Raw genomic sequence first — 47,720 nt, 5'->3', positions numbered from 1 at the left:
GGGATCCCGGTGCGGCGCTTCGCTTTTGGAATCTGCCGACTGATCTCGCAACCTTGGGGGTAACTCACCGGGTACGCCCAGGATCGGTTCGGCTCCCGACAGGCGGCACGGGTGCGGGATCGGCCACGGCACCCGGCCGCCCGCTAAAGGCGCGGAGAGGCGGTCAAGCCAGGGCCTGCTCGATGTCCGAGAGCAGGTCGCTGATGTCCTCGATGCCCACCGAGAGGCGGACCAGGTCGGCCGGGACCTCGAGGGCGGAGCCCTCGGTGGAGGCGTGGGTCATGGCGCCCGGGTGCTCGATCAGCGATTCCACGCCGCCGAGGGACTCGGCCAGGGTGAAGATCTTGGTCTTGGAGCAGAACTCCAGCGCCGCTTCCTTGCCACCGTGCACACGCACCGAGATCATGCCGCCGAAGCGGCGCATCTGCTTCTGCGCGACGGTGTGGCCCGGGTGCTCGGGCAGGCCGGGGTAGATGACCTGGGCGATCTTGGGGTGGTTGGCCAGGAACTCGGCGATGGTCTCGGCGTTGTCGCAGTGCCGGTCCATGCGCAGGGCCAGGGTCTTGATGCCGCGCAGGGTGAGGAAGGCGTCCATCGGGCCGGGGACCGCGCCCGCGCCGTTCTGCAGGAACGCGAACTTGGTGTCCAGCTCCTGGTCGTTGGTGATGAGCGCCCCGCCGACCACGTCGGAGTGGCCGCCCAGGTACTTGGTGGTCGAGTGCAGCACGATGTCCGCGCCCAGCAGCAGCGGCTGCTGCAGGTACGGGGAGGCGAAGGTGTTGTCCACGACCAGCTTCGCGCCGCCCGCGTGGGCGACCTCGGCCAGCGCCGCGATGTCACCGACGTTCAGCAGCGGGTTGGTGGGGGTCTCCACCCACACCAGCTTGGTGTTGGGGCGCATGGCCGCGGCCACGGCGTCCACGTCCGAGATCGGCGCGACCGAGTACTCGATGCCCCACTGGGTGAACACCTTGTCGATGAGCCGGAAGGTGCCGCCGTAGGCGTCGTTCGGGATCACCATGTGGTCGCCGGGGCGCAGGTTGGCCCGGATCGCGCAGTCGGTGGCCGCCATACCGGAGGCGAAGGCCCGCCCGTAGGTGCCGGATTCGAGCGCGGCCAGGTTGGCCTCCAGCGCGGTCCGGGTCGGGTTGCCGGTGCGCGCGTACTCGTAGCCGCCGCGCATGCCGCCGACCCCGTCCTGGGCGAAGGTCGAACTCGCGTAGATCGGCACGTTCACCGCACCGGTCTGAGGGTCCGGATCGAACCCGGCGTGCACCGCCCGTGTGGAGAAACCCAGCTGATCGCTCATGCGAACAGCCTAAGGACGCGGCCGGTCCGCCCCGTCCCCGGGTCGGTATCGGCGCGGCGTTGTGGGCGTCACGCGGGCGGTCCTATCGTGGGCGCATGGTCACCGTAGACGAGCTGTTCGCCATCGACTCCCTGCTCAGTGACGAGGAACGCGCCATTCGCGAGACGGTGCGCGCGTTCGCGGCGGAACGGTTGCGGCCGCGGGTGACCGAATGGTTCGAGGAGGGGACCTTCCCGGCGCGGGAGCTGGCTCCGGAGCTGGGCAAGCTCGGGCTGCTGGGGATGCACCTGGAGGGATACGGGTGCGCGGGCACCTCGGCGACGGCGTACGGGCTGGCCTGCCTGGAGCTGGAGGCCGTCGACTCCGGGGTGCGCAGCATGGTGTCGGTGCAGGGCTCGCTGGCCATGACCGCCATCCACAAGTACGGGTCCGAGGAACAGAAGCTGCGGTGGCTGCCGGAGATGGCGGCCGGGCGGGTGATCGGCTGCTTCGGGCTCACCGAACCCGACTTCGGATCCAATCCGGGCGGCATGCGGACGCGGGCGCGACGCGACGGGGACGACTGGATCCTCGACGGCTCGAAGATGTGGATCACCAACGGGTCGGTGGCCGATGTCGCCATCGTGTGGGCGCAATCGCGCGAGGGCGAACGGGACGTGATCCGCGGCTTCGTGGTGCCCACGGACACACCGGGATTCAGCGCCCGGGAGATGAAACACAAACTGTCCCTGCGGGCTTCGATCACCGCGGAACTCTCCCTCGACGGCGTCCGGCTGCCCGCCGACGCGCAGCTGCCCGAGGCTCGGGGCTTGGCGGCGCCGCTGGGCTGCCTGTCGGAGGCGCGGTTCGGGATCATCTTCGGCGCGCTCGGCGCGGCCCGCGACTGCCTGTCCGCCGCGATCGAATACTCACGCACCCGCGAGGTTTTCGACAAGCCCCTCGCCGCCTACCAGCTCACCCAGGCCAAGCTCGCCGACATGGCGCTCGAACTCGGCAAGGGCGAACTGCTGGCCGTGCACCTCGGGCGGCTCAAGGACCGGCACGTGATCTCCAATGAGCAGATCAGCGCGGGCAAGCTGAACAGCACCCGGGAGGCCATCCAGATCGCGCGCGAATGCCGGACCATCCTGGGCGCGAACGGCATCACCCTCGAGTACCCGGTGCTGCGGCACGCCAACAACCTGGAATCCGTGCTCACCTACGAGGGCACCGCGGAGGTGCACCAGCTGGTGCTGGGCGAGGCGCTGACCGGCTCGAAAGCCTTCCGCTGAGCGGGACTTCCGGACGAATGCGTGATATATCACACTCGATCCCAGGGCCGCGGGTGGGTTGCTAGCATCGCCGGGTGTTTGTGCCCGGCTCCGCTCTGCTCGTCGTCTCGGCGCGTAAAACCCTGAATCGACTGCAGCGTACCCACGGAGCCCCCGCCCTGGAAGCCGCGGCGGTCTTCCCCGGCGTCAGCGCGGTCATCGACCAGCACGCCGCCGCCGTCCGCGACATCCTCGACCTGGGCGTCGAGAACTCCGGCCTGGTCCCCGTCAGCGTGCTGCTCGCCGGGTACGCCCGCGGCATCCTCGAGGACCTCCGCGAGGTCGAACACGCCGCGCTCCCGCGCTCTCCGCTGGACTGGCAGGACGCCGACTGGCTGCACCTCCGCCTGGCCGCCGTCTGCTCCCTCGCTCGCGCCTCCTGAACCCCGAAACGAGATCAGGGAGCCGCTGAGAGCTCCCTGACCCCGAAAGAGCGTCGGTTACATGTCGCCGCGATCCTGGTCGCCGTGCCGCGGTAGCCGGCCGCCCCGATTGGGGCGCTGCGCCGGGGGCGTCGGTTGATCGTTCTGCGGCGTCTGGCCGGATTGCGATGGCATCTGGCCACTCTGCGGTGACGGCATCCGGCCGGTTCCGGGTGCTGGCATCTGACCGGTCTGTTGCGGAGGCATCTGACCGGTCTGTTGCGGAGGCATCTGACCGGTCTGTTGCGGAGGCATCTGACCGGGCTGCGGCGGAGGCATCTGCCCGGGCTGCGGCTGGGGCATCTGACCCGGCTGTTGCGGAGGCATCTGGCCGCCGCCCTGCCCGTATCCGCCCTGCTGCTGATACCCCTGCGGCCCGTAACCCATTGCGCCACTGCCGGGTTCGGCCCATTTACCCGGAGGCATCTGGCCCATGCCCTGACCCGCCATGGTCGGCTGCTGCGCCATGGCGGCCCGTTGCGCGGCCATCGCCTCCTGCTGGGCCTGACGCTGGCGCGCGGCGTCCTCGCGGCCGCGCTGATACGCCTGGGCGTGGCCCTTCACCTCGGGCATCTCGCCCTCGATGGTGTCCAGCCAGCCCGACCAGCGCTGCTGCATGGGCCGGATCAGTCCGCCGCCGACACCGACGACGAGGATGCCGCCCACGGTGGCCAGGACGGTGATGAGGATCGGCATGGTGACCGAGGTGCCGACGCCGATCTGATTGAGCGCGGCGATGATGCCGATGCCCCAGATGAACACGGCCGCAATGCGTCCCAGCATGCGGCCGTAGTCGAGGCCGCTCAGCATGTTCGACACCATGTCCTGGACGACGCGGGCGATGGCGCCGGCGATGCAGACGATGATGATGCCGACGGCCAGTCGCGGCAGCCAGGCCACGACCGCATTCAGCATGGTGCTCACCGGATTCGGGCCGAAGACGCCGAAGCCGAGTTGCACAGTGATCAACAGGACCGCGTAGTACGCCAGCTTGGCGATGATGCCGGTGGCGTCGTAGCTGCCGCGGGCGAGCATGTCCTTGATGCCACCGCGTTCGACCAGGCGATCGAAGCCGACTCGGTGCAGGATTCGGGTCACCAGCCGGGCCACGAGTTTCGCCACGAACCAGCCGATGAGCAGGATGACCAGGAACCCGACGAATTTGGGCACCCAGGTGGCGATGGAACTCCACGCGTCGGAGAGCCCTCGCCCGATCTGGATATCGATAGCCGAACTCGAGGTGTGCATGACCCCGTCCCTTCGCTATCTGTTCCGGCCGGGTTGCCGGAACTGCTCCACGGGGCCGTTATACGCCGAGTCGATCCTCGGATCCGGCTGTTTGCGAAAGTGTTGCCCAATCGGATCGGACAGCCGCCCGAAAACGACGAATGGCCCGCCCCTCATCGGGCGGGCCATCGCGGTGTCGTCGAACGCCGGAGCGGTGGATCAGTACGCGCTGTTGACGTTGTCCATCGAGCCGTAGCGGTGCGCCGCGTAATTGCAGGCGGCGACGATATTGGCGACCGGATCCCAGACGTCGAAGGGGGTGCCGTCGACGTGGTAGGCGGCGAAGGTCGGGTCGATCACCTGCAGCAGGCCCTTGGACGGGATGCCCATGGCTGCGTTCGAGTCGTACAGGTTGATCGCCTGCGGGTTGCCGCTGGACTCCCGGATGATGTTGCGGAAGATGCCGTCGTAGCTGCCGGGGATGCCGCGCTGGGCCATGATGTCCAGCGCCTGGCGGATCCAGCCGTCCAGGTTGTCGGCGTAGACCGGCGGCGCGGGGGCCGGGGCCGGCTCGGGAGCGGGCGCGGGCGCGGGGGCCGCTTCGGGCAGCGGGGCCGGCATGGGGGCCGGGGCCGGAGCGGCGGCCTGGTGCTCGCCGGCCGACGCGAACTTGACGGTCGCGGCGGGCGCGGTGGCGGCGGCCAGGGTCTGCTTCAGCGCAGCGGGCTCGACATCACCGTTGGCGGCGCCGGCGGCGGTGAAGATGGAGCCGAACACGCCGAGGGCGAGAGTGGCGGCACCGGCCGTCCGAGCGGTGGCAACTACCTTGCTACGTTTGGCAGGGTCACTGAGAGCAGACATAACATTCTTGGGCATGGCGAATTTGGATTCCTGTTCGGTTTCGGGCTCGCGGGCCTGAAATGGCAGCGCTTGGTCACGCGGGCGTCTACCGACGCTCACCTGCACACTGCGGGCTGTTGTGGATGCTGTTGTGAAACCCGTTACGGGTCAATTGAGTTGGTGCCCTACCTAGAGGGCTGCAGCGAGGGCGACGGCCTCCCGGCCGTGGGCCTCAGCGCACCGATGTGGTGATCACGTTCCGCATGTGTGTTCACATCTCCTTGCGCCATCCAGACTTGCGGTCTGTTTCCGACAAGGTCACAGCTTGGTTGCGTGTAGTGAACACAGCTTGAATCAAAGGTGAACGAAAGGTGAACTAACCTCAGGCGCACGTCCGGGACCTGCATTAATACATGCGTTGACCTGGTCATTCAATTGAAACCACTAAGTGCTTCAGATCACAGAACAATTTCGCCCCCGATCGCGATATACCGACATTTGGCATATTTCGCGGCGTTTTACCGGCGTTTCGGATGCCTTTGGTAACGGTTCAGCAAATCACAGAAGTTATCTCAAATCACACACGTCACAATTCTCACGGCCGATAAAGACCCCGCAACGATGTACCGCCTCGGCGCGCCCGATCGGCGCCGCGCGGGGAGCAGCTCTCGCCGCCGGGCCGCATCCTGCACCTGGCCGAACAGGCCGTGCCCGCCCGCCGCGGCCGCGACCGGGCGGCGAGCCTGGCCGAGCTGCGCCGCCGCGCGGGCGGGCACCTGGATCCCGACCTGGTGGCGGTGTTCGCCGCCGACCCGGACGCGTGTGGGGCGTACTGGACCAACCGGACCTGCTGACCGCTGTGGTGAGCGCCGAACCCGGGCTGCCCACCGTGATCCGGCCGCAGGACCGCGATCATCTGTGCCGGCCCATGTCCATCGTGGTGGATCTGAAAGGCCGTTACCTGCTGGGACATTCGGCACACGTGGCCGAACTCGCCGACGCCGCAGCCGAACTCGCGGGCCTGGCCGCCGCCGATCGGGCGAGCCTGCGCGCCGCCGCCCTGCTGCACGACCTCGGCCGCGTGGCCGTCTCCAGTTCGATCTGGGATCAACCCGGCCCGGTCGACCCCGGCGACTGGGAAAGGATTCGGCCGCACGGGTGGATCCGCTTGTCCCGCGCCATAATTCACCGGCAAGCCGCATCACCGGTCGAGCAGAAGCCGAACCGCCCGCCGGGACCTTCACGGTTCCGGCGGGCGGTAAGACTTCGCGGTCGGCTAGACCAGCGCGTCGGTGCTCAGGAAGCCCAGCAGGTCGTGGCGGGTGATGACGCCGACCGGCTTGCCGTCCTCGACCACCATCAGGGCGTCGGTGCTCTCGAGCAGCTTGGTCGCGGCCGAGACCAGCTCGCCCGCGCCGATCAGCGGGAAGGCCGGGCTCATGTGCATGGAGACCGGGTCGGTCAGCTTTGCGCGGCCCTCGAACACGGCCGAGAGCAGATCGCGCTCGGTGACCGAGCCGGCGACCTCGCCCGCCATCACCGGCGGCTCCGCGCCGACGACGGGCATCTGCGAGACGCCGTACTCGCGCAGGATCTCGATGGCGTCGCGCAGGGTCTCCTGCGGGTGGGTGTGCACCAGGTCCGGCAGCTCGCCGGACTTGCCGCGCAGCACGTCGCCCACGTGCACCTCGCTGGCGGTGCCGTCCAGGCGCGAGCGCAGGAAGCCGTAGGAGCTCATCCACTGGTCGTTGAAGATCTTCGACAGGTAGCCGCGGCCGCCGTCCGGCAGCAGCACGACCACCACGGCGTCCGGATCGCGCTCGGCGACCTTGAGCGCCGCGACCACGGCCATACCGCAGGAGCCGCCGACCAGCAGGCCCTCCTCGCGGGCCAGGCGGCGGGTCATCTCGAAGGAGTCGGCGTCGGAGACGGCGATGATCTCGTCCGGGATGGCCGGGTCGTAGGCGGTCGGCCAGAAGTCCTCACCGACACCCTCGACCAGGTACGGGCGGCCGGTGCCGCCGGAGTAGACCGAGCCCTCCGGGTCCGCGCCGACGATCTTGACCTTGCCGCCGGAGATCTCCTTGAGGTACCGGCCGGTGCCGGTGATGGTGCCGCCGGTGCCGACGCCCGCCACGAAGTGGGTGATCTTGCCCTCGGTGTCGCGCCAGATCTCGGGACCGGTGGTCTCGTAGTGCGACTCCGGGCCGCCCGGGTTGGAGTACTGGTCCGGCTTCCAGGCGCCCGGGATCTCCCGGACCAGGCGGTCGGAGACGTTGTAGTAGCTGTCCGGGTCCTCCGGCGCGACCGCGGTCGGGCAGACCACGACCTCGGCGCCGTAGGCGCGCAGCACGTTGCGCTTGTCCTCGCTGACCTTGTCCGGGCAGACGAACACGGTCTTGTAGCCGCGCTGCTGCGCGACCAGGGCCAGGCCCACACCGGTATTGCCGGAGGTCGGTTCGACGATCGTGCCGCCGGGCTTCAGCAGCCCGGCCTTCTCGGCGGCGTCGATCATCTTGACGGCGATGCGGTCCTTCGAGCTGCCGCCCGGGTTGAGGTACTCGACCTTCGCCGCCACCAGTCCCGAGTTCGGCCCCACCACGGAGTTCAACCGGACGAGCGGGGTGTTTCCGATCAGATCGACGACATGGTTAGCGATGCGCATACCCATCATCGTTGCAGAAAGGAGATGCGGGCCTTCGCGCACGTCGGCGATATCACGCTTGCCGGAAATTACCATCGCCCCATGAGGATGCCGACGAGCTTGGCCGCCGCCTCCCTGCTGACCGTTCTCGGCAGCACGACCATGATCATCTCCGCCGCTCCCGCCCACGCCGGAACCATCGAGTTTCCGCAGGTCCCGAGCATGTATCACGATGCGATGCTGTGCGGCGGCAATATCCGATCCTGGGCGGACACCAGCCCGCAGTGGCCGGGCCGGGCGATCTTGAACGTGCAGGCGCTGCCGGTCGCCGGGTTCGATCCGGGCGAGTTCTCCTTCTCTCCGATGTGTGAGACCACCGCCACCGTCGCCTGGCGCAACATGAACACCGGCGCCGCCGGCGAATATCGAGTTCCCGTCCTCGCCGGCTTCTACGGCAGCGAGCACTACGCGTTGTTCCAGGACACCGGGCCCGGCCACATCGTCGTCACCGTCTACACCGACATGGCGAACATCCCGTCCCACAGCGCTTTCGACGTGCCCGCCTGACCGAGTGAGCGATATCCCACAGACCAGTGGATGGGATACGGGCATACCGGATGTAGGACGCTCAACACACCCGTCGTAAATTCGAAGAGGATCACCCCAGCAAAAAAGGAGTCCTCATGGCTGAGGCCGTCATCGTTTCGTACGCCCGCTCGCCGATCGGCCGCGCCGGCAAGGGTTCTCTGGTGAGCATGCGACCGGACGATCTGGCCGCGCAGATGGTGCAGGCCGCCCTGGACAAGGTGCCGGGCCTGGACGTCAACGATGTGAACGACCTGCTGCTGGGCTGCGGCCAGCCCGCCGGTTACGCCGGTTTCAACATCGCGCGCTCGGTCGCCGTGCAGCTCGGCTACGACACCCTGCCGGGCGTCACCGTCAACCGCTACTGCTCCTCCTCGCTGATGACCACCCGCATGGCGTTCCACGCCATCAAGGCGGGCGAGGGCGACGTGTTCATCTCGGCCGGTGTCGAGACCGTCTCCAACTTCCCGAAGGGCACCGCGGACGGCTGGCCGGACAGCCACAACCCGCGCTTCGCCGACGCCGAGGCCCGCACCCAGGCGACCAAGGCCTCCAACGCCACCTGGACCGACCCGCGCGCCGAGGGCCTGCTCCCGGACGTCTACATCGCCATGGGTGAGACCGCCGAGAACGTCGCCACCTTCACCGGCATCTCCCGCGAGGACCAGGACCACTGGGGCGTGCGTTCGCAGAACCGCGCCGAGGAGGCCATCAAGGCCGGTTTCTTCGAGCGTGAGATCACCCCGGTGACCCTGCCCGACGGCACCGTCGTCACCACCGACGACGGCCCGCGCGCCGGCACCTCCTACGAGAAGATCTCGCAGCTGAAGCCGGTCTTCCGCGAGAACGGCACCATCACCGCCGGTAACGCCTGCCCGCTGAACGACGGTGCGGCGGCGCTGGTCGTCATGTCCGACGCCAAGGCCAAGGCCCTCGGCCTGACCCCGCTGGCCCGCGTCGTGGCCACCGGCGTCTCCGGCCTGTCCCCCGAGGTCATGGGCCTGGGCCCGATCGAGGCCGTGCGCAACACCCTGAAGAACGCGAACATGACCATCAACGACCTCGACCTGTACGAGATCAACGAGGCCTTCGCCGTTCAGGTCCTGGGTTCGGCTCGCGAGCTGAACATGGACGAGGACAAGCTGAACGTGTCCGGTGGCGCCATCGCCCTCGGCCACCCGTTCGGTATGACCGGCGCCCGCATCACCGCGACCCTCATCAACAACCTGCAGACCCACGACAAGCAGTTCGGTCTGGAGACCATGTGTGTCGGTGGCGGCCAGGGTATGGCGATGATCATCGAGCGCCTGAGCTGATCACTCGGCACTGACGCGGGCCGCTCGACCTCACGGTCGGGCGGCCCGTTTCGTTTTCCCGGGCCGGGACCGGCGGCATTACCCGGCAGGTAATCGACTTCGTTCCGCGTAGGCGGAAACATCAAGGGCAACACAGCAATCCGATCGAGGAGCTCGAAATGCCCGGTTACGCCATCGCCAATCTGTGGGACGTGGACCTCAACGCCGAGATCGTGGAATACCTGGAGCGCATCGACTCCACGCTGGAAGCGTTCGGCGGCAGGTTCATCGTCCACGGCGGCACCCAGCGGGTCATCGAGGGCCCGGCCGACGCGATCGCCATCGTCATCGAATTCCCCGACCACCAGGCCGTTCTCGACTGGTACGAGTCGGACGCCTATCAGGCGATCCTGCCGCTGCGCGTGCGGAACTGCTCCAGCATCGCGATCCTCGCCGACCACTGCGGCGCGGATCACGTCGCCACCGACGTGCTGAAGGAGGTGGTGACCAACGAGTGAAGCTGTTCTCGGGCTTGGCTACACAGCAGTGGGCGGGCACCGGATTCCCGATGCCCGCCCACTCGCGTATTCAGCTGTCCGTCAGCCCTTCCGGACTAGCGGTCCTGGAAGTAGCTGAGCAGGCGCAGGATCTCGAGGTACAGCCAGACCAGGGTGACGGTCAGGCCGAACGCCACGCCCCAGGCCGCCTTCTCCGGAGCCTGGGCCCGGATGAGCTGGTCGGCGGCGTCGAAGTCCAGCAGGAAGCTGAAGGCCGCGACACCGATGACCACGAGGCTGAAGACGATGGCCAGCGGGCCGCCGTCACGCAGGCCGAAGCCGCCCGAGGTGAAGAAGCCGGCGACCAGATTGCCGAGCATGAGCACCAGGATGCCGATCATGGCGCCGACGATCATGCGAGTGAAGCGCGGGGTGACCCGGATCGCGCCGGTCTTGTAGACCACGAGCATGCCGAAGAACACGCCGAAGGTGCCGAGGACCGCCTGTGCGATCAGGCCCGAGCCGCCGACGCCGCCGATCTGCACATTGGTGAACAGGAACGAGAACGAGCCCAGCAGCAGGCCTTCCAGCGCCGCGTAGCCGAGCACCAGCGCCGGGTTGTCCTGCTTGCGGCCGAAGGTCATGATCATGGCGAGCGCGAAGCCGCCGAGACCGCCGGCCAGCAGGAACAGCATGGCGAGGCCGTGGTTGGCCGAGGTGAGCGCGTAGGACAGGATCGCCGTCAGGGTGACCACGCCGAGGGTGATGCCGGTCTTCTGGACGACATCGTCGATGGTCATCGGACGGGTGGTGGGCACGGCCGGCTGGTAGGGCTGCTGGTACCCGCCCGGGTACTGCGGCGGCTGCTGACCGTAGGGGTTGCTGGCGAACTGTCCGGCTCCAGGCGCCGAGCCGAAGCCGGCATAGCCGCCCTGCTGCGGCTGCAAGTTCCGGAAGACCGGGTTGGATGTGGAGCGCATTTCCGTGCGTCCCTTTCTGGAGTCGCGGCTCACGTCGGTCGTGGCCAGTGAAGCTAGTCGTCCAACGCGTGGTGGGGGCCGGGAGTTCCCGAACCCCACCAGATCAGACTAAACGGACTTTACCTCAGCTTTACTGAAGGATCAGTTCAGTTGACCCATCACACGAGTGGCGATCAGCTCCAGGTGGTCCAGATCCGACAGGTCCAGCACCTGCAGGTAGACCCGGCGCGTCCCGGCGATCTCCGCGTAGCGGCCGAGCTTGTCGACCACCTCGTCCGGGCTGCCCGCCAGGCCGTTGGCCCGCAGCTCGTCCACCTCGCGCCCGATGGCGGCCGCCCGCCGCGCCACCTCGGCGTCACTCGCGCCGACACAGGCGACCAGGGCGTTGGAGAAGGTGATGTCCGCGGAGTCGCGGCCGATGTCCTTGGCCGCCATACGGACCCGATCGAACTGGTCGGCGCTGGCCTCGGCGGACTGGAACGGCACATTGAACTCGGTCGCGTACCGCGCGGCCAGGCGCGGGGTCCGCGTGGCGCCCATGCCGCCGATGATCACCGGGACCCGGTCCTGCGCGGGCTTGGGCAGCGCCGGGGAATCGGTGAGCGTGTAGTGCTCGCCCGCGAAGGAGAAGGTCTCCCCCACCGGCGTCGACCACAGGCCGGTGACGATGGCCAGCTGCTCCTCGAAGCGCGGGAACTTCGCGGCCGGGAACGGGATGCCGTAAGCGGCGTGTTCGGCCTCGAACCAGCCCGCGCCGAAACCGAATTCGACGCGGCCGCCGGACATGGCGTCGACCTGGGCCACCTCGATGGCCAGCACGCCCGGGTGCCGGAAGGTCGCCGAGGTGACCAGGGTGCCCAGCCGGATGCGGCTGGTCTCGCGGGCCAGCCCGGCCAGGGTGATCCAGGCGTCGGTGGGGCCGGGCAGGCCGTCCGCGTCGCCCATCTTCAGATAGTGGTCGGAGCGGAAGAAGGCGTCGTAGCCGAGGTCCTCGGCGGCCTTGGCGACCGTGCGCAGGGTGTCGTAGGACGCGCCCTGCTGGGGTTCGGTGAAGATTCGAAGATCGATTCGTCCCATGAACCCTATTGTTCGGCGTCGCGCAGACCACACACCGACCGGGTCACGGTGAATTTGCGATTGCGGCCCATCACATCGGTTCTGCCGACCATGCGCTCCATGACGCTGCGGTAGTTCAGGTGTGTGTTGTAGACGGTCCAGAGTTCGCCGCCGGGGCGCAGGACGCGGCCGGTCTGCTGGAACATCTTGATGGCCGAACCGGTGTGCACGGCCGCGCCGATGTGGAAGGGCGGATTGCACAGCACCAGGTCGGCGCTGTTGTCCGGGACGCTGGACATGGCGTCATCGCGCAGCACGGTGACCCGGTCGGCGACATCGTTGGCGGCGACGGTGGCGCGGGTGGAGGCGATGGCAGCGGCGGACTGGTCGGTCGCCGTAACCCGAATGCCGGGGCGGGCCTTGGCCAGGGCGACCGCGAGAATGCCGGTGCCGCAACCCAGATCGATGGCATCGCGGGCATCGGGCTTCATCCGGCGCAGGTGGTCGAGCAGGAAGCGGGTGCCGATGTCCAGGCGCGGGCCGGAGAAGGCCGCACCGTGCGCGACCACCTCCAGGTCCGGTTCGTCGAGGCGGTTGCGCACCGGAAAACGGGGTTCACCAACGGGTTTGGGATCGGCCGCGAGCAGGATGCGGGACTTCTGACGGCCGCGGCTGGCGCGCACCGAGCCGAAGGATTCGGCCAGCACCTCGTTCATGGCCGGGGTCAGGTACTTGTCGCGGCCGCCGGCGAAGACCTCCACCTCGGGCAGCGCGAAACGCGCGATGGCGTCGGCGGTCTCGGCCAGGCCGGACAGGGCGCGCGGCAGCCGCCACAGCACCACGCGTACATCGGCGAGGAGGTCCGGGCCCAATTCCTCGGTGGAATAGCGATCGGATAGTCCGACAATTCGGGCGTTGTTGGCGAGCGCCAATTCTCCGGTCAGCAAATCCTGATGCACGCGCACGCCGCGTAGGTCGTGCGCGGCGATCGCGCCGAGCGTCAACGCGCCGTAGCCGTCGTCGATCACCGCCACCCGCTGGTCTCCCACGGCGGCCAGCGAATCGGCGGCGACATCCAGCATGAGCCGGTCAGCGGCATCGACCGCGTACAGGTTCACCGCTTCGACATCCGGATACCGCCGCAACCGGCGTAATACGTCCTCGACCTCAACCACACCTACAGTGTGCTAGATCATTGCCGGACTATTCCATTCGGCACCGCCGGTGGCCTTTTCCGAAATGAAATGACCTGTGCGCATTCTCGTTCACGCCGAATGGATTTCCGCCGCGCTCCCGTCGCCCGGGGCATGAACGCGGCCGCCGCGATCATGACCGCCGCCATCAGGGCCACACCGACGAAGACCAGATGCACCGCGGGCGCGAGATCGGCCGCGGCCGGATGGTCGGCGTTGCCCAGGCGCGCGTTGACGACCGCGCCGAACACGGCCACCCCGACGGCGCTGCCCAGCGAGCGGGCGAACATATTGGTGGCGGTCACCACGCCGCGCTCGGACCATTCGCTCTGCGACTGCGCCGCGATCAGGGTCGGGGTGGCGACCAGGCCCATGCCCATCCCGACGATGAAGCAGCCGATGGCCACCTGCGCCAGGCTCGAGCCGGTGCCCACCAGCAGCAGTGATGCCGCGCCGGCGCTGGCGAGGACGGTGCCGATCATGGCGGTCGATCGGAAACCTATGCGCAGGTACACCTTCCCGGCCTGGGACGCCGCCAACGGCCAGCCGAGCGTGAGCGCGCCCACGGTGAGTCCGGCGATCATCGCGCCGCTGCCCAGCACGCCCTGGGCGAAGGTCGGCACATACGAGGTGAGCCCCAGCAGGATCGCGCCGACCAGCAGCGAGACCAGGCTGCTGGCCACCACCACGCGGCGGGTGAAGATCCACAGCGGCAGAATCGGATTCGCGGCCCGCCGCTCCACCAACGCGAACGCCACCAGCGTCGCCGCGCCGCCGCCGAACAGCGCCAGGCTGGCGGCCGAACCCCAGGCCCAGGCCTGCCCGCCCTCGAGCAGCGCCAGAATCAGCGCGCCCGCGCCGACGGTCAGCAGCCCGGCCCCGAGATAGTCGATCCGATGACTCTGCCGCGGAGCGCTTTCGGTGAACTTGCGCTGGATCATCCAACCGGCCAACGCCGCCAGCGGCAGGTTGACCAGGAAGATCCACCGCCAGCTGACATATTCGGAGAACACCCCGCCCAGCAGTGGACCCACCACCGAGGAGGTCGCCCACACGCTGGCCAGGTACGCCTGCACCTTGGCCCGCTCCTGCACGGTGTAGACGTCACCGGCGATGGTCATCGCGATCGGGCTGACCGCGCCGGCCCCGATGCCCTGCACCGCCCGGAACACGATGAGTCCGAGCATGCTGGTGGCGAGCCCGCACAGCAGCGACCCGAGCGCGAACACCCCGATCCCGAACAACATCACCGGTTTCCGCCCCACCATGTCGGCGAGCTTGCCGTAGATCGGCACGGTCACCGCCTGCGCCAGCAGATAGATACTGAACAGCCAAGGGAACTGCGCGAATCCGCCGAGCTGGTCGGTGATGGTGAGCACCGCGGTCGCGATCACCGTGGAGTCCAGCGCCACCAGCGACGTCGACAACATCAACGCGGCCAGAATCGGCCCACGCTCCGACCGCAATCCGATCGACGACTTCACATCCGTAGCCGTCACCGGCAACCCCTTCTCCACGACCCGACTCACCAACGAGTCGAACGCATCGCCCGGGCCGCTATTCCCGCGGGGTCAGAGCTATTCCCACGGGGTCAGAACAGTCCGAGGCTGCCCGACGACCATCCAGCGCTGCCCGAGCCGAGCTGGCCTGCCAGTCCGCACGGGGAGGTCGCGGGCGGCGTGGCCGGCGTGCTGCCCGCGGGTGCGGATTGGACGTCAACAGCCACCGTCACCTTCTGCCCGGCGTACTCGACAGACAGGACGTGATGTCCGGCCGTCGCCGGGACCCAGTTGATGCTGGCCCATGGCCGCATCTCGCTGTCACCGACGTGCGCCGATTCCACGCCCGTAATGCACTGGCCGTTATCGTAGAAGCTCACCCATTTGTCCGCGTCGCCGTAGTTCAGGCTTGCGGAGACGGTGTATGCGGTTCCGGTGTAATAGGTTTCGGCGCTGGTGATGCGAAACCCCAGGATCTCGGCCGATGCGGTGGGCGCACCCGCCGTGACCACAATCATGGCGGCGGCGAATCCCGCTGTGCCCCAGCCGATTCGGCGGCCTCGATGCGAACTGGGAGAACCCATAGCGGGAACCCTTTCTCTTCGACGACGCTCCGTTCCCACCGCGAATCTTGATCTGAAGTACAGGTGTCTACACGCCCCCGTTTCTGGGGTCTCCAGCCGGTCACCCGCCTCGGCTAGAGCGTGGCCGCGAGGTCTCGGAGGACCGGCAGGCTGACCGAGCCGGCGCCGAGGACCTTGTCGTGGAAGGCCTTGATGTCGAAGGCGGTTCCCAGGCGGTCGGCGACCTGCGCGCGCTGGCGGCGGATCTCGAGCTGGCCGACCTTGTAGGCGACCGCCTGGCCGGGCATGGCGATGTAGCGGTCGATCTCGACGCGGATCTCCTCGACGCCGACCGGGGCGTTGGCGACCATGAAGTCGATGGCCTGCTGGCGGGTCCAGCCCTTGGCGTGCAGGCCGGTGTCCACCACCAGGCGGCAGGAGCGCCAGGAGTCGGCGGCCAGCATGCCGATGCGGGCGAGGTCGTCGGGGTAGAGGCCCATTTCGTCGGCGAGGCGTTCGGTGTAGAGCGCCCAGCCTTCGACGAAGGCGGTGTTGGAGAACGACATTCGCTGGAAGGGCGGGAGGTGGTCGAGCTCGTTGGCGATGGTGAGCTGGAGGTGGTGGCCCGGAATGGCCTCGTGGTAGGCGACGGCCGCGGTCTCGTAGCGGTTGCGGGTGCCGGGCTCGCGCAGGTTGACGTAGTAGGCGCCGGGACGGGAGCCGTCGGCGGCCGGGGGGAAGTAGTAGGCCGCGGGCGCGTCGGCGGCGAGGAAGTCGGGGACGGGCAGGATGTCGCAGGATTGGCGCGGCAGCCGGCCGAACCAGCGGGGCATCTCGGCCTCGGCGGCGGCCAGGCAGGCGCGGGCGTCGGACATGATGTCCGCGGCGTCGGTGTAGCGCAGCGCGGTGTCCTCGCGCAGCCGGGCGAAGATGGCGGTCTGGTCGGTGAGACCGAATTCGCGCCCGCCGATCTCCTCGTATTCGGCCCGCAGTCCGGCCAATTCGTCCAGGCCCAGCTGGTGGATCTCGTCCGCGCCGAGGTCGGGCAGCGTGGTGTGCCGTTGCAGCAGGCGGCGGTAGATGTCCGCGCCGTCGTCGCCGAGCCAGCACAGGCCGGGCCGCTCGTCGGGGCGGGCGACCGGCCGGAGCTCGGTGTCGAGCGCCTCCCGATAGGCGGCGAACGCGGGACGGATGACATCGCGCGCGACCTCGGTCAGCTCGGCGCGCCAAGCGTTTTCACCATCCCAGTCCGCCGGACCCGCGAGGGTGACGAAGGGATCGTCGGCCAGATCGGCGGACAGATACCCGTCGAGCTGATTGATCGACCGCTCGATGGTGATGTGCGCGGGCGTGCGCCCCGCGGCCAGCCCGGCGCGGAACCGCTCCACGGCCTGCTCCATCAGGGTCCCGAACTGCCGATACCGCAGCACCAGATTGCGCGCGTTCTCCGGCGCGGGCGCGTTCACCTGCGGCGCCATGGTCAACATGGACGAATGCACCCCGGTCATCTGATCCGAGGCCATCTCCACCGGCCGCCACTCCAGATACGAGACCGCCGAAGCCAATTCGGTCCGCAGCAGACTCCGCGTGGTGCGGTCCTCCGCACTCAGCCCCGCCGCGTCCAACGCGTCCACCTCGGCGAGCAGCCCCCGCCAGGTGCCGAGCAACCGCTCCTCCGCCCCCGCCGACAGATCCTCGATCCGATCATCGAATCGCCTGTCCCCCAGCAGGGTCGCCTCACTGGGCGCGGACTCCAGCATGGCGTCCCAGTACCGGTCGGCGAGTGCGATGAGCTCCTTGTGCGCGTCCATGCCGACCATCATGCCCGCGCCCGCCCCCGCCGCGGAGTCGCCGCGAAACTTCGCACCCTCAGCGGCGGGGCGGCACCGGGATGCGCATGAGATCCTCGGCCACCACGATCTCGCCGTCGAAATGGGCTCGGGCATCGGCGAGATGCTGGTCGGGGGTTCGGTAGCGCTGGGAGAAATGGGTGAGGACCAGGGTGCGGACGCCGGCGCGGGCGGCGACCTGGGCGGCTTGACCCGCGGTGAGGTGGCCGTATTCGACGGCGAGCTTCTCGTCGGCGTCGACGAAGGTCGCCTCGATGACCAGCATGTCGACGCCTCGAGCCAGCTCGTGGACGCCGTCGCAGAGGCGGGTGTCCATGATGAAGGCGAAGCTCTGGCCCGGGCGCACCTCGCTCACTTCGTCGAGAGTGACCGTGCGCCCGCCGATCTCGACCGCTCCGCACCGCTGCAATTCCCCGACCACCGGCCCCGCCAACCCGAGCTCGCGCAGCCTTTCGGGAATGAAGCGCAGGCTGTCCGGCTCGTCCAGCCGGTACCCGAACGCCTCCACCGAATGCGACAGCGGCGCGGTCCGCAGCGTGAAACCGGCTCCCGGTGTCGGTAGTTCACCGGTCTCGGTGATCGGGTGCGGACGCAGTTCGCCCAGCCGGTCGTGCTCGGCGGAGTCCACCAGCCGCTCGTAGAACACCTTGCCCGAGGCCGGGAAGTAGACGTCCACCGGCTGCAGCGCCCCATCGAGACTGATGCGACCCAGCACGCCGGGCAGGCCGAAGCAGTGGTCTCCATGGAAGTGGGTGACGCAGATGCGGGTGATGCCGCTGGCGGCCACGCCCGCGAAGCTCATCTGCCGCTGGGTGCCCTCCCCCGGGTCGAACAGCAGACCCTCGCGATCCCAGCGCAGCAGGTAGCCGTTGTGGTTGCGCTGTTTCGTCGGTACTTGGCTGGCCGTTCCCAGAATGACCAGTTCGCGCTGTGACACGGCCGCCAGGCTACCGGCCGACCGGCGGATCCTCGCGGCGGCGAGTCCGGCGCGTCCCGGCGGAGATACCAGCAGGGGGTATGACCCGCGTGAGTAGAATGTCCGGGTGGTCGAGCAACGGTCCCCCGGCACCCGGTTCATCCGGGCCTTCGGGCTGCTCGCACTGCTGGCCGGATTGGTGGCCATGCACGCCCTCGTGTTCGGCATGAACCACGACGGCATGAGCCACGATTCCGGTCCCGCCATGAGTGCACCGGCCGCGATGGCCGATTCGCACGACGCGCAGCTGGAAACCGCACCGATCGCGATGTTGACGGCGATGGATCAGTCCATGTCCATGCCGGGCTGCGGCGGTGACTGCGGCAATGGTCACGCCGGTATGCACGGCTGCCTGTTCGTCCTGACGGCCTTGCTGCTCGGCCTCGGGCCGGCACTGCTGGCCTGGGTCGGACCCGGCCGCCGCGACACGCTCGTCTCGACCCCGCGCCATCCGCGCGGATTCCCCGCCCGTCCACCTCCGTGGACGGTTCTCTCCCTGGCCGACCTGGCGATTCTGCGGATCTGATGGGCCCGCCGCGCCGCGTTACCTCGCGCGGACGCGGACTTCGGCATGCCCGGATGCGGATCACTCACCAAACCCCAAGGAGTTCAACCATGTTCAGCACCCGTCTCAAGTTCGCCCTGATCGCCGCCACCGCCGCCACCGCGCTCGTCGCGGCGGGCTGTAGCAGCAATGACAGCGAGGGCTCGAAGGCCACCACCACGACCGCGGCCATGGATCACGGGACCATGCCCGGCATGGATCACGGCAAGACCAGCACCTCGGCGCAGGCGGCCACCCGCAGCGACTTCAACGACGCCGACGTGACCTTCCTGCAGATGATGTACCCGCATCACGCGCAGGCCGTGGAGATGGCGAAGCTGGTGCCGACCCGCTCACAGAATCAGGAGCTGCTCACTCTGGCCAAGGCCGTGGAGGCGGCGCAGACCCCGGAGATGCAGCAGATCACCACGCTGCTGCAGAGTTTCGGCAAGCCCGCCCCGTCCGCCGACATGGGCGGGCACGCGGGCATGGACGGCATGATGACCAAGGATCAGATGGCGAAGCTGGAGAGCCTGTCCGGCCCCGAGTTCGACAGGCTGTGGATGCAGATGATGATCGAGCACCACAAGGGCGCGATCACCATGGCGAACACCGAACTGGCGCAAGGCACCAACGCCGATTCGAAGGCGATGGCGCAGGCCATCGTGAATGCCCAGCAGCAGGAGATCGATCAGATGAACAAGATGCTGACCCAGGGCTAGGTATCGAAACGCGAACGGGTGCGCCGGTTTTCCGGCGCACCCGTCGGGGGGCGTCTCGTGGGCGTTCGGGGCGGAGGACCCGAGCTACGAGAGTTGTTCTGCTAGCTGCCGATGACAGCGTTCATGATGGTGCCGGCGCTGGTGGCGGTCGCGCCGCCGATCATGGCCCCGGCCACCATCTTCGGTGACTCGAGCCCGCCGCCGCTCCACTTCTCCCAGGCGAACCGGCCGCCGCCGTAGGTGATGGCGGTGACGCCGGACAGCATGGTGAACCAGGTGAAGTAGCGGACCAGCTTCATCAGCTTGTCCGCCACCGGCGGCGTCTCCGGGGTGGGGTTGCCGATCTGCGCGACAACCGAGGTGTAAGCGTCATGCACGGCGAGGAGCATGCTCACGATCGGTTCCTCTCGGGATGCTGAAGCGGTGCTGATGGGCGGAACTTGTGGCACAACTCTCACTATTCGAGAGCAATTGAACCGCATTCCGGGAGGTGAATCCGTGACGACACACCACCGGCACCGAACCTGAGCACCCGATCAGCTACCGGTTTTCACATCTCGGCTGTTCAGCAGGGAGTGCCGGCGCCCGTAGGCGAAGTACACGACCATGCCGATCGCCATCCAGATGACGAACCGCAGCCAGGTCTCCACCGACAGGTTGAGCATGAGCCACGCGCAGGCCAGCACCGACAGGATCGGGATGAGCGGCACCAGCGGCACCCGGAATCCGCGCGGCAGGTCGGGGCGGGTGCGGCGCAGTACGACCACGCCGATGGACACCAGCACGAAGGCGAACAGCGTGCCGATGTTGACCATTTCCTCGAGCGTGCCGAAGTCGACGAACCCGGCCAGCACGGCGCAGACCACGCCGACGATGGCGGTGATCCGGACCGGGGTGCCCTTGGAACCGGTGTGGGCGAGCCTGCGCGGCATCAGGCCGTCGCGGGCCATGGCGAACAGCACGCGGGTCTGGCCCAGGAACAGCACCATGACGACGGTGGTGAGACCGGCCAGCGCGCCGATGGAGATGAGGTTCTTGGCCCAGGTGACGCCGTGGATGGCGAAAGCCGTCGCGAGCGTGGCGTCGTTGCCCTGCAGGTCCTTGTAGGACACCATGCCGGTGAGCACCAGCGACACGGCCACGTACAGCACGGTCACGATGGCCAGCGAGCCCAGGATGCCGCGCGGCACATTGCGGGCGGGGTCCTTGGTCTCCTCGGCGGCGGTGGCGACGACGTCGAAGCCGATGAACGCGAAGAATACGATGGAGGCCGCGGCGAGCAGGCCGTACCAGCCGAAGTGGCTGTTGCCGCCGCCGGTGACCAGCTGGAACAGGGTCTGGTGGACCGCGCTCGCGCCGCTGTCGGCATTGGGGACCGATGCGGGGACGAACGGCTTCAGGTTGGAGGCCTTGAAGTAGGTCGCGCCGACCACGACCACCAGGGCGATGACGGCCAGCTTGATGGCGACCGCAACCGCGGACACGCGCGAGGACAGCTTGGTGCCCATGGCCAGCAGCACGCCGAGGATGGCGATGAGCAGCACCGCGCCCCAGTCGAACTTGACCGATCCGATGTGCCAGATGGGCTGGGTGTTCAGGACCGTGCCGAGGTACTGCGACCAGCCCTTGGCCACGACCGAGGTGCCGAGCGCGAATTCCAGGATCAGGTCCCAGCCGATGATCCAGGCGATGAGCTCACCGAAGGTGGCGTAGGAGAAGGTGTACGCGCTGCCCGCGACCGGGACGGTCGAGGCGAACTCGGCGTAGCAGAGGGCGGCCAGGCCGCAGGCCACGGCGGCGAACACGAAGGCCAGCGAGACGGCGGGCCCGGCCATGTTGCCCGCGGTACGCGCGGTGAGGGTGAAGATGCCCGCGCCGACCACGACCGCGACGCCGAAGACCGTGAGGTCCCACGAGGTCAGTTCCTTGCGGAGCTTGGCATCCGGATCGTCGGTGTCGCGGATCGACTGTTCGACCGACTTGGTCCTGAACAATCCGCTTCCGCGCGGGGCCGCGGGACCGGCGGTGTCTCGCGGGGAGTCCGATAGCGCCACTGTCTCTCCTAAATCTGGCTTCTCGGCAACAAAGTAGTTCTCGCCGATCGGTCACCGGCAGGCTCCCGACCGGTGTGCCGTCGCTGGTGGCCGGAGTTGTCGGCATCACACGAAACCGTAGCATCGGCTGGTACGTACCAGTTCAGCAACTGGCTGGACAACGACAAGATCCCTGCGTGCCGTCACCGCGCCACGCCGGGGACCGTCAGGTCGGATTACTGTTTCGGTATGGGTGTCGGGGGCCAGACCACGGGCGGTGATCCCGAAGCGCTGGACCGGGTGCTGGCCGGCGCCCGGGGAGTCCGGGTCCGCGAGATGCCGGGCGACGCGCCGACCCTGATCGAGGAGCGCGACCCGGTTGCCGTGCGAGCGCTGCGGGAGGCGCTGCGCGTCTCCGATCTGCCCGGCTTCGTGTGCATGTGCTGGGGCGATGTGGTCCTCGACTTCTTCGACGCCGGCGAACGCTCCCTCACCTCCGTGACCCTGCATCACGGCTACTCGATCCGCTGGCCCGGCTGGCCGCAGGACGCGCGGCTCGCGGACGGGATGCGCTCACTGGAATGGCTGGCGGTGCGCGGCGTCCCGGTGCCGCTGCAGGAGTTCCGCGCGGCCGAGCGGCGCCAGGCCGAGAGCGACCGCATCGCATACCGCTGGGTGGCCGAGATTCCCGATCCGCTCATCCCCTTCGCCGGACTCTTCCTGGATACGTCCACCACCGGCGGCGGTCTGACCGGGCCCCAGGTGGAGGAGGCCCGCGCCCTGCTCCTCATGGCGTACCCGGATCCCGTCGATCGAATCCTGCGACTGTGCGCCTGGTTCGCCGGAGGCACCGGGAGGTACTCGGGATACCCTGCGCACGAACGCATTCCGGCGCAGTTCCTGCTGCTGGAGGACCGCGCCGATTTCGCGCGGGCGGTGGAGCTGGCCGACGAACACGCCACCACGGGCGCGGTCCGCTACCTGCTCAGCTGGGATACCCGGAAGTGCTTGGCCCACCTGCTGTCCGCGCTCTCCCCGGGCGGCTGCCGCAAAATTCTGGCGCACGCCCGGGACGCGGAAGCCCGCCGCTGGCTACAACGCCGCATCGCGGGATTGCAGTAGATCAGCCGACCGGGGCCGGGCGCAGCAGCTGCTCACCGCAGAAGCGCCGGACCACTTCCTCATCGCTGAATTCGGACTCGGGAACGCCCTTTTCGTTGTCGACGCGGCAGGTGCTGTGACCGTCCTTGTCGTAGGTCCGGATGATCTCGGCGACGAACACCAGCGTCGATCCGACGAACTTCTGGAATTCGATGTACTTGTCCGCGGGACCGCTCTTGGCCTCCCCCGCGATGTAGCCGCTCGCCGTGCGAGCGACCCCGATACCGAAAAGGCGTCCGGCCTCCACGAATTCGAGCTTGTCGGCCTTGGGCCGGAAGATGACGTAGTTCGAGTTCCCCACGATCGCGGTGGAGATGGGCACGATCAGCTCGTCGCGGCCGTCGACGTCCAGGTCGGCCAGATAGGGCTCGGAGGGCACCTCGGTGTCCTGGACGTACAGGGTCTGGAGGGACTTTCCGTTGCTCCCCGTGACTTCGATGTTCGTCCGAGCGCCGCTGCCGGCACTCGCCTTGTGCCGCACGATGAACGAGAGCCCCGCCCTGTCGTGAGAGGTCAATCGGCACTCCGGCAGCACATCGTGTGCGCCCGCGCCCGCGCCGTGGATATCACCGCACATCGGCAGGGCTGCCGTGTCCACCGTCGTGGTCGGAGCCGGTTCGGTGGTCGTCTTCGCCGCGACCGGCGTCGAAGTCGACGCCGGAGCCTGCGGATCCGCGGTGGTGTCGCCGGACCCGCAGGCGGTGAGCAGCATGCATATCGTGATGGCCGACATCGGCCAGAGCCTCCCCATGCCGTGGAGATTAGCCTGGATTCCATGGTCGAGTTTCCCGAGAGCAACGTGGGTCCGAAGTTCAAGGGCAAGCGGGTCGGGTACTTCCGTGAGACGGCGGGGTATCGGCGGTACGCGCAGGCGTACCAGGACGGGTTCGAGCAGTTGCCGCCGGCGCGCGAGACGGTCGACGTGCCGACGAGTTTCGGCGTCGTGCGGGCCTATCGGTTCGGCGACGGGGACGCGACGCCGCTGGTGCTGTTGCCGGGACGGCAGGCCGCGACCCCGCTGTGGGCGGCGAATCTGCCCGGGTTGATGGCGGTGCGTCCGGTGATCACGCTGGATCTGCTGGGTGAGCCGGGATTGAGCGTGCAGTCCAAGCAGTTGACCGATGACGCGGATCAGGCGACCTGGCTCTCGGAAGCGCTGGCCGCGTTGGAGTCTCGTCCCGTGCACGTGCTGGGGGTGTCGATCGGCGGCTGGTCGGCGGTGAATCTGGCGGTGCGCCACCCGGAGCGGGTCGCGTCGCTGATCACCCTGGACGCGCCGTTCGTGTTCGGCGCGATGACTTGGAAGATGATCGTCATCTCGCTGGGCTCGGTGCTGCCCGGCATGCCGGAGAAGTGGCGCAATGCGTTGCTGAGCTGGATCTCGGGTGGTGTGCCGGCGCCGCAGGACATGCCGGAGGGGCGGTTGATCGCGTCGGGCATGAAGGACTTCGCCGCGTACTTGCCGATGACGAATCGGATTTCCCGGGAGCAGCTTTCGGCGCTCGCGCAGCCGTATCTGGGCATCTTCGCGGGCCGCAGCATCGTGCACAATTCCCGCAAGCTGGCGGACCGGGCGCGAAAGCTGGTGCCCGGCGGGCAGTTCGAGGTGTGGCCGGACGCATCGCACGCCATCAATGGCGAGTACCCCGACGAGATCGCGGCGCGGGTCGCGAAGTTCCTCGGCGAGATCGAGCCCGCCGAGGACTGATTTCGTCGTCTACGGCACCAGGACGGCGCGACCCCGGATGTGCCCGGCGTCCAGGCGGCGCAGGGCGTCGGGGCCGTCGTTGAGGTCGAAGCGCTCGACCTCCATGTGGATCTTGCCCGCCTGCGCGAGGGCCACGCAGGCGTGCAGGTCGCCGCGGGTGCCGCCGAGCGACTTGCGCACGGTCGCGCCCCAGGGCCAGCCCGGACCGCCCGCGGGTCCGGCGGTGATCTCCGGTGCGCCGCCGCCGATTCCGACCATGCGATAGGCGCCGTTGGGCGCGACGGTCTCGCAGGCCAGCTTGGCCGTGGCGTCGACGCCGACGAAGTCGAACACGGCGTCCGCGCCGCGACCGTCGGTGAGGTCGAGGATCTGCTTGGCGGTGTCGTCGCCGGAGAGGAAGCCGATGTCGGCGCCGCAGTCGCGGGCCAGGTCCAGCTTCTCCTGGGCCTGGTCGACCGCGATCACCCGGACGCCCGAGATGGCCTGCAGGATCTGCACGCCCACGTGTCCGAGTCCGCCGATGCCGATGGCGACGACGGTGCCGCCGGGCCGCAGGGCGTCCCGGGCGCCGCGAATCGCGTGGTACGCGGTGAGGGCGGCGTCGGCGACGGGGGCGGCCTGCACGAAGTCGAGGTCGCCGATGGGCACGAAGGCGCTGGCCGGGATCCGCATGTATTCGGCCATGCCGCCGTCGAGGACGAGGCCGGGGGTGGGCGGCATGGCGACGCGGCCGGCGGCGAGGCAGACGTTCTCGTTGCCACTCACGCATTCCCGGCAGACGCCGCAGGTCCAGAACAGGTAGACCAGGCCGCGTTCGCCGATCTCGCGGCCGTTGACGTCGGAGCCGATGGCCTCGATGGTGCCCGCGACCTCGTGGCCGAGGGTGAGCGGGTCCTCGCGCAGCTGGATAGGGAAGTTGACCAGCGTCAGGTCCGAATGGCACACGCCCGCCGCGCCGACCTTGATCAGCAGGTCGGTGGGTCCGATGTCCGGTACCGGGATGTCGTTGATCTGCACCTTTTCCGGGCCGGTCCACTGGAGTGCGCGCATCGTGTTTCCTTGCCTAGACGTTGTGACCTGGCGCACACGGTAACATTCGCTTTACACTGCGTCTAGCGAATGACGGAATGTCTACCGATATTCGCCAAACCCTTCCCGACCCGAAAGACACGTGTCTAGGCTGCCGTCCCATGAACTCACCGCGGATCGCCATCGTGGGCGCCGGAATCTCCGGCATCTGCATGGCCGTGGCCCTGCAACGCGCCGGATTCCCCGAATTCACCATCTTCGAGAAGGCCCACGACTACGGCGGGACCTGGCGCGACAACAGTTATCCGGGCCTGGTGTGCGATGTGCCGTCGCGGTACTACCAATTCCGATTCGCTATGAATCCCGAATGGACGCAGCTGTACTCGGCCGGACCGGAGATCAAGGATTACCTGGTCGGGGTGGCGCGCGAACACGGCCTTCACCGCAACACCCGCTTCGGCGCCGAGGTCACCGGCGCGGTGTTCGACGACGACGGCTGGCAGGTCACCACCGGTGACGGCGTCACGGAACGCTTCGACTTCGTGCTGTGCGCGACGGGTTTCCTGCATCACCCGACCCGGCCCGACATCCCCGGGCTGGACGACTTCGACGGCCCGGTCATGCATTCGTCGCGTTGGCGGCACGAGGTCGAGCCGCGCGGCAAGCGGGTGGGCGTCATCGGGACCGGGTCCACCGGTACCCAGCTGGTGGGCGCGCTGGCGGGGGTGGCCTCGGAAGTCGTCCTGTTCCAGCGCACGCCGCAGTGGATCCTGCCGACCGTGAACCGCCAGTACACCGCGGTGTCCAAGCGGCTGTACAAGCTGGCGCCCACCCTGAGCCTGGTCCCCTATTGGTTCAATCGCGCGGCGTTCGCGGTGTTCTCGCAGGGCCTGGTGCATCCCGGGCGGGTGCGCACACTGATCCAGTGGGTGGTGGAACGCCATCTGCGCTCGGTCGAGGATCCCGAACTGCGCCGCAAGCTGACCCCCGACTACCAGGCCATGTGCAAGCGGCTGGTGGTGTCCGACCGCTTCTACAAGGCGGTCCAGCGACCCGATGTCACGCTGGTGACCGAGCACATCGACAGCGTCGAGGCGCGCGGTGCGGTCACCGCGGACGGCCACCTGCACGAGCTCGACATCCTGGTGCTGGCAACGGGATTCGACTCGCACGCGTTCATGCGCCCGATGGCGATCACCGGGGCCCACGGCCGCACCCTGGACCAGGCGTGGGCGGACGGCCCGCGCGCCTTCGAGGGCGTCATGATGCCGGACTTCCCCAACCTGTTCATGCTGGTGGGCCCGCACAGCCCCTTCGCCAACCACCCGCTGACCGCGGTCGCCGAGGCGCAGTCCGCGCGCATCGTGGGCTGGCTGCGACGCTGGCGCGCAGGCGAATTCACGACCATCGAGCCGACCCACGCCGCCACCGACCGCTACAACGCGCGCATGCGCGCCGCCGCCCCCAGTACGGTGTGGACCACCGGCTGCACCAGCTGGTACCTGGGCAAGGACGGGCTGCCCGAGCTGTGGCCGTGGACGCCGGGCCGTTACGAGAAGCTGATCCGCGGCACGCCCGATCCGGTGGATTACCATCTGAAGCACGGTGTTCCGAGCGGGAAGTGATGATCGTGGAGAAAGCAGTGTGGCGCTTCGTTTCCCGCCTGATCGGCCACTGGATGTTCGGCCCGGCCCCGGATTGGAACCGGGTACGCGCCCGGGTCGGTGCGAGCACCACCTTCGCCCGCGCACCGCGGGGTGTCGCCGTCACGGCCGGTCGGCTCGGCGACGTACCGGTCGAAACCCTCACGCCGCGTGGGGCTCCCGCCGACGCGGCGGTGCTGTATCTGCACGGCAGCGGCTATGTGATCGGCAACTCGAGCATGGTCCGGCCCCTGACCGGCGCGCTGGCGGCGGCCATGGGCACGACGGTCCACTCCCTCGACTACCGCTTGGCTCCCGAGCACCCGTACCCCGCACCCATCGAGGACACGGTGGCGGCCTATCGAGCGCTCCTGGATCAGGGCATTCCGGCCGAACGGATTGCCGTGGTGGGTGATTCGGCCGGTGGCGGGCTGGCGCTGGATCTGGCGATGCGGTTGCGCGACGAGGATCAGCCGCAGCCCGCGATCCTGGGACTGATCTGCCCGGTGCTGGATCTGTCCGCGAGTTCTTCGGCGTTCCACTGTGATCCGAGCGGGGAGCCGCTGCTGAATCCGCCGTTGATGGCGCAGTTCATGGACGCTTATCTGCCCGGTGTTCCCGAGCAGGAGCGGCACGCTCGTTCCCCGTTGTATCGGGACATCACCGGTCTCGCCCCGATCGTGATGCACTCGGCGGGTGACGATCTACTCGCCGGCGACGCGCGGGAGTTCGCCGCGCTCGCCGCGAAAGTCGCCGCGCCCCTGCGGCATCGCGAGTTTCCCCATCTCTGGCATGTCTTCCACGTCCTGCCGATGCGGGTAGCGCGCGAGGCGGTGGACGATCTCGCGACCATGCTGTCGGACCGTCTCTTCGGTCATCACCTCGGCCACCGGACGGGCCGCTGACCGGAGCCGAAGCCGGGCTCAGACGAAGGCGCGGCTGACCACCGGCACCACGAATTCCTCGAGCATGGCGCGTTCCTCGGCGTCGTCGCGGCCGGGTGCGGCGAGGAAGGACACGATGATCCGGGTCAGCCAGCGCGCCAGGCGGCTGCGCTCGGGATCGGTGAGCGGCGTGGGTGCGAACAGCCCCGCGGCGATGGATTCGATGACGTCGGAGTCCTGGCTGATGCGCCCGGCCGCGCCGGATTCGCCGGGCCGGAACCAGGCGATGAGCATGGGGTCGGCGCGGACCGCGTGGATCGAGCCGAGCATGGCGGCCACCACCCGTTCGCCCGGATCCTCGACGGCGGCGACCTGCTCGAACACACCCGCGGCGATACGGCGGGTGGCGCGGTGCACGAAGGCCAGGCGCACGGCCTGCCGGTTCTCGAAGTAGCGGTAGAGGGTCGCGCGGGAGCATCCGGCGGCCTTGGCGATATCGCCCATGCCGACCGCGGCGACGCCCCGTTCGGCGAACAGGCGCGCGGCCGCGTCGAGAATGCGTTCGGCGGCCAGGTCGGCCCGTCCGTCGGCCAGCCAGTCTCGGCTCATGCGGTGTCCCTTCCCATCCGATCCGGACCCGTTCGCGTGTCCCGTGTTCCGGTCACGGGTCCGGTGGCGACATTGACGCCGGACCCGTTCCCTCACACTCTGCCCGCGCGATACGAGGGCGGTGCAACCGGGCCGCCCGAGGCTGCGGACGGCCCGGAGTCTCAGGCTTGTGCGCGGAACGGCACCGAGATCGGCCAGCGCACGTAGTTGCCGTGCGCCCACTGCACCGCGTCGAGGTCGACGGTGAAGTCGGGGCAGCGCGACAGCAGTTCCTCCAGCGCGACCCGCGCGACCATGCGCGCGGCGGCCGCGCCCAGGCAGTGATGGTGCCCGTGGCTGAAGGTCATGATCCGCTTGGGGTTGCGGCGCACGTCGAGTTCGCCCGCGGTGGGGCCGAATTCGAGTTCGTCGCGGTTGGCCGACCCGTAGCACAGCAGCACGCGCCGACCCTCGGGGATGGTGACGCCGTGCAGTTCGATGTCGTGGGTGGCGGTGCGGGCCAGGCCCTGCACCGGGGAGGTCATGCGCAGGAATTCCTCGACCGCGTCGGCGATCAGGGCCGGGTCCTCGACCAGCAGGCGACGCTGTTCGGGGTAGGCGGTGAGCAGTTGCACCGCGCCGCCGAGGTTTCCGGTGGTGGTGTCGTTGCCGCCGGTGATCATGGTGAAGGCAAAGCCCAGGATGGCGAGCAGGCCCTCGTTGTCCCCGTCCTCGCCCAGCCCGGAGGCCAGCAGGTGCGAGATGGTGTCGTCGCCGGGTTCCTTGCGGCGGCGGTCGATGAGTTCGCTGAAGTAGCCGACCATCTCCCCGACCGCGGTGAAGGCGTTCTGGTCGCCCGCCGCCAGTCCGGCCCCGGCGACCGCGCCGCCGACGATGTTCTCGGTCCAGTCGTCGAAGCGGCCCCGATCCTGTTCCGGCACACCGAGGTAGTGCGCCACCACCATGGTGGGCAGCGGCTTGAACAGTTCCTTGACGATGTCGCCGCCGCCGGCCGCGCGCAGCCGTTCGATGCGTTCGATGACGAAGGCGCGCACCTCGGGCTCCACCGAATTCACCTGGCGGGGAGTGAATCCCGGTGAGACGCGGCGACGGAAGTCGGTGTGGTCGGGCGGGTCCATGAACACGAACGGCTTGGCCGCGCCGAAGCCGGCGGCCACCAGGTCCACGTAGTCGACGGTCAGTCCGGAGGCCGAGGAGTAGTTCTCGGGTTCGCGGGCGGCCGCGTACACGTCCGCGTGCCGGGTCAGGACGTAGAAGTCGTCGGATTCGCGGCCTTCGGGGACGACCCGGTGGACCGGATCATGTTCGCGCAGTCGGGAATACATGGGATACGGATCGCGCCAGGTCTCCCCGGATCGCAATTCGAATCGCACCGCATGAGACGCCATTGAACTCATGAACCGACCGTAAGACAAAATACACAGTATGTCTAGAACCTGTTGCACAGTTGTCCTCATGTACCAGGCGGTCGGACGGGTACTAGAGCACCCGGAAACGCACCGGATGCGCGAGCGGACGACCCGTGTCATCGAGGTGATGCAGCAGGTAGGAGCCGGTGGGCAGCGGTCCCAACCGCGGGCCGGGGTCGAGCGCGGCCACCTGCCGCATGCCCGCCATGGGAGCACTTCCGGCGTCCGGGGCCGCCTGCTCGGTGACGCCGAGGACGACCTGATCCCGGGTCACCCCGTTCCCCAGGGCGAGGCCGCGCAGCACCGGCATCGCGGGGACGGCGGTGGTGAATCCGCCGGGATCGGCGTAGACGGCGAGCCGGTGCCCGGCCACCGCCTCGGCGAGGCCGTAGCTCACGACGAGATCGCGGCCGGGCTCGTACAGGGATCGGTCCAGCAGCAGCCGGGTGAAAGGCGCGGCATCGTCGGCGGTCTTCCCGGCCGCTCCGGTCTCCACGAATCCGCGGACGCGGCACAGGAATCCGGCGTCGGCGGAGGCCGACACCGACAGGTCGTACCAGCCCGCGCCCTCGGCGTCGCTCTCGCAGAGCATGTCGCGGCGCTCTGTCGCCCCGGCGGCGATATCGATGGTCCAGGGTCCGTCAGCACGGTACGCGTTCGAGACCACCCGCACCGAAACAGGCTTCTTCCCAGGGTTTTCGAATGTCCACGCCAGTGCGCGCTTCCCGGAGCCCGCAGCGGTGGCGGTGACCCGCAGCCCGCCGCACGGCCCGCCGAGGTCTCCGGCGAATCGGCGCTGGAAGCCGTCCGGGCCGTAGAGGGTGTAGTCGTAGTGGCCGTTCACCGCCGACAGGTCGTGGGTGACCGAGCCGCCACCGGTGAGGTCGAAGCGGGTCGGCGTGAAATCGGTGGCGAAAGCGTTGGGGTACACCAGGCAGTGCGCCGCCGAGGTCCCGCCATTGTCGATGGTCAGCGTGACCCCGCCATTGGCCCCCGGCGCACAGCGCGCCTGTAGTCGGTACGGCAGCGGCACCCGCGGCCGGCTGCCGCTCTGCTGCTTCGGCATCCGCTGCACGAACGGAAGCGGTTGCGCCACACCGGACATCGGCTGCTCGGCGCGGGGTGAGACGTTCGGCAGGATGAGGGTGCGCCGGGAGCCGAAGTCGAACAGCGAGGACAGGTCGCCGCACATCTGCCGCCGCCACGGGCTGATATTCGGTTCGGCGACGCCGGTGACGCGTTCCAGGAACTTCAGAACCGAGGTGTGGTCGAACAATTCGGAGGAGACCGCCTGCTTGCTCCACGGCGACACGACGATCGCCGGCGTCCGCGCGCCGAGGCCGACATTGTGGCGGCCGAAGTACTCGCCCGGGGTGCCCGGCGGCGGGGTCGGGGCCGGGATGTGGTCGAAGTACCCGTCGTTCTCGTCGTAGTTGAGGATGAAGACGGTCTTGTTCCACACGTCCGGGTGTTCGGCGAGCGCTTCCAGCACCCCGTGGACCAGGGCCTGACCATTGCGCGGGCCCATCACCGGATGTTCGCAGTCGACGTAGGGCGCGACGATCCAGGACACCGTGGGCAGTCGCCCGGTGGCCACGTCGGTGCGGAACGACTCCACCAGAGTGCCGGTGCGCGAACGCAACAGCCCGCGCTCCACCAGCGCGCGCTGCCCGGCCGACAGTTCGTCCATGCCCCGTTTCAGGGCGGCGGCATAAGCGGGTTCCAGGCTCGGATCCCGTTCCAGGTCGGAATAGAAGCGGAAGAAGTTCTCGAAGGCGACGCCGTGGCCGCCGTTGGTGTACTTCAGCGCGATGCGCGCGGCCTCGCGGAACGGCAGGAAGAAATCGAGCGCGTTGTCGGTGTAGTTGTCCCACTCCTGGTAGACGCGCCAGCCGATGCCGCGGTCCTGGAGTCGTTCGGCGTAGGTGGTCCAGGGCAGGCCGAAGATGATGTCGTTGACGTAGCGCCCGGCATCGGGGCTGAGCAGGGCGTCATAGAGGAACAGGTTGCCGGTGCGCGGCCCGACCAGTCCGGCCAGCGCGGCGGCCACCGGCGGCGGGAGCGCGCCGGTCAGGCCGTGCACCAGGCCCAGGACCGCGTCCACGATGCCGGTGACCGGCAGGCTGCGCATCCAGCGCAGTTTCAGGTCGTCGGAGAACAGCGAGACCTGCAGGTTCTCCGCGTAATTGTCCAGGGCGAGCGGGTTTTCCACGGTGCCGGTGAACAGGTACATGCGGTTGGGGTCGGTCGGGCCGTTCACCGAGCAGTGGTAGCCGTCGCACAGCGTGAACGCCTCGGCGAGCTGGTAGTAGAAGCCCAGGCTGTCGCGGTCGTAGCCGACCATGGTGCCCTCGCCCTTGGCCTTGATCCAGCCGTCGTTGCGGCCGGCGGCGAAAGCGTCGTGGCCGGTGCGGGTTCCGTGGTCGGTGCCGTCGATGTTCTGCAGCGTGGTGGTGTACGGCAGGACGACCCGGCCCCCGTCTGGCTGGTGGAAGACCGAGCGGCCGGTGGACAGTTGCAGCGCGTTCAGGTCGGCGTATCCGCGGACGCCCGGCATGGACCCGAAGTAGTGGTCGAAGGAGCGGTTCTCCTGCATGAGGATCACCACATGCTCGATGCGATCCCAGCCGCCGGGCGGGGCGGGTTCGGCCCAGGCCTGGGCCAGGCTCGGCGGGAGCATGGACATGGCTCCGGCCGCACCACCAGCATGCGCGGCGTGCTTCAGAAAACGCCTCCGATCCATGGCATCCCCTAATGAGCATCGGAACGGCTATCACGAGGATCGCCGACCGACCTTGGGGATTCGTGGCGGTGAGGGGGCTCACCGGTGAAGGGTCAGTTAATTCAACCGGTGCTGTCATCGGTGCGGACCAGCACGAACACCAGTTCCGTGTCGCCGATGCGCAACACCGCTCCGTCGGACAATAACCCGCTGTCCACGATGCGCGCACCATCGACATACACGCCGTTGGAGGAGTGCAGGTCCTTGATCACCCAGGTGTGACCGTTGTCGATGAGCAGGGCGTGATGGCGGCTGACCCGGCCGTCGGCGAGGGCGATGTCGTTGTCGGACAGGCGACCGATCCTGGTGGTGGAACCGACCACCGGGTGGACGTGCCCGGACCGGTCGCGCAGCAGCGCCTGCGGTTCGTGCCAGCTGCGGTCGACGATGGTGGTGGCGCGGGTGGCCGAGGCGGCGGCGACCTGGCGCACGCTGAGCGGGTCCTGGCGCAGGATGCGCGATTCCAGTTCCCGGATGCGGTGGCCGGGATCGATGCCGAGCTCCTCGGCGAGGATGCCGCGCAGGCGGCGGGCCGCCTCCAGCGCGTCGGATTGGCGGCCGGTCATGTACAGGGCGGTGATCAGCTGCTCCCACAGCGATTCCCGCAGCGGATGGTCGCGGACCAGCAGGTTCAGTTCGGCGACCACGCCCTCGGCGCGGCCCTGCGCGATATCGGCCTCGGCGCGGGCCTCGATGACGCCGATCCGCTCATCGTCGAGGGCGACCGCGTAGGCGTCGGCGAACCCGAGCCCGCGCAGGTCCGACAGCACCGGGCCGCGCCACTGCGCGAGGGCGTCGGAGAGCGTCTCGGTGGCGGCGGCGAAGCGTCCGGCGGCCAGCGCGCGCATGCCGTTCTCACGGCGGGTCCGGAAGCGGAAGACGTCGCAGGCGGAGTCCTCGACCACGATGCGGTAGCCGGTGCCCATGTGCTGGAGCATGTTCCGGGCGTCGATGCCGCCGTCGCGCAGCGGTTTGCGCAGGTTGGAGACGATGGCGTGCAGGCTGACCCGCACGTCGGGCGGCGGATTGTCCTCCCAGACGGCGCTGGCCAGCGCGTCCACCGATACCGGCCGGTTGGCGTTGATGGCCAGGTAGGCCAGTACCGCCCGCTGCTTGGGCCCGCCCAGCTGCTGCGCCACCCCGTCGATGGTCAGCTGCACCGGACCGAGCACGCCCACCCGCGCCCGCACCCCATCCATCGCCGACCTCCCGTCGGGCCCGACTTCTCGCCCGTCACTGTAACTTCGCACGGCCTCCCCCGCCCTTCGCATCCACCGAATTCGTCTTACCGAACTGGTCGGTCCCGGCCGCGATTTCGTTCCATCGGCGGGGTACTGAGAAGCATGCACCGGTGCGGGCGGCTTTCGGGAGTGCGCCTGCGCCAGTGCATGCGAGCGATAGGGAAGTGAAGGGCGGTCGGGGTCAGGGGTTGAGGTTGTAGACCTCCACCGAGCCGACCATCGTCACCGGATAGTTGGCCTTCACCCAGGCGGTGATCTCGGCGCCGGTGGATCCGTTGGATTCGGAGCCCTGCCCGCTGGGGTTCCGACCGCCCGACTGCTGACCACCCGGCTGTTGGCCGTTCTGGTCCTGGCGGGGCTGGTGTCCGCCGCCGGCGTGGGTGTCGCCGCCGGGCTGGGGGTTGGTCGGCTGCTCCTGGTTCGAGGTGCCGCCGGGCTCGGACTCGTTGCCCTGACGGGGGCGGATCAGCAGATAACCGATCTGATGGTCGGCGACGTACTGCTGGAACTGGGCCAGCGTCGGCGACGGGTCACGGCCGCTGAAGCCGCCGATCGCGAGCAGCGCCTTGCCGGTGGTCAATTCGAGGGTGCCGACATCCTGCGCGCCGATCGCGGCCGCCGCCCAGCGGGCATCGCTGCCGTCGACGAGCGAGACGATCTGCGGATCGGCGACCCCGCCCCGCTGTCCACCGCCGTATTGGCCTGAGCCACCGGCATTCTGGCCGGGACCGCCGCGCTGGCTTCGGGCCGGGCCCGCGATCGGGCTGCCGCCGTTGTGCACGCCGGCCACGGTCTCGAGGGTGTAGGCGGTGGGGCCGAGCAGCCCGGCCAGCAGCGCGAACACACCGATGGCGAGGATGAACCGCGGCAGTTTCGGGGCGATCAGCAGCGTGGCCGCGGTGACCACCGCCAAGGCCATGAGCGTCCAGCGCAGCCACGGCAGCCATTCGGGTGTGCGATGCAGGAGCACGAACGACCAGATGCCCGTGGCCAGAGCCATGCCCGCGAGGGTGACGCGCGCCGCGAGATGGGTTCGGCGCTGCCACAATTGGGTCGCGCCGATGCCGAGGACAGCGGCCAGCGCGGGGACCAGTTCCATCGAGTAATAGGAGTGGAAGCTGCGGCTCATGTAGCTGAGCACGATTCCGGTGACCAGCAGCCAGCCGCCCCACAGCAGCAGGCCCGCGCGGACGCGATCGGTGCGCGGCTGCCTGCGAGTCAGCCACAACCCGGCGATCAGTGCGATGAGCGCGGCGGGCAGCAGCCACGAGAACTCGGTGGCCAGCTCGCCGGAGAACAGACGGGTGATGCCGGGCTGCGAACCGAATCCGCCGAAGCCGCCGCGCATCTGGGACGGATCGGGGTGCGCGCCCGGGGTGGGCAGGGCGGAGGCATTCGGCACCGCCGACGGGGTGGGCGCGGCGGACGGGGTGGGCACGGTCGACGGCATGTTTCGGGGTCCGCCGCCGCCACCGTTGTGGTTGCCCAGGATCCGGCCGAGACCGTTGTAGTCGACGGCCAGCTCCCACAGGCTGTTGCTGGTGGATCCGCCGATGAAGGGCCGCGAGCTCGCGGGCCACAGTTCGACGAGTGCCACGTACCAGCCCGCGGACAGCACCAGCGCCACGCCCGCGGACGCCAATCGCGTGATGCGCGTGAGCCATCCGCCCGCGCCGGCCACCAGCACCACCAGCGCCAGGCCGGGCAGGACCAGGAACGCCTGCATCATTTTGGCGAGGAAGCCGAACCCCATGAGCACGCCCGCGCCGACCAGCCAACCGGTGCCGCCGGACCAGAAGCGTTGTCCCGGTGCGTCGATGGACCGCACCGTGCAGTACGCGGCGGCCACCAGCAGCAGCACCATGAGGGCGTCGGGGTTGTTGAAGCGGAACATCATGGCCGCCACCGGGGTGACCGCCAGCGCCGCGCCCGCGATGAGCGCGGCCGCGGGTCCGGCCCAGCGCCGCACCGCGGCGGTGAGCAGCGCGACCGACGCGACACCCATCAGCGCCTGCGGCACGAACATGGACCAGGCGTTGAAGCCGAAGATCCTGCCGGACAAGGCCATCACCCACATGGCGGCGGGCGGCTTGTCGACGGTGATGGAGTTCTGCGGGTCCAACGAGGCGAACAGCAGCGCCTTCCAGCTCTGGGTGCCCGACTGCACGGCCGCGGCGTAATACCCGTTGCCCCAGCCCGCGCCGCCGAGTCCCCACAGGTAGACGACGGCGGTGGCGATCAGCAGCGCGGCGGTGGCCGGTAGTTCCCAGCGCGGCCGCCCACCGGCCGGGGACACGTCACCGTCCTTGGGTACGGGCGCATCGTCCGCAACACCGGTGATGGTCGACATGCCACCCGCTTTCTGCTGTTCCAGCCCGAATTTCTCTGTCGTCGCGGAGCCTAGGCCGCGGGTTTTGACCGCAGCTTCGAGACGGCTGGGAGTTCCCTGTGAGGGCCTGAACTGCGAGAAGAGGGGCAGAAAGCCGGAAGGGCACCCGCTGTGGCGGGTGCCCTTTCCAGGTATCCGGTCGTGCTTGTCAGTGACGGGCTGCCTCGAGAACGCTGGGGGCCTCGAGGATCAGACCGTGGGCAGGGTGAAGGCGGCGGTGCGGACCTTGTCGCCGTGCTTGAAGTCCAGGAACAGGCGGTAGGTGCCACGTCCGGGGACCGCGGTGTGGAAGGTGACGTCCGGGCCGGGCGCGGTGACGCCGTCGCCGGGCTCGCCGTTCGGGTGCACGTGGACGTAGGCCAGGTCCCCGGCGCGCAGGATCACCAGATGGCCGTACGCGGCCAGGTAGGGCTGCAGGTCGGTGACCAATTCGCCATCCTTGCGCACGGTGAGGGTGAGTAGGCGGCCCTCTCCCGCGACCAGGTCGCCGTCCAGGGTGACCTCGTAGCCGTCGACCGCGAAGGTGCGGTCGGGCTGCGGCGCGGTGCCGGGCCGGTAGTCACCGGCGATGGCGAAATCCGCTCCGAGCGTGATGGTCCGGCCCAGGGCGCGCGGCGCGATATCGGTGAAGGCGCGGTAGGCGCCCGCCTCGGGGAGGTTCAGGCGGACCGTCCAGATGCCGTCGGCCCGCCGTTCGGGGTGCACGTGCCAGAAGCCGGTGAGCTCGCGCTGCACGACGATGAGGTGCAGTTCCTTGTCGTGGATGGCGTCGAACTCGGTGACGGGTGCGCCGTCCGGGCCGAGGATGCGGAAGCGGAACTCGGTTTCGCCTGCGGCGACGACCTTTTCGGCGAGATCGAGGGTGTAGCCGTCCTGGGTGACCTGGAGGCCGCCGGGGACTCCGGCGGCGTGGCCGCCGTGTGCGGCGTGGGCGCCGTGTCCGGCGTGGGCGTTGAGATCCGCGTGTCCGGTGTGATCGGCATGGGCGGCATGCGCACCGTGGCCTTCGTGACCGGCGTGCGCGTTGTGGTCGGCGTGAGCCGCGTGCTCGGTGTGTCCGGCGTGCTCGCCGTGGGCCGCGTGGTTGTGGTGTCCGGTGTGGGCCTGGGTGGTCATCTTCTCGTCCCTCTCAACTGCTTTCACTGCCTTACGAAAGATCAAGTTAATACCCCTAGGGGGTATCTACAAGAGGTGTCGATGTGAACTGGGTCACCGCGGGCTGCCCGTGGCCACACCGAGCCCGTACACCCCTCGTCACGGCTGCGGGTGCCACAGGGTGCCGCGGCTCACCAGCGGGCGGAGGCGACCAGCCAGTCGATCATGATCCTCAGCGCCTCGGGGAATTTGCTGACCGCACAGTGCCCGGTGCCGGGGATCAGGAGCACTTCGGTCTCGGGGCGGCCCTTGAAGACCAGGGTGTCCGCCTGCGGGATGTGCACGTCGTCGGCGCCGTTCAGGACCAGCATAGGCGCGTTCCGGTCCTGGTCCAGCCACTGCCGCAGGGTGAACGCGGACATGCGTTGCGCCAGTTCGGTATCGGTGGGTTCGGTGTCGAAACCCAGTGCGTTGCCGACGATTCCGCGCATTCCGTACGCCCAGGTGCGATCGGGGTCGAAGGAGCGCTCGACCGGACCGCCCAGCACGATGGCGGCGTCCACCTCGCCGGCGAGGCCGGAGCGGGCGGAGAAGTAGCCGCCCATGGAGATCCCCAGATGTGCGACCCGGCCGCCGCCGAGGGTACGGGCATGGTCGATGAGCGCACGGACCACGTCGAAGCCGCGGTCGGCGGACAGGGGCATGGAAGTCTCCCCGGTACCCGGAATGTCGAAGGCCAGCACGCGCATTCCGGTGCGCAGGGCGAGTTCGGTGAACCACCCGTGCAGGTCCATCTTCCAGGAGTCGACGCCGCCGGAGGCCAGCAACACCGGGTCGGCGGCCGACCACCCGGGCGGGGTGAGCACGTGCACCGGGACGGCGACATGGCCGCCACCGTAGGGGGCGTCGACGATGATGCGATCGAACGCGACGTCGAAATCGGGTGCGGCGAGCAGGTATTGATCGACCTGCCGGGACAGGGCCGTGCGCTTGGGCGTGTCGGCCAGGGCGGGGAACTTGGCCCACCCGTAGGCCAGGGCGGCCCGCCAGGGGCTGCCGGCGGCGGCGTATCGGCCGGCCAGCCGCGACCACTCGTGCACCCAGCCGCCGGATCGGTCCGGCCACATATCGGTGATGGCCGCCCGCACCTCGTCGACGTCGGCCGCGGGCAGGCCGGTGCCGACCATCTGCGGGTATCGCTCGACGAAGAGGTCCTCCGGATCGACCTGCCACTGGAATGCCATTCGAAGCTCCTAACGCAATAGTTCCTGCGATAAGTCACGGTAGACCCGCATATAGGCAAACGCAAGCTTCTTGCGTTAACATGATTCGGTGACCGATCCCGAAATTCGCCGCCGCACCGGCGGCCGCTCCGCGCGCGTCCGGCAGGCCGTGCTGGATGCCACCCTGGAAGTATTGGGTGACAACGGTTTCGATCAATTGAGCATCGGACTCGTTGCCGCTCGCGCAGGCGTGCACGAGACCTCGATCTACCGGCGCTGGAAGACCCGCGAACGGCTGATCTTCGACGCACTGGTGGAAAACAGCGCGGCGAAGCTGCCCACGCCGGACACCGGATCGCTGCGCACCGATCTGATCGGCTTCCATCGCTCGATCGTCGCGATGGTCGATTCGCCGCTGGGGGCGGCGCTCCTGCGTGCCATGGCCGCCGGGGGCGAAGGCCCCGAACTCGCCGAATCCCGGGCCGAATTCTGGCGGGTACGCCTGGACGCGACCCGGGTGATGCTGGATCGCGCTGTGGCGCGCGGTGAGATCGGCCCGGCGCCGGACCCGGAGCTGGTGCTCGAAATCCTCACCGCGCCCATTCACTTCAGAAAGCTGCTCGTCCGCGAGCCGTTCGCCGCGGACTACACCGAGCAGGTCGTCGATTTCGTGCTGAGCGGACTGCGGTGGACGCCACCGGACGGCCGATGACCGCAAGTCTCGGCCGCGCCGCGTTCACGCACCCCTCGGCGGGGTCGCGGGTTCTCCGTCCCCACACAGCGTAGGGTCGGAAGCGACCGCTCAGCTATCCCGCAGCCGCACCGCGTGATTGACGGTGGGAGAGGACGCAATATGTCGACCGGGGAAGCCGTCATCGTCGCCGTGGACGAATCAGCCGGTTCCGCCGTGGCCTGGGCCGCCCACACCGCCGCGCTGCACCACGCACCCCTGCACCTGCTGCGGGTCCTGGAGATCACCCCCGATCAGGGCCTGGGCCTGGGCACCGCGATCACCACCGAGGACTACGAGCGACTCGAGGAGCACGGCAACTGGCTGTTGGAGACCGCGGCGCTGGCAGCCGCCGACTCCTCCCCCGGCCTGACCGTCACCACCGAACTCACCACGGGCGCGGTGGTTCCCACCCTCTTGGAACGCACCCGCTCGGCCCGCATGCTGGTCGGTGGCGCACGTGGCGGCGGCACCCTGCGCCGCGCCCTGCTCGGCTCGGTCAGTTCGGCGCTGGCCCGCCGCTCCCACTGCCCGTTCGTGGTGGTCCGTGACGGCGTCCCCCTACCCGTCGACCTACCGACCCGCCCGATCCTGGTCGGCGTGGACGGCACCAAGATCAGTGAGCCCGCCATCCGGGCCGCTCTCGAGGAAGCCTCGGCCCGCGGAGTGGCCGTCATCGCCCTGCACGCCGAAGGCGCCTCCGACGACCCCGAGATGGACGCCCTCGACGACTACGTCCTGGCCGAATCCCTGGCCGGCTGGCAGGAGCGCTACCCCAATGTCCGCATCGACCGGGAAACCGCCCACGACAGCCCCGAGCGCTCCCTCCTGAACGTCTCCTCGGGAACCCAACTCCTCGTCGTCGGCACCAGAGGCCGAGGTGGCTTCGCCAGCAAGGTCTTCGGCTCCACCAGCCAGTCCCTGCTCCTCTCCGTCCAAACCCCCATCATGATCGCTCCCACCCCATAGCCCCCGCCCCTGTGAACCCTCCCCCACCCGAATACCTGCTACCCGTACGGACGTACGGCTCGGTAGTCTGACCCAGACGCCCCCGTAGCCCAATTGGCAGAGGCAGCGGACTTAAAATCCGCCAAGTGTCGGTTCGAGCCCGACCGGGGGCACGTACAGCATCTGCACAGTGCGCGCCCGGCCGCTGATCGGGCGATCATGTTGCCGCTGTTGCGCCGTCGCCGACTGTCGTGGCCGCATGTGCGATGGCGGGGCGGCTCGGTCGACGATGTCGAGATGGGCAGGCCGAACGAGGTGGGTGGATGTTCGGATCCTTCAGGGCACACCGGTTTTCGACGAAGGGTGGCGTCGGCGTGCCGGCTCAGTAGGTTCTGAGTCCTCCGCTTTTGGCGTTCAGCATGGTTTCGTGGGTCAGTCGCTCGTTGGCGCGGAACACCAGGACCCTGTACCCGGTTTCCCACGTCACGGACTGCACCACCTGTCGGTCTTTCAGGAATACGTAGTACCCGAAAGATGCCGGATCCGAACCGTTCCGGGGCGGTAGGCCCGTCCAGCAGGTGTCCGGAGGGGTTTCCGCCATCTTGTTCAGCCAGTTGTCGTCCATTGCCGAGGACACGTCGATCACCGTGTCCCAGCCATCGGACCAACCGGCCGCACGAGTGACCTCACCAAGACTGATGGGCTGCTCCCTGTACCCAGCATTTTTGAACTCCGCCGTCAGCGCCTTGCTCGAGCCGAGCGGCTCCGGCTTGCTGTCGAGGCGGATTTCGGATTGACACGTTTTCGCGGCAGGCTTGTCAGGTTTGGCGGCGCATCCGGCCAGCAATGGAGCGATCAGGATGCCGACAACGATCGTGGCTGGTTTCACTTGCCTCGCACTCACTTTCCCTTGCCCGGAAGTGGGATATCCACTTGTTCTGGACTCGTCGTATCCGTCCAGGGAACGGTATTGCTGAAGGCGATCTGGGCGGGAGCGTTGGGGTTGGGGTCGGGATGGTGGATGACGACGGTGTCGCCCTTGTCGACCGCGGCGATGACCGCGGATTTCAGGTCATCCTTCGATGCGTTCATGTTCGCCAGACCGATCTGGCGGCCGACATCGTTGTTCTTGAGGTCCATCGCCTCGCGCTGCGGACCGTTTCCGCCGACGCCCTCGTGAGCGGTGGCGTACTGCTTCGCCCAGTCGGCGCCGAACTCCTGGGTCATGCGCGCGTTCCAGTAGGCATGCCGGGCCGCGTCCCCGTGACCGTCATCCTTCGAGTCCGGATTCACGTCGGTGTACTTGTTGTTCTTTCCGAACTCTTCCGCCTCGTCCTTGATGTCGTTGAACTTCATGTAGTTCATCGGATTGCCGCCGTAGGCCGGGTTGCAGAGTTTATCCATCGCGGCCTTTTCCTCGACCGTCATCTCTACCGGCTGCATGTCGGGCTTGTACAACCTGATCAGGTTCAGCGTGGTCGAGTCGGGCCAGACCACGATCTCGGACTTCGTCGCGTCCACCTGGTATTTCAGGAGAATATCCCGGAGCGCGGCGTCCTCCGGGATACCGGCCAGCACCAGCTTGACAGCATCGGACACGTGCTCGAGTTGCGTGGCGAGGTCGCGCGCGCCGATCTTGTCGGTTTCCTGCACATCCCAGAACGCCTGCTTGAGACTCGCGCCCAGGCTGAGGCAGGCGGCGGTCTTCCAGGCGACGGAAGCCGGGTTGCCCCAATGCTTTTTGATGGTCTCCCAGTTCGAGTCGTATGACTTCACGTCACCGGTCTCGTCGTCGTAGAAGAGGTTCCACTCCGAGTCTTTGACGTCGTCGACGGCCGACTGCAAACTCTTGATATCCGATTGCAGTGCGGCAGCGGTGGTGTCGATCTGCTTGTGGATGGCATCGAGGACGTCACCGCTGGTGACCGCCTCGTTCTTCAACTTGGTCGACATGGTCCGTGCGGCACTGCCGCCGGCTTCACCGAAGTAGGGATCAGAACCCTGAATCGCCTTGTCGGCATTGAGGGATTCGGCCTCGAGGGTGATTCCGGCGTTCATCGCGTCCGCGCCGGCGAAGCGTGCCGAATCGAGCTTCCACCCGAGCACCGTGGAGATGGTGATCTTCTCACCGCTCACTTGATCCCCTTGAATCCGGCCACATTCGCCTCTTCCATCCCATCGACGGTGCCGGCCGCGTTATCGGTCAGACTCGCGAACTGGTCGAGCCTGCCTTGATGGAGCGTCACCACCCGATCCATCGCCTTCAGTACGCTCTGGACGTTCTTCGCGAAGGCGGAGAACGGCATCGCGCCGGGAGCGGCGTCACGGTTGTGTTCGCCGATCGGGTTCAGTTTGCCGATCGCACCGGCATGGGTGCGGGTATCGGTCGCGAGCCCACGCAACTTTTCGGGATCGAAGGCAACCATGTCTACAGTCCCACCAACAGCTTTCGCTTCATGAATCCCCCAGCACCAGCCATGTGCTGCCGAATAGTAGCGGTCGGTATGTACTGGGAACAATCCGACGGTCGGTGTCGGTACAGTGTCGGGCAGTCGGGGGGAGACATCCCGGCATGGACGATCCGGAAAAAGGGGAGCGAAGCACGTGGACCAGCGTCGCGCGCGGGCCGAGAAGATCGATGAGGCCATCGGGGTGGTCCGAGCCCAGGCTCGCGCCGCGGACCGGAGCATGGCGATCGAGGTGGATGCCTACGGGCAGATCACCCAGATCAGGCTGGCGCCGCACGCCATCGCCGAGGGGACCCAGCAGCTCGAGCGGACCATCATCGAGCAGTACCGGGCTGCGCGGGCCGATGCGGAGGCGCAGGCCCACAAGGTTTACGAACAGTTCGTTCGGGATGAGAAGAGGGACGCCGTAATGGCGGCGCAGCAACCCGAGTGGACCGATCAGGACGACGCGCAGCCGGTCGCGCTCTGGAGCAACACGCGATAACCAAGTCCCGGCAGAACCCTTGTGAGTTCTAAGGATTCGGCAAGCGGGGGCGGCGAGAGTTCCTCGCATGAACGGGAATCGTGGGGCCGTGCTGGAAGCGGTCGGGGGCTTTGCGGGTGGAATCGTCGGGGCGGTCATGGGTTTCGTCTACCCGTGCGCGATCATCGTGCTTCAGCGGAGTGTGGGGATTACCGACCCGCGCCGGGCCGCTACCGTCACGGAGGACGGGCCGGTGGAGTACGGGGTGGGGTCGGTCGGGTATTGGGCTAGTTGGGTCGCGACGTTCGCCGTGATCATCGCGATCGGGGTGGTGGGGTCGCGGTATCGGTATACGCGGGCTGCGGCTGTGCCCGCGACGCTGTGGTTCGCGATCGTCACTCTTCCGCTGGCCCTGCTGTTCATCGCGTTCGACTTCGGTGGTGCGCCGCATCCGAGTTGATCGGACGGTCAGGCGGTTTGCTGGGCTTGTTGTTTGATCACGAGGGCGACGTGGAGGCGGGAGGGGCAGTCGAGTTTGGTCATGACCTGGCCGGTTACCGACTTCGCACGTGGCCGGGATATCCGGCGGTGGCGCCACGCACCTGTTCGGCGGCGGGCAGGAAGCGGCCCGGCCCCCATTCCGAACCGATCCCGCGAGCCCGGCGCCTAAGAGGCGTATCCGGGATGCACGCCGGGGGTCAGGCCGCGAGCGGCGACCAGACGATCCAATAGGTCGGCGAGCTGCCGATATTCGTCGTCCGAGAGCGCCGCGGTCTGTTCCCGTTCGTGCGCGAAGGCGATCGCGCCGAGCTGGGCGAGGAGTTCGCCCGCCGCCGGCGTGAGATGCAGTTCGTGGTTGCGGCGGTCGGCGGGGCTGCGGCGGCGTTCGATCAGGCCCTTGGTGTCGAGGGGGTCGATGAGGGCGACCACGCGGCTGGGGACGACACCGAGTTCGGCGGCCAGGGAACGCTGACTGCGGCCCGGCTCCGCGGCGATCATCCGCAGGATGCCGACTTCCGGTGGGGTGAGCCCGATTTCGGCGATTCGCTCCGAGAACCGCTGCGTGGCCTGGGCGCCCAGCTGAGCGAGCTGGAAGGCGACCGCGCGCATGGGGCGGGTCGGCTGCGCTCGCCCGGATTCCTCTTGCTTCGCTTCGGCCACGGCGTTATCGTACACGGCAGGCAATCGTTCACAGCAGAGAACGATTCATGCAAGAGAACGGAACCCTCCGTCATGTCTGCCGAATCCCCCGCCATTCCGAAGCCCGAGGCACTCGAACCACCGCTGGGCAGTCTCGGTGTCGCCGTCGCCGGACTATTCGTCGCCGGACTCGTCATCAGCACCGTTCAAGCAGGTGGCAGCCCATTTCCGTCACCCTTCGGGGATGCCGGGGACGCGGTCGCCCACTTCCGCGACCACTCCTCGGCCGTGCGCACCGGCGCGGTGTTGCAGTACGCCAGCGCCATCCCCTTGGCCCTCTACACAGCCGCCGCCGCGGCCCGGCTGCGGCGGATGGCCGATGGCTTCGGGCCCGCGCTCGCCGCGATCGGCGGCACGCTCGCTGTCGTCTTCCTGATCTGCTCCGGACTCGTCAGCTGGGCGCTCACCGTGCCCGAGGTGGTGAGCGATCCGGCCCTGGTCCGCGGGTTGCACACGCTCGCGTTCCTGTGCGGCGGCCCGGCCAATGTGATGGCCACCGGCTTGCTCATCGCGGGAATCGCCGTGAGCGCCGCGCCACGACGGCTGCTCGCCCCCTGGCTGATCAGCGCGGGCCTGGTGATCGCCGTGATCGCCCTGTGCACCACCGCGGCGCTGGCCGTCACCGCGGCGGCTTTCCTGCTGCCGATCGCGCGCTTCACCGGCATGGCCTGGTTGATCGCCGCCGGATTCCTGCTTCCCCGTTCGTAATTCACACTTCCAGGAGAAACCCCGATGACCACCCCGATGACCACCAAACTGGTGCGGTTCCAGCGGCCCGAACTGTCACTCCCCTATCTGAACGGCATCGACGACGCCCATGTGGCCGCGCTGTTCGGCCTCGAATCCGACGGATATCGCTCGCTGCGTGAGGAATTCACGACGCAGGCGCGAGCCGCGGCGGCGGATCTGCTGACCGAGGACGCGGTCGCCGAGCAGGTCGACCGGCTCCCGTTCGCTCCCGGCGCGCGTGTGGTCGCGCTCGGCGAGAGCAGCACCGCGGATCGCCTGTCCTGGTTCGAGATCCTGCGTCACCTGCTCGAACTACGACGGCCGGGAGACGCGATCACCCTGCTCAATCTGGCGGTCACCGGGGCCACCACCACGAACACCCTGAAAGGCATTGCGGCGCTGGGGTTCCAACGCCCCGACTGGGTCCTGTGCCAGCTCGGCGCGAACGACGCGCAGCGCCTCGGCCCCGACGGGCCCCGCGTGGTCAGCGCCGAGGAGACCACGCGCAATCTGGGCGTCCTGCACGACGAAGGGGTGCGGCTCAGTGGCGCGCGCTGGGTCTGGCTCACCCCGACCGACGCGGACGAGTCGCTGATCGCGACCTTCCCGCCGTTCCAGCAGGCCGGAATCAGCTGGCGCGCGGCCGATCACGAGGACACCGCGCGGTCGCTGCGCGAGCGGCCGGAACCGGTGATCGACACGCTCACCGTCACCCGCCCCGACTCCGGTCATCGGCTCTACGAGCCGGACGGCGTGCACCTCACCCCGGTGGGCCAGGTCGCCGTCGCCCGGGCCGTGGTGTCGGCGCTCGCGGCGATGGCGTGAGGAAAAGCCCATGCGAATGACCATGATCGCCCTCGCTCCCCTGCTGGCCGCGGGCGTGTGCGCGACCCAGCCGACCGCTTCCGCCGCATCCGATGACGCCGTGGCGGTCACCGCCGCCCAGATCGGCGACGCCGCGGTCATCACCGTGGAGGACGGCGTCCTCGCCCTGCGGGACGGTGTGCTGACGATCGCGGCGCCCGGCGGCACCGTGCTCGCCGGAGCCGAAATGTCCTTCCGCGTGGACGATTTCGTCTTCCCGATCGCGGCCTCCATCACCGACCGGACCGCGACGCTGGTCCCCGACCTCGATCCCGCGCACGCCGTCTACGCTCCGGTCGCGCTGCCGTTCGAGGACTCCGCCGGATTCCAGACGCCCTATCAACGCGAGCAGGCCGCCTGGAATCGCATGAACAGCACCATCGGCATGGGCGCGGTCCTGGGCACCCTGGTCGGCGGTGTCGGCGGGGCGGCGGTCGGTTGCGTGCTGGGCGCGGCGGTCGGGGCCACGGTCGCCGCGGCCACCATCGTCGGGCTCTTCGGCCCGTTCCTGCCCGGCGCGGTGGTCGGGTGCCTGGGCGGTGTGGTCGCGATCGGGACGCTGGGCACCATCGCCGGCCAATTGCTGGTGACCGCGCCCGTGGCGGTCCTGGCGGCCGTCCAGTACTTCACCACCATCACCGCTCCCCTCTGACGACCGGGGCGGGGTGTGCGGTATACCTCACAATGTCCGCCCAGCTGAGAGCAGGTGCGGGCGGTCCAGGAAGATGGTGCCCGAGTAACTCGAGTACAAGGAGATTTCGTGGAACGCATTGGCGTGATCGGCGGCGGCACCATGGGTGCCGGTATCGCCGAGGTGGCGGCCCGCGCGGGCGGGTCGGTCCTGATCCTGGAGCGCGACACCCAGGCGGCGGACGCCGCGGTGGAGCGGATCGAGAAGTCGCTGGCGCGCGCGGTGAAGTCCGGGCGGCTCGAGCAGGCCGCGGCCGACGAGGCCCGCGCTCGCATCGCCCTGACCACCTCGATCGACGACTTCGCCGATCGTGAGCTGGTGATCGAGGCCGCGCCGGAGATCGAGTCGCTCAAGGCCGACTTCTTCACCAAGCTCGACGGCATCGTCTCCCCCGAGACCATCCTGGCCACCAACACCTCCTCCATCCCGGTGATCCGGCTGGCCAACGCCACCGCCCACCCGGAGCGCGTGGTCGGCGTCCACTTCTTCAACCCGGTGCCGGTGCTGCCGCTGGTCGAGATCGTGGTCACCCTCAAGACCGACCGCGCCGTGGTCGACAAGGTCACCGGCTACGCCCGCGACGTGCTGGGCAAGCGCACCATCGAGTCCAAGGACCAGGCGGGCTTCATCGTCAACGCCCTGCTGATCCCGTACCTGTGCAGCGCGATCCGCATGTTCGAGACCGGCTTCGCCAGCGCCGAGGACATCGACGAGGGCATGGTCAGCGGCTGCGCCCACCCCATGGGCCCGCTGCGCCTGTGCGACACCGTCGGCCTGGACGTCACCCTCGCGGTCGCCGAGTCGCTGTTCGCCGAGTTCGGTGAGCCGCAGTACGCGCCGCCGGTGCTGCTGCGCCGCATGGTGGATGCGGGCTACCTGGGCCGCAAGACCGGCCGCGGTTTCTACACC

46 protein-coding genes, 1 tRNA gene and 1 pseudogene are annotated in these 47,720 nt (G+C 68.5%); 22 read left to right on the top strand and 26 right to left on the bottom strand.

Features of this window, described 5'->3' with window-relative positions; translation table 11 throughout:
* Positions 1 to 163: 163 nt before the first annotated feature.
* Entirely contained in the window at positions 164 to 1,309 is a 1,146-nt protein-coding gene (locus ACFV4K_RS12870; protein WP_379274514.1) for a cystathionine gamma-synthase, read from the bottom strand.
* Positions 1,310 to 1,404: 95 nt separating this feature from the next.
* Between ACFV4K_RS12870 and ACFV4K_RS12865 the strand changes: the two genes are divergently transcribed.
* Together ACFV4K_RS12865 and ACFV4K_RS12860 are read left to right on the top strand one after the other, a co-directional pair.
* Positions 1,405 to 2,580, top strand: coding sequence for an acyl-CoA dehydrogenase family protein (locus ACFV4K_RS12865; RefSeq protein WP_379274512.1), 1,176 nt, complete (start codon positions 1,405 to 1,407; stop codon positions 2,578 to 2,580).
* A gap of 74 nt (positions 2,581 to 2,654) precedes the next feature.
* The gene (locus ACFV4K_RS12860; protein ID WP_379274511.1) at positions 2,655 to 3,002 is read left to right on the top strand and encodes a DUF6401 family natural product biosynthesis protein; all 348 of its coding nucleotides are present in this window, start codon (positions 2,655 to 2,657) and stop codon (positions 3,000 to 3,002) included.
* A 57-nt stretch (positions 3,003 to 3,059) separates the two neighbouring features.
* Here the strand turns inward: ACFV4K_RS12860 and ACFV4K_RS12855 are convergent, their stop codons facing one another.
* A complete protein-coding gene (locus tag ACFV4K_RS12855) occupies positions 3,060 to 4,289 on the bottom strand; it encodes a hypothetical protein (RefSeq protein WP_379274509.1) in 1,230 nt (409 codons plus the stop codon).
* A 198-nt stretch (positions 4,290 to 4,487) separates the two neighbouring features.
* The gene (locus ACFV4K_RS12850) at positions 4,488 to 5,129 is read right to left on the bottom strand and encodes a transglycosylase SLT domain-containing protein (RefSeq protein ID WP_379274508.1); all 642 of its coding nucleotides are present in this window, start codon (positions 5,127 to 5,129) and stop codon (positions 4,488 to 4,490) included.
* A gap of 686 nt (positions 5,130 to 5,815) precedes the next feature.
* Between ACFV4K_RS12850 and ACFV4K_RS12845 the strand changes: the two genes are divergently transcribed.
* On the top strand, positions 5,816 to 5,962 hold the full coding sequence (locus ACFV4K_RS12845) for a hypothetical protein (RefSeq protein ID WP_379274506.1): 147 nt from the start codon (positions 5,816 to 5,818) through the stop codon (positions 5,960 to 5,962).
* Between the two features lie 74 nt (positions 5,963 to 6,036).
* Positions 6,037 to 6,192: pseudogene (locus tag ACFV4K_RS12840) on the top strand (HDIG domain-containing metalloprotein); the annotation flags it as partial.
* A gap of 192 nt (positions 6,193 to 6,384) precedes the next feature.
* On the opposite strand, the gene ACFV4K_RS12835 reads toward ACFV4K_RS12840, so the two are convergent.
* Positions 6,385 to 7,773, bottom strand: coding sequence for a cystathionine beta-synthase (locus tag ACFV4K_RS12835; protein WP_379274504.1), 1,389 nt, complete (start codon positions 7,771 to 7,773; stop codon positions 6,385 to 6,387).
* 81 nt (positions 7,774 to 7,854) lie between these two features.
* On the opposite strand from ACFV4K_RS12835, the gene ACFV4K_RS12830 reads away from it, so the two are divergent.
* The 3 genes from ACFV4K_RS12830 to ACFV4K_RS12820 all read left to right on the top strand — a co-directional run bounded on the left by ACFV4K_RS12830 (position 7,855) and on the right by ACFV4K_RS12820 (position 10,150).
* On the top strand, positions 7,855 to 8,319 hold the full coding sequence (locus tag ACFV4K_RS12830; protein ID WP_379274516.1) for a hypothetical protein: 465 nt from the start codon (positions 7,855 to 7,857) through the stop codon (positions 8,317 to 8,319).
* A gap of 116 nt (positions 8,320 to 8,435) precedes the next feature.
* A complete protein-coding gene (locus ACFV4K_RS12825) occupies positions 8,436 to 9,653 on the top strand; it encodes an acetyl-CoA C-acetyltransferase (RefSeq protein WP_379274503.1) in 1,218 nt (405 codons plus the stop codon).
* 158 nt (positions 9,654 to 9,811) lie between these two features.
* Complete coding sequence (locus tag ACFV4K_RS12820; protein ID WP_379274502.1) at positions 9,812 to 10,150, top strand: DUF1330 domain-containing protein; 339 nt, start codon at positions 9,812 to 9,814, stop codon at positions 10,148 to 10,150.
* Between the two features lie 95 nt (positions 10,151 to 10,245).
* Here ACFV4K_RS12820 and ACFV4K_RS12815 read toward each other — a convergent pair whose 3' ends face one another.
* The 7 genes from ACFV4K_RS12815 to ACFV4K_RS12785 form a co-directional block, all read right to left on the bottom strand.
* Positions 10,246 to 11,109, bottom strand: coding sequence for a Bax inhibitor-1/YccA family protein (locus ACFV4K_RS12815; RefSeq protein WP_379274500.1), 864 nt, complete (start codon positions 11,107 to 11,109; stop codon positions 10,246 to 10,248).
* 141 nt (positions 11,110 to 11,250) lie between these two features.
* Positions 11,251 to 12,186, bottom strand: coding sequence for an LLM class F420-dependent oxidoreductase (locus tag ACFV4K_RS12810; protein WP_379274498.1), 936 nt, complete (start codon positions 12,184 to 12,186; stop codon positions 11,251 to 11,253).
* Between the two features lie 5 nt (positions 12,187 to 12,191).
* Positions 12,192 to 13,340 carry a class I SAM-dependent methyltransferase gene (locus ACFV4K_RS12805; RefSeq protein ID WP_379274497.1) on the bottom strand — a complete coding sequence of 383 codons (1,149 nt, stop codon included), beginning with the start codon at positions 13,338 to 13,340 and terminating at the stop codon, positions 12,192 to 12,194.
* A gap of 17 nt (positions 13,341 to 13,357) precedes the next feature.
* Positions 13,358 to 14,857 (bottom strand): MDR family MFS transporter, encoded by a 1,500-nt coding sequence (locus ACFV4K_RS12800; protein ID WP_379274496.1) that lies wholly within the window; start codon positions 14,855 to 14,857, stop codon positions 13,358 to 13,360.
* Positions 14,858 to 14,949: 92 nt separating this feature from the next.
* Positions 14,950 to 15,375: a hypothetical protein gene (locus ACFV4K_RS12795; RefSeq protein WP_379274495.1), complete on the bottom strand. Its 426-nt coding sequence runs from the start codon at positions 15,373 to 15,375 to the stop codon at positions 14,950 to 14,952.
* A 179-nt stretch (positions 15,376 to 15,554) separates the two neighbouring features.
* The gene (locus ACFV4K_RS12790; RefSeq protein WP_379274494.1) at positions 15,555 to 17,231 is read right to left on the bottom strand and encodes a DUF885 domain-containing protein; all 1,677 of its coding nucleotides are present in this window, start codon (positions 17,229 to 17,231) and stop codon (positions 15,555 to 15,557) included.
* Between the two features lie 58 nt (positions 17,232 to 17,289).
* On the bottom strand, positions 17,290 to 18,207 hold the full coding sequence (locus tag ACFV4K_RS12785; RefSeq protein ID WP_379274492.1) for a ribonuclease Z: 918 nt from the start codon (positions 18,205 to 18,207) through the stop codon (positions 17,290 to 17,292).
* A 106-nt stretch (positions 18,208 to 18,313) separates the two neighbouring features.
* Here ACFV4K_RS12785 and ACFV4K_RS12780 point away from each other — a divergent pair, with 106 nt between their 5' ends.
* Both ACFV4K_RS12780 and ACFV4K_RS12775 read left to right on the top strand, forming a co-directional pair.
* Positions 18,314 to 18,772 (top strand): DUF6153 family protein, encoded by a 459-nt coding sequence (locus ACFV4K_RS12780; RefSeq protein WP_379274490.1) that lies wholly within the window; start codon positions 18,314 to 18,316, stop codon positions 18,770 to 18,772.
* Positions 18,773 to 18,861: 89 nt separating this feature from the next.
* A complete protein-coding gene (locus ACFV4K_RS12775) occupies positions 18,862 to 19,512 on the top strand; it encodes a DUF305 domain-containing protein (protein WP_379274488.1) in 651 nt (216 codons plus the stop codon).
* 101 nt (positions 19,513 to 19,613) lie between these two features.
* On the opposite strand, the gene ACFV4K_RS12770 is transcribed toward ACFV4K_RS12775, so the two are convergent.
* Both ACFV4K_RS12770 and ACFV4K_RS12765 read right to left on the bottom strand, forming a co-directional pair.
* Entirely contained in the window at positions 19,614 to 19,901 is a 288-nt protein-coding gene (locus tag ACFV4K_RS12770) for a hypothetical protein (RefSeq protein ID WP_357092367.1), read from the bottom strand.
* A gap of 147 nt (positions 19,902 to 20,048) precedes the next feature.
* A complete protein-coding gene (locus ACFV4K_RS12765; RefSeq protein ID WP_379274487.1) occupies positions 20,049 to 21,506 on the bottom strand; it encodes an amino acid permease in 1,458 nt (485 codons plus the stop codon).
* A 288-nt stretch (positions 21,507 to 21,794) separates the two neighbouring features.
* On the opposite strand from ACFV4K_RS12765, the gene ACFV4K_RS12760 reads away from it, so the two are divergent.
* Positions 21,795 to 22,667 (top strand): hypothetical protein, encoded by an 873-nt coding sequence (locus ACFV4K_RS12760; RefSeq protein ID WP_379274485.1) that lies wholly within the window; start codon positions 21,795 to 21,797, stop codon positions 22,665 to 22,667.
* A 1-nt stretch (position 22,668) separates the two neighbouring features.
* On the opposite strand, the gene ACFV4K_RS12755 is transcribed toward ACFV4K_RS12760, so the two are convergent.
* Positions 22,669 to 23,457 (bottom strand): hypothetical protein, encoded by a 789-nt coding sequence (locus ACFV4K_RS12755; protein WP_379274483.1) that lies wholly within the window; start codon positions 23,455 to 23,457, stop codon positions 22,669 to 22,671.
* 24 nt (positions 23,458 to 23,481) lie between these two features.
* On the opposite strand from ACFV4K_RS12755, the gene ACFV4K_RS12750 reads away from it, so the two are divergent.
* Positions 23,482 to 24,414: an alpha/beta fold hydrolase gene (locus tag ACFV4K_RS12750; RefSeq protein ID WP_379274481.1), complete on the top strand. Its 933-nt coding sequence runs from the start codon at positions 23,482 to 23,484 to the stop codon at positions 24,412 to 24,414.
* 9 nt (positions 24,415 to 24,423) lie between these two features.
* On the opposite strand, the gene ACFV4K_RS12745 is transcribed toward ACFV4K_RS12750, so the two are convergent.
* Entirely contained in the window at positions 24,424 to 25,464 is a 1,041-nt protein-coding gene (locus ACFV4K_RS12745; RefSeq protein ID WP_379274480.1) for an NAD(P)-dependent alcohol dehydrogenase, read from the bottom strand.
* Positions 25,465 to 25,604: 140 nt separating this feature from the next.
* Between ACFV4K_RS12745 and ACFV4K_RS12740 the strand changes: the two genes are divergently transcribed.
* Both ACFV4K_RS12740 and ACFV4K_RS12735 read left to right on the top strand, forming a co-directional pair.
* Positions 25,605 to 27,068, top strand: a complete 1,464-nt coding sequence (locus ACFV4K_RS12740) for a flavin-containing monooxygenase (RefSeq protein WP_379274478.1) — start codon at positions 25,605 to 25,607, stop codon at positions 27,066 to 27,068.
* Between the two features lie 5 nt (positions 27,069 to 27,073).
* A complete protein-coding gene (locus tag ACFV4K_RS12735; protein WP_379274476.1) occupies positions 27,074 to 27,991 on the top strand; it encodes an alpha/beta hydrolase in 918 nt (305 codons plus the stop codon).
* A gap of 18 nt (positions 27,992 to 28,009) precedes the next feature.
* Here the strand turns inward: ACFV4K_RS12735 and ACFV4K_RS12730 are convergent, their stop codons facing one another.
* From ACFV4K_RS12730 to ACFV4K_RS12700, 7 genes are all read right to left on the bottom strand, one after another.
* On the bottom strand, positions 28,010 to 28,579 hold the full coding sequence (locus ACFV4K_RS12730; RefSeq protein ID WP_379274474.1) for a TetR/AcrR family transcriptional regulator: 570 nt from the start codon (positions 28,577 to 28,579) through the stop codon (positions 28,010 to 28,012).
* A 161-nt stretch (positions 28,580 to 28,740) separates the two neighbouring features.
* On the bottom strand, positions 28,741 to 29,976 hold the full coding sequence (locus ACFV4K_RS12725; protein ID WP_379274472.1) for a cytochrome P450: 1,236 nt from the start codon (positions 29,974 to 29,976) through the stop codon (positions 28,741 to 28,743).
* Between the two features lie 82 nt (positions 29,977 to 30,058).
* Positions 30,059 to 32,731 carry an alkaline phosphatase family protein gene (locus tag ACFV4K_RS12720; protein ID WP_379274470.1) on the bottom strand — a complete coding sequence of 891 codons (2,673 nt, stop codon included), beginning with the start codon at positions 32,729 to 32,731 and terminating at the stop codon, positions 30,059 to 30,061.
* Between the two features lie 101 nt (positions 32,732 to 32,832).
* Entirely contained in the window at positions 32,833 to 33,969 is a 1,137-nt protein-coding gene (locus ACFV4K_RS12715) for a BTAD domain-containing putative transcriptional regulator (RefSeq protein WP_379274468.1), read from the bottom strand.
* Positions 33,970 to 34,192: 223 nt separating this feature from the next.
* Entirely contained in the window at positions 34,193 to 36,361 is a 2,169-nt protein-coding gene (locus ACFV4K_RS12710) for an ArnT family glycosyltransferase (protein WP_379274467.1), read from the bottom strand.
* A gap of 228 nt (positions 36,362 to 36,589) precedes the next feature.
* The gene (locus ACFV4K_RS12705; RefSeq protein ID WP_379274465.1) at positions 36,590 to 37,516 is read right to left on the bottom strand and encodes a hypothetical protein; all 927 of its coding nucleotides are present in this window, start codon (positions 37,514 to 37,516) and stop codon (positions 36,590 to 36,592) included.
* Between the two features lie 170 nt (positions 37,517 to 37,686).
* Positions 37,687 to 38,739 (bottom strand): alpha/beta fold hydrolase, encoded by a 1,053-nt coding sequence (locus ACFV4K_RS12700; protein ID WP_379274464.1) that lies wholly within the window; start codon positions 38,737 to 38,739, stop codon positions 37,687 to 37,689.
* Positions 38,740 to 38,827: 88 nt separating this feature from the next.
* On the opposite strand from ACFV4K_RS12700, the gene ACFV4K_RS12695 reads away from it, so the two are divergent.
* From ACFV4K_RS12695 to ACFV4K_RS12685, 3 genes are all read left to right on the top strand, one after another.
* Entirely contained in the window at positions 38,828 to 39,430 is a 603-nt protein-coding gene (locus ACFV4K_RS12695; RefSeq protein ID WP_379274462.1) for a TetR/AcrR family transcriptional regulator, read from the top strand.
* 141 nt (positions 39,431 to 39,571) lie between these two features.
* Positions 39,572 to 40,417, top strand: a complete 846-nt coding sequence (locus tag ACFV4K_RS12690; RefSeq protein ID WP_379274460.1) for a universal stress protein — start codon at positions 39,572 to 39,574, stop codon at positions 40,415 to 40,417.
* 78 nt (positions 40,418 to 40,495) lie between these two features.
* Positions 40,496 to 40,569 (top strand) — tRNA-Leu (locus ACFV4K_RS12685).
* 209 nt (positions 40,570 to 40,778) lie between these two features.
* On the opposite strand, the gene ACFV4K_RS12680 is transcribed toward ACFV4K_RS12685, so the two are convergent.
* The 3 genes from ACFV4K_RS12680 to ACFV4K_RS12670 are packed head-to-tail and all read right to left on the bottom strand — an operon-like array spanning position 40,779 to position 42,822.
* Positions 40,779 to 41,285, bottom strand: a complete 507-nt coding sequence (locus ACFV4K_RS12680; protein ID WP_379274458.1) for a hypothetical protein — start codon at positions 41,283 to 41,285, stop codon at positions 40,779 to 40,781.
* An 11-nt stretch (positions 41,286 to 41,296) separates the two neighbouring features.
* Positions 41,297 to 42,532, bottom strand: coding sequence for a DUF6973 domain-containing protein (locus tag ACFV4K_RS12675; RefSeq protein ID WP_379274456.1), 1,236 nt, complete (start codon positions 42,530 to 42,532; stop codon positions 41,297 to 41,299).
* On the bottom strand, positions 42,529 to 42,822 hold the full coding sequence (locus ACFV4K_RS12670; RefSeq protein ID WP_379274454.1) for a hypothetical protein: 294 nt from the start codon (positions 42,820 to 42,822) through the stop codon (positions 42,529 to 42,531). Before ACFV4K_RS12670 ends, ACFV4K_RS12675 begins: the two co-directional genes overlap by 4 nt.
* A 178-nt stretch (positions 42,823 to 43,000) precedes the next feature.
* On the opposite strand from ACFV4K_RS12670, the gene ACFV4K_RS12665 reads away from it, so the two are divergent.
* Both ACFV4K_RS12665 and ACFV4K_RS12660 read left to right on the top strand, forming a co-directional pair.
* Positions 43,001 to 43,348 carry a YbaB/EbfC family nucleoid-associated protein gene (locus ACFV4K_RS12665; RefSeq protein ID WP_379274452.1) on the top strand — a complete coding sequence of 116 codons (348 nt, stop codon included), beginning with the start codon at positions 43,001 to 43,003 and terminating at the stop codon, positions 43,346 to 43,348.
* A 67-nt stretch (positions 43,349 to 43,415) separates the two neighbouring features.
* On the top strand, positions 43,416 to 43,787 hold the full coding sequence (locus tag ACFV4K_RS12660) for a hypothetical protein (protein WP_379274451.1): 372 nt from the start codon (positions 43,416 to 43,418) through the stop codon (positions 43,785 to 43,787).
* Between the two features lie 206 nt (positions 43,788 to 43,993).
* Here ACFV4K_RS12660 and ACFV4K_RS12655 read toward each other — a convergent pair whose 3' ends face one another.
* Entirely contained in the window at positions 43,994 to 44,488 is a 495-nt protein-coding gene (locus ACFV4K_RS12655; RefSeq protein WP_379274449.1) for a MarR family winged helix-turn-helix transcriptional regulator, read from the bottom strand.
* A 72-nt stretch (positions 44,489 to 44,560) separates the two neighbouring features.
* Here ACFV4K_RS12655 and ACFV4K_RS12650 point away from each other — a divergent pair, with 72 nt between their 5' ends.
* From ACFV4K_RS12650 to ACFV4K_RS12635, 4 genes are all read left to right on the top strand, one after another.
* Positions 44,561 to 45,235 (top strand): hypothetical protein, encoded by a 675-nt coding sequence (locus ACFV4K_RS12650; RefSeq protein ID WP_379274447.1) that lies wholly within the window; start codon positions 44,561 to 44,563, stop codon positions 45,233 to 45,235.
* Between the two features lie 24 nt (positions 45,236 to 45,259).
* Positions 45,260 to 46,081, top strand: a complete 822-nt coding sequence (locus ACFV4K_RS12645) for an SGNH/GDSL hydrolase family protein (protein ID WP_379274445.1) — start codon at positions 45,260 to 45,262, stop codon at positions 46,079 to 46,081.
* A 10-nt stretch (positions 46,082 to 46,091) separates the two neighbouring features.
* Complete coding sequence (locus ACFV4K_RS12640) at positions 46,092 to 46,772, top strand: hypothetical protein (protein ID WP_379274443.1); 681 nt, start codon at positions 46,092 to 46,094, stop codon at positions 46,770 to 46,772.
* Positions 46,773 to 46,880: 108 nt separating this feature from the next.
* Positions 46,881 to 47,720: 3-hydroxybutyryl-CoA dehydrogenase (locus ACFV4K_RS12635; protein ID WP_379274441.1), on the top strand; the 840-nt coding region annotated here is incomplete at its 3' end.

Origin of the sequence: Nocardia sp. NPDC059764 (assembly GCF_042732555.1) — a bacterium.
Classification (GTDB): Bacteria; Actinomycetota; Actinomycetes; order Mycobacteriales; family Mycobacteriaceae; genus Nocardia.
This window is presented reverse-complemented; position numbering and strand designations above follow the sequence as displayed.

Excerpts from the sequence above, each read along its gene's own strand:
- ACFV4K_RS12870 (WP_379274514.1), bottom strand. The coding sequence starts at position 1,309 with ATGAGCGATCAGCTGGGTTTCTCCACACGGGCGGTGCACGCCGGGTTC.
- ACFV4K_RS12865 (WP_379274512.1), top strand. The coding sequence starts at position 1,405 with ATGGTCACCGTAGACGAGCTGTTCGCCATCGACTCCCTGCTCAGTGAC.
- ACFV4K_RS12855 (WP_379274509.1), bottom strand. The coding sequence starts at position 4,289 with ATGCACACCTCGAGTTCGGCTATCGATATCCAGATCGGGCGAGGGCTC.
- ACFV4K_RS12850 (WP_379274508.1), bottom strand. The coding sequence starts at position 5,129 with ATGTCTGCTCTCAGTGACCCTGCCAAACGTAGCAAGGTAGTTGCCACC.
- ACFV4K_RS12835 (WP_379274504.1), bottom strand. The coding sequence starts at position 7,773 with ATGCGCATCGCTAACCATGTCGTCGATCTGATCGGAAACACCCCGCTC.
- ACFV4K_RS12830 (WP_379274516.1), top strand. The coding sequence starts at position 7,855 with ATGAGGATGCCGACGAGCTTGGCCGCCGCCTCCCTGCTGACCGTTCTC.
- ACFV4K_RS12825 (WP_379274503.1), top strand. The coding sequence starts at position 8,436 with ATGGCTGAGGCCGTCATCGTTTCGTACGCCCGCTCGCCGATCGGCCGC.
- ACFV4K_RS12820 (WP_379274502.1), top strand. The coding sequence starts at position 9,812 with ATGCCCGGTTACGCCATCGCCAATCTGTGGGACGTGGACCTCAACGCC.
- ACFV4K_RS12815 (WP_379274500.1), bottom strand. The coding sequence starts at position 11,109 with ATGCGCTCCACATCCAACCCGGTCTTCCGGAACTTGCAGCCGCAGCAG.
- ACFV4K_RS12810 (WP_379274498.1), bottom strand. The coding sequence starts at position 12,186 with ATGGGACGAATCGATCTTCGAATCTTCACCGAACCCCAGCAGGGCGCG.
- ACFV4K_RS12795 (WP_379274495.1), bottom strand. The coding sequence starts at position 15,375 with ATGATTGTGGTCACGGCGGGTGCGCCCACCGCATCGGCCGAGATCCTG.
- ACFV4K_RS12790 (WP_379274494.1), bottom strand. The coding sequence starts at position 17,231 with ATGGACGCGCACAAGGAGCTCATCGCACTCGCCGACCGGTACTGGGAC.
- ACFV4K_RS12775 (WP_379274488.1), top strand. The coding sequence starts at position 18,862 with ATGTTCAGCACCCGTCTCAAGTTCGCCCTGATCGCCGCCACCGCCGCC.
- ACFV4K_RS12770 (WP_357092367.1), bottom strand. The coding sequence starts at position 19,901 with ATGCTCCTCGCCGTGCATGACGCTTACACCTCGGTTGTCGCGCAGATC.
- ACFV4K_RS12760 (WP_379274485.1), top strand. The coding sequence starts at position 21,795 with ATGGGTGTCGGGGGCCAGACCACGGGCGGTGATCCCGAAGCGCTGGAC.
- ACFV4K_RS12755 (WP_379274483.1), bottom strand. The coding sequence starts at position 23,457 with ATGGGGAGGCTCTGGCCGATGTCGGCCATCACGATATGCATGCTGCTC.
- ACFV4K_RS12750 (WP_379274481.1), top strand. The coding sequence starts at position 23,482 with ATGGTCGAGTTTCCCGAGAGCAACGTGGGTCCGAAGTTCAAGGGCAAG.
- ACFV4K_RS12745 (WP_379274480.1), bottom strand. The coding sequence starts at position 25,464 with ATGCGCGCACTCCAGTGGACCGGCCCGGAAAAGGTGCAGATCAACGAC.
- ACFV4K_RS12740 (WP_379274478.1), top strand. The coding sequence starts at position 25,605 with ATGAACTCACCGCGGATCGCCATCGTGGGCGCCGGAATCTCCGGCATC.
- ACFV4K_RS12730 (WP_379274474.1), bottom strand. The coding sequence starts at position 28,579 with ATGAGCCGAGACTGGCTGGCCGACGGACGGGCCGACCTGGCCGCCGAA.
- ACFV4K_RS12725 (WP_379274472.1), bottom strand. The coding sequence starts at position 29,976 with ATGAGTTCAATGGCGTCTCATGCGGTGCGATTCGAATTGCGATCCGGG.
- ACFV4K_RS12720 (WP_379274470.1), bottom strand. The coding sequence starts at position 32,731 with ATGGATCGGAGGCGTTTTCTGAAGCACGCCGCGCATGCTGGTGGTGCG.
- ACFV4K_RS12715 (WP_379274468.1), bottom strand. The coding sequence starts at position 33,969 with ATGGATGGGGTGCGGGCGCGGGTGGGCGTGCTCGGTCCGGTGCAGCTG.
- ACFV4K_RS12710 (WP_379274467.1), bottom strand. The coding sequence starts at position 36,361 with ATGTCGACCATCACCGGTGTTGCGGACGATGCGCCCGTACCCAAGGAC.
- ACFV4K_RS12705 (WP_379274465.1), bottom strand. The coding sequence starts at position 37,516 with ATGACCACCCAGGCCCACACCGGACACCACAACCACGCGGCCCACGGC.
- ACFV4K_RS12700 (WP_379274464.1), bottom strand. The coding sequence starts at position 38,739 with ATGGCATTCCAGTGGCAGGTCGATCCGGAGGACCTCTTCGTCGAGCGA.
- ACFV4K_RS12690 (WP_379274460.1), top strand. The coding sequence starts at position 39,572 with ATGTCGACCGGGGAAGCCGTCATCGTCGCCGTGGACGAATCAGCCGGT.
- ACFV4K_RS12670 (WP_379274454.1), bottom strand. The coding sequence starts at position 42,822 with ATGGTTGCCTTCGATCCCGAAAAGTTGCGTGGGCTCGCGACCGATACC.
- ACFV4K_RS12660 (WP_379274451.1), top strand. The coding sequence starts at position 43,416 with ATGAACGGGAATCGTGGGGCCGTGCTGGAAGCGGTCGGGGGCTTTGCG.
- ACFV4K_RS12650 (WP_379274447.1), top strand. The coding sequence starts at position 44,561 with ATGTCTGCCGAATCCCCCGCCATTCCGAAGCCCGAGGCACTCGAACCA.
- ACFV4K_RS12645 (WP_379274445.1), top strand. The coding sequence starts at position 45,260 with ATGACCACCCCGATGACCACCAAACTGGTGCGGTTCCAGCGGCCCGAA.
- ACFV4K_RS12640 (WP_379274443.1), top strand. The coding sequence starts at position 46,092 with ATGCGAATGACCATGATCGCCCTCGCTCCCCTGCTGGCCGCGGGCGTG.